55 protein-coding genes and 5 tRNA genes are annotated in these 54,176 nt (G+C 39.7%); 49 read left to right on the forward strand and 11 right to left on the reverse strand.

What is annotated here, in order from left to right:
* Positions 1 to 12: 12 nt before the first annotated feature.
* From RU86_RS09895 to RU86_RS09960, 14 genes are all read left to right on the forward strand, one after another.
* Positions 13 to 93: transfer RNA gene (locus RU86_RS09895), tRNA-Tyr, on the forward strand.
* Between the two features lie 10 nt (positions 94 to 103).
* Positions 104 to 174: transfer RNA gene (locus tag RU86_RS09900), tRNA-Trp, on the forward strand.
* A 14-nt stretch (positions 175 to 188) separates the two neighbouring features.
* Positions 189 to 261 (forward strand) — tRNA-His (locus RU86_RS09905).
* A 14-nt stretch (positions 262 to 275) separates the two neighbouring features.
* Positions 276 to 347, forward strand: a tRNA-Gln gene (locus tag RU86_RS09910).
* A gap of 31 nt (positions 348 to 378) precedes the next feature.
* Positions 379 to 462: transfer RNA gene (locus RU86_RS09915), tRNA-Leu, on the forward strand.
* A gap of 151 nt (positions 463 to 613) precedes the next feature.
* A complete protein-coding gene (locus tag RU86_RS09920) occupies positions 614 to 1,066 on the forward strand; it encodes a DUF536 domain-containing protein (RefSeq protein ID WP_245810517.1) in 453 nt (150 codons plus the stop codon).
* A 218-nt stretch (positions 1,067 to 1,284) separates the two neighbouring features.
* Positions 1,285 to 2,295 (forward strand): type I glyceraldehyde-3-phosphate dehydrogenase, encoded by a 1,011-nt coding sequence (gene gap, locus RU86_RS09925; protein WP_079504733.1) that lies wholly within the window; start codon positions 1,285 to 1,287, stop codon positions 2,293 to 2,295.
* Between the two features lie 98 nt (positions 2,296 to 2,393).
* On the forward strand, positions 2,394 to 2,747 hold the full coding sequence (locus RU86_RS09930; protein ID WP_096815161.1) for a zinc ribbon domain-containing protein YjdM: 354 nt from the start codon (positions 2,394 to 2,396) through the stop codon (positions 2,745 to 2,747).
* Positions 2,748 to 2,873: 126 nt separating this feature from the next.
* On the forward strand, positions 2,874 to 3,200 hold the full coding sequence (locus RU86_RS09935; RefSeq protein WP_096815162.1) for a YlbF family regulator: 327 nt from the start codon (positions 2,874 to 2,876) through the stop codon (positions 3,198 to 3,200).
* Positions 3,201 to 3,332: 132 nt separating this feature from the next.
* Positions 3,333 to 3,734: a hypothetical protein gene (locus tag RU86_RS09940; RefSeq protein ID WP_179296272.1), complete on the forward strand. Its 402-nt coding sequence runs from the start codon at positions 3,333 to 3,335 to the stop codon at positions 3,732 to 3,734.
* Between the two features lie 18 nt (positions 3,735 to 3,752).
* Complete coding sequence (locus RU86_RS09945; protein ID WP_096815164.1) at positions 3,753 to 4,109, forward strand: DUF1648 domain-containing protein; 357 nt, start codon at positions 3,753 to 3,755, stop codon at positions 4,107 to 4,109.
* A 164-nt stretch (positions 4,110 to 4,273) separates the two neighbouring features.
* Positions 4,274 to 6,292: an ATP-dependent DNA helicase RecG gene (gene recG / locus RU86_RS09950; protein ID WP_096815165.1), complete on the forward strand. Its 2,019-nt coding sequence runs from the start codon at positions 4,274 to 4,276 to the stop codon at positions 6,290 to 6,292.
* 8 nt (positions 6,293 to 6,300) lie between these two features.
* Positions 6,301 to 7,140, forward strand: coding sequence for an SDR family NAD(P)-dependent oxidoreductase (locus tag RU86_RS09955; protein ID WP_096815166.1), 840 nt, complete (start codon positions 6,301 to 6,303; stop codon positions 7,138 to 7,140).
* A gap of 316 nt (positions 7,141 to 7,456) precedes the next feature.
* On the forward strand, positions 7,457 to 8,911 hold the full coding sequence (locus tag RU86_RS09960; RefSeq protein WP_096815167.1) for a peptide MFS transporter: 1,455 nt from the start codon (positions 7,457 to 7,459) through the stop codon (positions 8,909 to 8,911).
* A 103-nt stretch (positions 8,912 to 9,014) separates the two neighbouring features.
* Here the strand turns inward: RU86_RS09960 and mnmE are convergent, their stop codons facing one another.
* Together mnmE and RU86_RS09970 are read right to left on the reverse strand one after the other, a co-directional pair.
* The gene (mnmE, locus tag RU86_RS09965) at positions 9,015 to 10,382 is read right to left on the reverse strand and encodes a tRNA uridine-5-carboxymethylaminomethyl(34) synthesis GTPase MnmE (RefSeq protein ID WP_096815168.1); all 1,368 of its coding nucleotides are present in this window, start codon (positions 10,380 to 10,382) and stop codon (positions 9,015 to 9,017) included.
* 123 nt (positions 10,383 to 10,505) lie between these two features.
* Positions 10,506 to 11,294 carry a (S)-acetoin forming diacetyl reductase gene (locus tag RU86_RS09970; RefSeq protein WP_096815169.1) on the reverse strand — a complete coding sequence of 263 codons (789 nt, stop codon included), beginning with the start codon at positions 11,292 to 11,294 and terminating at the stop codon, positions 10,506 to 10,508.
* Positions 11,295 to 11,861: 567 nt separating this feature from the next.
* Here RU86_RS09970 and RU86_RS09975 point away from each other — a divergent pair.
* The 6 genes from RU86_RS09975 to RU86_RS10000 all read left to right on the forward strand — a co-directional run bounded on the left by RU86_RS09975 (position 11,862) and on the right by RU86_RS10000 (position 16,936).
* Positions 11,862 to 12,413 carry an NADPH-dependent FMN reductase gene (locus tag RU86_RS09975; protein WP_096815170.1) on the forward strand — a complete coding sequence of 184 codons (552 nt, stop codon included), beginning with the start codon at positions 11,862 to 11,864 and terminating at the stop codon, positions 12,411 to 12,413.
* 30 nt (positions 12,414 to 12,443) lie between these two features.
* On the forward strand, positions 12,444 to 13,520 hold the full coding sequence (locus RU86_RS09980) for an LLM class flavin-dependent oxidoreductase (protein ID WP_096815171.1): 1,077 nt from the start codon (positions 12,444 to 12,446) through the stop codon (positions 13,518 to 13,520).
* Positions 13,517 to 14,086 carry an NADPH-dependent FMN reductase gene (locus RU86_RS09985; RefSeq protein WP_096815172.1) on the forward strand — a complete coding sequence of 190 codons (570 nt, stop codon included), beginning with the start codon at positions 13,517 to 13,519 and terminating at the stop codon, positions 14,084 to 14,086. Before RU86_RS09980 ends, RU86_RS09985 begins: the two co-directional genes overlap by 4 nt.
* 223 nt (positions 14,087 to 14,309) lie before the next feature.
* Entirely contained in the window at positions 14,310 to 14,954 is a 645-nt protein-coding gene (locus tag RU86_RS09990) for a TetR/AcrR family transcriptional regulator (protein WP_096815173.1), read from the forward strand.
* A complete protein-coding gene (locus RU86_RS09995; RefSeq protein WP_096815174.1) occupies positions 14,951 to 16,225 on the forward strand; it encodes an MFS transporter in 1,275 nt (424 codons plus the stop codon). The genes RU86_RS09990 and RU86_RS09995 overlap by 4 nt, the downstream gene beginning before the upstream one ends.
* Before the next feature lie 132 nt (positions 16,226 to 16,357).
* Positions 16,358 to 16,936 carry an isochorismatase family protein gene (locus tag RU86_RS10000; RefSeq protein ID WP_096815175.1) on the forward strand — a complete coding sequence of 193 codons (579 nt, stop codon included), beginning with the start codon at positions 16,358 to 16,360 and terminating at the stop codon, positions 16,934 to 16,936.
* Positions 16,937 to 17,704: 768 nt separating this feature from the next.
* Here RU86_RS10000 and RU86_RS10010 read toward each other — a convergent pair.
* A complete protein-coding gene (locus RU86_RS10010; protein WP_096815177.1) occupies positions 17,705 to 18,355 on the reverse strand; it encodes a cell division ATP-binding protein FtsE in 651 nt (216 codons plus the stop codon).
* 253 nt (positions 18,356 to 18,608) lie between these two features.
* Here RU86_RS10010 and RU86_RS10015 point away from each other — a divergent pair, with 253 nt between their 5' ends.
* Together RU86_RS10015 and RU86_RS10020 are read left to right on the forward strand one after the other, a co-directional pair.
* Positions 18,609 to 19,427: an Rgg/GadR/MutR family transcriptional regulator gene (locus RU86_RS10015; protein ID WP_179296273.1), complete on the forward strand. Its 819-nt coding sequence runs from the start codon at positions 18,609 to 18,611 to the stop codon at positions 19,425 to 19,427.
* A 132-nt stretch (positions 19,428 to 19,559) separates the two neighbouring features.
* Entirely contained in the window at positions 19,560 to 19,958 is a 399-nt protein-coding gene (locus RU86_RS10020) for a hypothetical protein (protein ID WP_096815179.1), read from the forward strand.
* Positions 19,959 to 20,016: 58 nt separating this feature from the next.
* Here RU86_RS10020 and RU86_RS10025 read toward each other — a convergent pair whose 3' ends face one another.
* Positions 20,017 to 20,874, reverse strand: coding sequence for a DegV family protein (locus tag RU86_RS10025; protein ID WP_096815180.1), 858 nt, complete (start codon positions 20,872 to 20,874; stop codon positions 20,017 to 20,019).
* Positions 20,864 to 21,439, reverse strand: coding sequence for a DUF1836 domain-containing protein (locus RU86_RS10030; RefSeq protein ID WP_047914776.1), 576 nt, complete (start codon positions 21,437 to 21,439; stop codon positions 20,864 to 20,866). Before RU86_RS10030 ends, RU86_RS10025 begins: the two co-directional genes overlap by 11 nt.
* Before the next feature lie 368 nt (positions 21,440 to 21,807).
* Here RU86_RS10030 and RU86_RS10035 point away from each other — a divergent pair, with 368 nt between their 5' ends.
* The 16 genes from RU86_RS10035 (at position 21,808) to gatB (ending at position 37,279) form a co-directional block, all read left to right on the forward strand.
* Positions 21,808 to 23,016 (forward strand): argininosuccinate synthase, encoded by a 1,209-nt coding sequence (locus tag RU86_RS10035; RefSeq protein ID WP_079504783.1) that lies wholly within the window; start codon positions 21,808 to 21,810, stop codon positions 23,014 to 23,016.
* A 277-nt stretch (positions 23,017 to 23,293) separates the two neighbouring features.
* Positions 23,294 to 24,682 carry an argininosuccinate lyase gene (argH, locus tag RU86_RS10040; protein WP_342743759.1) on the forward strand — a complete coding sequence of 463 codons (1,389 nt, stop codon included), beginning with the start codon at positions 23,294 to 23,296 and terminating at the stop codon, positions 24,680 to 24,682.
* A 138-nt stretch (positions 24,683 to 24,820) separates the two neighbouring features.
* Positions 24,821 to 25,165 carry a ribonuclease P protein component gene (gene rnpA / locus RU86_RS10045; protein ID WP_096815181.1) on the forward strand — a complete coding sequence of 115 codons (345 nt, stop codon included), beginning with the start codon at positions 24,821 to 24,823 and terminating at the stop codon, positions 25,163 to 25,165.
* 60 nt (positions 25,166 to 25,225) lie between these two features.
* Positions 25,226 to 26,041 (forward strand): YidC/Oxa1 family membrane protein insertase, encoded by an 816-nt coding sequence (locus RU86_RS10050; RefSeq protein ID WP_096815182.1) that lies wholly within the window; start codon positions 25,226 to 25,228, stop codon positions 26,039 to 26,041.
* 69 nt (positions 26,042 to 26,110) lie between these two features.
* Complete coding sequence (gene jag, locus RU86_RS10055; RefSeq protein ID WP_096815183.1) at positions 26,111 to 27,001, forward strand: RNA-binding cell elongation regulator Jag/EloR; 891 nt, start codon at positions 26,111 to 26,113, stop codon at positions 26,999 to 27,001.
* A gap of 135 nt (positions 27,002 to 27,136) precedes the next feature.
* Positions 27,137 to 27,271 carry a 50S ribosomal protein L34 gene (gene rpmH / locus RU86_RS10060; RefSeq protein WP_047914782.1) on the forward strand — a complete coding sequence of 45 codons (135 nt, stop codon included), beginning with the start codon at positions 27,137 to 27,139 and terminating at the stop codon, positions 27,269 to 27,271.
* A 140-nt stretch (positions 27,272 to 27,411) separates the two neighbouring features.
* Positions 27,412 to 28,332 (forward strand): aldo/keto reductase, encoded by a 921-nt coding sequence (locus RU86_RS10065; RefSeq protein ID WP_096815184.1) that lies wholly within the window; start codon positions 27,412 to 27,414, stop codon positions 28,330 to 28,332.
* Positions 28,333 to 28,469: 137 nt separating this feature from the next.
* The gene (locus tag RU86_RS10070; RefSeq protein WP_047914784.1) at positions 28,470 to 28,736 is read left to right on the forward strand and encodes an IreB family regulatory phosphoprotein; all 267 of its coding nucleotides are present in this window, start codon (positions 28,470 to 28,472) and stop codon (positions 28,734 to 28,736) included.
* Positions 28,736 to 29,158: a Holliday junction resolvase RuvX gene (ruvX, locus tag RU86_RS10075; RefSeq protein WP_179296275.1), complete on the forward strand. Its 423-nt coding sequence runs from the start codon at positions 28,736 to 28,738 to the stop codon at positions 29,156 to 29,158. Before RU86_RS10070 ends, ruvX begins: the two co-directional genes overlap by 1 nt.
* 23 nt (positions 29,159 to 29,181) lie before the next feature.
* Positions 29,182 to 29,505, forward strand: a complete 324-nt coding sequence (locus RU86_RS10080; protein ID WP_096815186.1) for a DUF1292 domain-containing protein — start codon at positions 29,182 to 29,184, stop codon at positions 29,503 to 29,505.
* A gap of 158 nt (positions 29,506 to 29,663) precedes the next feature.
* Positions 29,664 to 31,085, forward strand: coding sequence for an aminotransferase class I/II-fold pyridoxal phosphate-dependent enzyme (locus tag RU86_RS10085; RefSeq protein WP_096815187.1), 1,422 nt, complete (start codon positions 29,664 to 29,666; stop codon positions 31,083 to 31,085).
* Positions 31,086 to 31,189: 104 nt separating this feature from the next.
* A complete protein-coding gene (gene codY, locus RU86_RS10090; protein ID WP_096815188.1) occupies positions 31,190 to 31,978 on the forward strand; it encodes a GTP-sensing pleiotropic transcriptional regulator CodY in 789 nt (262 codons plus the stop codon).
* Between the two features lie 283 nt (positions 31,979 to 32,261).
* Positions 32,262 to 34,025: an aspartate--tRNA ligase gene (gene aspS / locus RU86_RS10095; protein ID WP_096815189.1), complete on the forward strand. Its 1,764-nt coding sequence runs from the start codon at positions 32,262 to 32,264 to the stop codon at positions 34,023 to 34,025.
* Between the two features lie 70 nt (positions 34,026 to 34,095).
* Positions 34,096 to 34,389 (forward strand): Asp-tRNA(Asn)/Glu-tRNA(Gln) amidotransferase subunit GatC, encoded by a 294-nt coding sequence (gene gatC / locus RU86_RS10100; protein WP_047914789.1) that lies wholly within the window; start codon positions 34,096 to 34,098, stop codon positions 34,387 to 34,389.
* Positions 34,390 to 35,832, forward strand: a complete 1,443-nt coding sequence (gene gatA / locus RU86_RS10105; RefSeq protein ID WP_096815190.1) for an Asp-tRNA(Asn)/Glu-tRNA(Gln) amidotransferase subunit GatA — start codon at positions 34,390 to 34,392, stop codon at positions 35,830 to 35,832.
* Positions 35,833 to 35,848: 16 nt separating this feature from the next.
* A complete protein-coding gene (gene gatB, locus RU86_RS10110; RefSeq protein ID WP_096815191.1) occupies positions 35,849 to 37,279 on the forward strand; it encodes an Asp-tRNA(Asn)/Glu-tRNA(Gln) amidotransferase subunit GatB in 1,431 nt (476 codons plus the stop codon).
* An 80-nt stretch (positions 37,280 to 37,359) separates the two neighbouring features.
* Here the strand turns inward: gatB and RU86_RS10115 are convergent, their stop codons facing one another.
* Positions 37,360 to 37,644, reverse strand: coding sequence for a putative quinol monooxygenase (locus tag RU86_RS10115; RefSeq protein WP_096815192.1), 285 nt, complete (start codon positions 37,642 to 37,644; stop codon positions 37,360 to 37,362).
* 234 nt (positions 37,645 to 37,878) lie between these two features.
* Between RU86_RS10115 and RU86_RS10120 the strand changes: the two genes are divergently transcribed.
* Both RU86_RS10120 and polA read left to right on the forward strand, forming a co-directional pair.
* Positions 37,879 to 38,109 carry a DUF6440 family protein gene (locus RU86_RS10120; RefSeq protein WP_096815193.1) on the forward strand — a complete coding sequence of 77 codons (231 nt, stop codon included), beginning with the start codon at positions 37,879 to 37,881 and terminating at the stop codon, positions 38,107 to 38,109.
* 122 nt (positions 38,110 to 38,231) lie between these two features.
* Positions 38,232 to 40,847, forward strand: coding sequence for a DNA polymerase I (gene polA / locus RU86_RS10125; protein ID WP_096815194.1), 2,616 nt, complete (start codon positions 38,232 to 38,234; stop codon positions 40,845 to 40,847).
* Between the two features lie 52 nt (positions 40,848 to 40,899).
* Here polA and RU86_RS10130 read toward each other — a convergent pair whose 3' ends face one another.
* The gene (locus RU86_RS10130) at positions 40,900 to 41,571 is read right to left on the reverse strand and encodes a DUF1129 domain-containing protein (protein WP_096815195.1); all 672 of its coding nucleotides are present in this window, start codon (positions 41,569 to 41,571) and stop codon (positions 40,900 to 40,902) included.
* Between the two features lie 210 nt (positions 41,572 to 41,781).
* Here RU86_RS10130 and rpmB point away from each other — a divergent pair, with 210 nt between their 5' ends.
* The 4 genes from rpmB to RU86_RS10150 all read left to right on the forward strand — a co-directional run bounded on the left by rpmB (position 41,782) and on the right by RU86_RS10150 (position 45,770).
* Positions 41,782 to 41,970: a 50S ribosomal protein L28 gene (gene rpmB, locus RU86_RS10135; protein ID WP_003140443.1), complete on the forward strand. Its 189-nt coding sequence runs from the start codon at positions 41,782 to 41,784 to the stop codon at positions 41,968 to 41,970.
* Positions 41,971 to 42,162: 192 nt separating this feature from the next.
* Positions 42,163 to 42,525 carry an Asp23/Gls24 family envelope stress response protein gene (locus RU86_RS10140; protein ID WP_047914803.1) on the forward strand — a complete coding sequence of 121 codons (363 nt, stop codon included), beginning with the start codon at positions 42,163 to 42,165 and terminating at the stop codon, positions 42,523 to 42,525.
* A 1-nt stretch (position 42,526) separates the two neighbouring features.
* Positions 42,527 to 44,203 carry a DAK2 domain-containing protein gene (locus RU86_RS10145; protein WP_096815196.1) on the forward strand — a complete coding sequence of 559 codons (1,677 nt, stop codon included), beginning with the start codon at positions 42,527 to 42,529 and terminating at the stop codon, positions 44,201 to 44,203.
* Between the two features lie 208 nt (positions 44,204 to 44,411).
* Positions 44,412 to 45,770 (forward strand): FAD-dependent oxidoreductase, encoded by a 1,359-nt coding sequence (locus RU86_RS10150; protein WP_096815197.1) that lies wholly within the window; start codon positions 44,412 to 44,414, stop codon positions 45,768 to 45,770.
* A 99-nt stretch (positions 45,771 to 45,869) separates the two neighbouring features.
* Here RU86_RS10150 and RU86_RS10155 read toward each other — a convergent pair whose 3' ends face one another.
* The 3 genes from RU86_RS10155 to RU86_RS10165 form a co-directional block, all read right to left on the reverse strand.
* Entirely contained in the window at positions 45,870 to 46,253 is a 384-nt protein-coding gene (locus tag RU86_RS10155) for a DUF3021 family protein (protein WP_096815198.1), read from the reverse strand.
* A 26-nt stretch (positions 46,254 to 46,279) separates the two neighbouring features.
* Entirely contained in the window at positions 46,280 to 46,789 is a 510-nt protein-coding gene (locus RU86_RS10160) for a DUF6622 family protein (RefSeq protein WP_096815199.1), read from the reverse strand.
* A gap of 106 nt (positions 46,790 to 46,895) precedes the next feature.
* The gene (locus tag RU86_RS10165) at positions 46,896 to 47,363 is read right to left on the reverse strand and encodes a LytTR family DNA-binding domain-containing protein (protein WP_096815200.1); all 468 of its coding nucleotides are present in this window, start codon (positions 47,361 to 47,363) and stop codon (positions 46,896 to 46,898) included.
* Positions 47,364 to 47,578: 215 nt separating this feature from the next.
* On the opposite strand from RU86_RS10165, the gene RU86_RS10170 reads away from it, so the two are divergent.
* A complete protein-coding gene (locus RU86_RS10170; RefSeq protein WP_096815201.1) occupies positions 47,579 to 48,100 on the forward strand; it encodes an NAD(P)H-dependent oxidoreductase in 522 nt (173 codons plus the stop codon).
* Between the two features lie 184 nt (positions 48,101 to 48,284).
* Positions 48,285 to 49,976 (forward strand): arginine--tRNA ligase, encoded by a 1,692-nt coding sequence (gene argS / locus RU86_RS10175; protein WP_096815206.1) that lies wholly within the window; start codon positions 48,285 to 48,287, stop codon positions 49,974 to 49,976.
* 134 nt (positions 49,977 to 50,110) lie between these two features.
* Here the strand turns inward: argS and RU86_RS10180 are convergent, their stop codons facing one another.
* Positions 50,111 to 50,518 carry a DUF1398 family protein gene (locus RU86_RS10180; RefSeq protein WP_096815202.1) on the reverse strand — a complete coding sequence of 136 codons (408 nt, stop codon included), beginning with the start codon at positions 50,516 to 50,518 and terminating at the stop codon, positions 50,111 to 50,113.
* 233 nt (positions 50,519 to 50,751) lie between these two features.
* Here RU86_RS10180 and argR point away from each other — a divergent pair, with 233 nt between their 5' ends.
* From argR to mutS, 3 genes are read left to right on the forward strand one after another with little or no spacing between them, the layout of a single operon-like run.
* A complete protein-coding gene (gene argR / locus RU86_RS10185) occupies positions 50,752 to 51,228 on the forward strand; it encodes an arginine repressor (protein WP_096815203.1) in 477 nt (158 codons plus the stop codon).
* Positions 51,209 to 51,586, forward strand: a complete 378-nt coding sequence (locus RU86_RS10190) for a YlbF family regulator (protein ID WP_179296274.1) — start codon at positions 51,209 to 51,211, stop codon at positions 51,584 to 51,586. Before argR ends, RU86_RS10190 begins: the two co-directional genes overlap by 20 nt.
* Before the next feature lie 40 nt (positions 51,587 to 51,626).
* Positions 51,627 to 54,125 carry a DNA mismatch repair protein MutS gene (gene mutS, locus RU86_RS10195; protein ID WP_096815207.1) on the forward strand — a complete coding sequence of 833 codons (2,499 nt, stop codon included), beginning with the start codon at positions 51,627 to 51,629 and terminating at the stop codon, positions 54,123 to 54,125.
* The last annotated feature ends 51 nt before the right edge of the window (positions 54,126 to 54,176 follow it).

Here is a 54,176-nt window from a genome sequence, read left to right on the forward strand (position 1 = left end):
ATTGTATAATTTGGAAGGGTAGCGAAGTGGCTAAACGCGGCGGACTGTAAATCCGCTCCTTCGGGTTCGGGGGTTCGAATCCCTCCCCTTCCATATTACCTTTGCGGGCATAGTTTAAAGGTAGAACAAAGGTCTCCAAAACCTTTGGTGTGGGTTCAATTCCTGCTGCCCGTGTTTCACAATTTATGGCGGTCGTGGTGAAGTGGTTAACACATCAGCTTGTGGCGCTGACACTCGCGGGTTCGATTCCCGTCGACCGCCTTTGATTCATTTTTTGGGGTATAGCCAAGCGGTAAGGCAAGGGACTTTGACTCCCTCATGCGTTGGTTCGAATCCAGCTACCCCAGTTTAGTGGTTTTTTCCATATAATATGAATTTGCCGGCGTGGCGGAATTGGCAGACGCGCTGGACTCAAAATCCAGTGTCTTCACGGACGTGCCGGTTCGACCCCGGCCGCCGGTATACATGCAAATTCGATTAATTGAGACGTAAGTCTTTTTTTTTATTCATCATAAGCTTTATGTTAGATTTGCAATGTTTTTCATTAAGGCATTAGGATATGATATAATGGGTATAAATGATTCAATATTAAGTATAAATGATATATGGAGAGATGAATATGACAAGCAATACTGTAACTGAGCTGGCTGAAGCATTTGGTGTAACACGTCAGGCCATTAATAACCGTGTCAAAAAACTTGCTGAGGAATATCTTAGTAAGAATGATCGTGGTGTAACAGTCGTTAATGAAGCAGGCATTGAGATATTGGAACAACACTACGGTAAAAAGATTCTTGCAGTAGAAACTGATCTTGAAGCAGATCATCATACTGATCAAGTAGACTTTGATAAGTTAATTAATCAATTATTAGCTGACAAGAATTTGGAGATAGCAAGACTATCTGAGCAGATTACGATAAAAGATGGTCAAATTGCAGAGAAAGATAAGCAACTAGATCAGCAACAACAATTGACAGCTAAGGCTTTGACTGAGCGGGAACAGTCTTTGATTGAATTGGCTGATGAAAAATCAAAAGGTTTTTTTGCTAGATTATTTAAAAAGTAATCTAGTACAGTTTTTTATTTATCTTTATTAGTCAATTTTTTGTAGGTATTATTTAAACTGTTACAGTACAAAGTGTCGTAAATATAGCGTTTCTCCTTGCAAAAGTGAGATAAAAAAGGTATCATTATATTGTAAGTTAAATAGTTAACTTTCAGTTGTTATAAATGCTTAGGCATTTAAATTAAAAGTTTTTGTTTCCATAGGAGGATTACTACAAAATGGTAGTTAAAGTTGGTATTAACGGTTTTGGCCGTATCGGTCGTCTTGCTTTTCGTCGTATTCAAAACGTTGAAGGTGTTGAAGTAGTTGCAATCAACGATCTTACAGATCCAGCAATGCTTGCTCACTTGTTGAAATATGACACAACTCAAGGTCGCTTTGACGGTAAAGTTGAAGTTAAAGAAGGCGGATTTGAAGTTAACGGTAAATTCGTTAAAGTTACAGCAGAATCTAACCCAGCTAACATCAACTGGGCTGAAGATGACGCACAAATCGTTCTTGAAGCAACTGGTTTCTTCGCAACTAAAGAAAAAGCTGAATTGCATTTACACGCTAAAGGTGCTAAACAAGTTGTTATTACTGCACCTGGTGGAAATGATGTTAAAACAATCGTTTTCAACACTAACCACGAAATCTTGACTGGTGAAGAAACAGTTATCTCTGGTGCTTCATGTACAACTAACTGTCTTGCACCAATGGCTGATGCTTTGAATAAAAACTTTGGTCTTAAAGTTGGTACTATGACAACTATCCACGGTTATACTGGTGACCAAATGACACTTGATGGTCCTCACCGTGGTGGAGATTTCCGTCGCGCACGTGCTGCAGCTGAAAACATCACACCTAATACAACTGGTGCTGCTAAAGCTATCGGTCTTGTATTACCAGAATTAAACGGTAAACTTCAAGGTCATGCACAACGTGTACCAGTTCCAACTGGTTCATTAACAGAACTTGTTACTGTTCTTGACAAAAAAGTTACAGTTGAAGAAGTTAACGCTGCTATGAAAGCTGTCGCTAACGAATCTTACGGTTACAACGAAGATGAAATCGTTTCATCTGATATCGTAGGTATCTCTAACTCTTCACTTTTTGATGCTACTCAAACTGAAGTTACTGAAGCTAACGGCGTTCAATTAGTTAAAACAGTTGCATGGTATGACAACGAAATGTCTTACACATCTAACCTTGTTCGTACACTTGAATACTTCGCTAAACTCGCTAAATAATTCTGTTATTTAACGTCGAAAACAGAGAAGCTTAGCTCCTCTGTTTTTTTCTTGCTATTTTTTATGGTAAGATGTAAGAAAATGAATTGGAGATTATGATGGAAACACCAAAATGCGTTACCTGTGGAAGCGAGTTTACTTATGAGTTATCAGATACAACCTTTGGTTGCTCTGAGTGTGGTAATGAGTTTACAGCTTCAGATATTACAGCTGCTACTGCTACTGAAAAATTCTCTGTAGTGGATTCTGTTGGTATTGCCTTAGCAGATGGAGATGATGTGATTATCATTCAAGATCTTGCTGTCAAAGGGATGCCTAAACCAATCAAAAAAGGAACTAAGGCTAAAAATATTAGACTCAATGAAAACGGTAAAAATGGTCATTTTATTGATGCTAAGATAGATGGCTTTGGTGCAATGGGTCTTAAAGGATCGGTTGTCAAAAAAGCATAACTGGCTAATGCCTATCTATTTTCTGGCTTAATCGGCTATAGTTTGTTAAAATAAAAGTGTTGGCCACATGAGGCACAAATTGTATGATAAGCATAATCAAGGATAATTGATTACAAAGGAGAAAAAATGAATATCTATGACACGATGAACCAACTCGAACGTGAATTACGCGCTTTACCAGAATATCAAGCAGTTGTTGCTGCACTTTCAGATGTAAAAGCAGATGAAGTTGCGAGTGACCTATATACTAAATTTATGGCTGTCCAAATGAAGATGCAAGCTGGTCAACTTCAGGAAGAATCAGAGCAAAAAGAAGCTCAAGAATTATTCATGAGCTTGCAAGATAATGCTGTTATGGCTGAGCTTTTGACGAAAGAGCAAGCACTACAAACGATCACAGGTGATCTACAAGATATTATCTTTAAACCACTGCAAGAATTATACGGCCAATAAGCTTCATACCTACCATAGAGAAAAGGGACCGTGATGGTCTCTTTTTTTATTTGGTATATTTTTGCTTTAAGGAAATAGAATAGTATAATAAAGTGAATAAGTATCTAGATTTTTAGGAGCAGAATAATAGACATGAATGATAGACTAAGCTTTCATCACATTGGCAAGCCAGTTGCCTTATCAGAGATAAAAGATAATCCAGCTACCCGCTATAGTACTTTATATGATATGTATACCCTGGATATCTTAAATGAGTTATCCTTACCGATTCAGTTACATGCTTTTGGTGAGAGCTCACCTCTTGACGAACGAATTCAGCAAGAAGCTCATGTTGCTTTTAAGGTAGCTAATATAAAGGAAGCACTGGCTAATAAAGAGGTGATCATGCCACTATATACGCCTTTTTCTGGTTATCAGTGTGCCATGGTCCTCATTAACAGCCAACCGATTGAGTTAATCGAGACCAGTTTATCTGAGCGAGAGATATGGGGAACTGGCATTTTTCAGGATAGTCTGCTTTATTCGGATGACTAGAAAGCAGATGAGGTGAAAATGATGAAAGTTGCATTGTTTGTCGATCATATCTATTCAAAAATGTGTTATCTATTTCTGGTTTTAGGAATCGGGTTTCTATGTACTACGATTTATTTATATATTAAACTGCCGAACGTCATTCCCGTACATTGGGGATCATCATTTAAGGTGGATAGCTGGGGGAGAAAAGAAATACTTTTCATACTGCCAGTATCGCTCTTTATTTGTTTGATGTTATCTGCCAAAAAATTTATCCATGCACATGAGACAAATCCGTTCAGAATCATGGCTGCTGAGCTGGTTTTGTTAGGTGTTTTGACCTTACTAGTCATTGCAATGAGTTACGTTTATGCCATTTATTTTTCGATGCTATAAGCTATTAACGTAAGGACAACTAATAGAGAGAAGACGTGTTTCACTGTCTTTTTTGTTTGCTCACTTGAAGCAATACGATGGCAGTGCTAGCTTACCTTATCTTGTAAAGATGATACATAGTTATCAGCAAAGAGTTGTTGCTTAGAAAATGGTATAATTAAGCTATGAATCTCACAGACTCGATCCAATTTTTGAAAGGTGTAGGACCAAAATCCGCCGAGCGATATCAGCAGCTGGGTATTTTTACTGTGTCTGACTTATTGACTTATTTTCCGTTTCGCTATGATGACTTTGCAGCAAAGCCAATATTTGAGTTACTAGATGGTGAAAAGACGACTATTGTCGGAACGGTAGTCACACCTGCAAATGTTAGTTACTATGGTGCACGACGAAATCGCTTAGTCTTTAAAATCAAGCAAGGTGAAGCGGTTATTTCAGTTAGCTTTTTTAATCAGCCTTATCTCCAAAGTAAGGTTGAGTTAGATGCTGAGATTGCAATCTATGGTAAATGGGATGCTAAAAAGATGAGCATCACTGGTATGAAAATTTTAGCACAAGTAGAAAATAGTTTTCAGCCCGTCTATCATGTCATGCAAGGGATCAAACAATCAGCCTTAGTCACACTTTTACAAACTGTTTTTGATGCAGGTGTGGGTGAGTTGATCACTGAAAATCTACCAGAGTCATTACTGCAAAAATATAGATTAATTGATCGAAAGACTGCTGTACATGATATGCATTTTCCAATAGATGAAGCAGCCCATCATCAGGCATTGCGTCGGATGAAGTTTGAAGAGTTGTTTTATTTTCAGCTGAAACTACAAGCCCTTCGTTTAAAAGATAAGGCGCTTGCCTTTGGCTTGACGATCAAAATCAATGAGCAGCTACTTACGGCTAAAATGAGTGGTCTTCCTTTCGCATTAACAGGCGCTCAAAGTCAGTCGTTAAGAGAAATTCTAGATGACATGGCAAGTCCCTATCATATGAATCGCTTGCTACAAGGTGATGTCGGAAGTGGTAAGACGGTCGTTGCGAGTTTGGCCATGTATGCGGCTGTTCAGGCGGGCTTTCAAGCGGCCTTAATGGTACCGACTGAAATATTAGCTAATCAACACTATGAAAGCTTGCAGGAGCTCTTTCCTGAGCTCTCAGTAGGTCTCTTAACAGGGGGCATGAAAACAGCGGAACGTCGCCTGTTATTAGCTGGTCTTGAGGACGGGTCAATTCAGATGGTCACAGGGACACATGCCCTGATCCAGGACGCAGTCAATTATCAGTCACTTGGGCTTGTCATCACGGATGAACAGCATCGCTTTGGTGTCAAACAGCGGCGTGTTTTTCGTGAGAAAGGACAGAACCCGGATGTCTTGATGATGACGGCAACGCCAATTCCAAGAACGCTTGCCATCACAGCATTTGGGGATATGGATGTTTCGATTATCAACGAATTACCTGCAGGTAGAAAACCGATCACGACACGTTGGGTCAAGCATGAACAGCTGACACCTAGTATTTTACCTTGGGTTGCTGATGAAGTGCGCAAGGGTGCTCAAGTTTACTTTATCTCACCGCTTATCGAAGAAAGTGAGATGATGGACTTAAAGAATGCAACGGATCTATTTGAGGAGTTAACAGCATTTTTCGGTGATAAAGCACGTGTTGCCTTACTGCATGGTAGATTAAAAAACACTGAAAAAGATCAGATTATGTTAGATTTCAAGGCGAAAAAATATGATGTTTTAGTCTCAACAACAGTTATCGAGGTCGGTGTTAATGTGCCCAACGCAACGATTATGGTCATCATGGATGCTGATCGCTTTGGCCTATCACAGCTGCATCAATTACGTGGTCGTGTCGGCCGTGGTGAAAAAAAATCTTATACCATCTTGGTAGCGAATCCCAAATCTGATGGTGGTAAGCGTCGCATGCAAATCATGACAGAAACGCAAAATGGCTTTGTTTTAGCTGAAGAAGACTTGAAGATGCGGGGCAGTGGAGAGATTTTTGGGACACGACAATCTGGTCTCCCAGAGTTCTCTGTGGCAGATATCGTTAACGACTATCCGATTTTGGAGGTTGCGCGTGAGGAAGCAGTCGCGATTTTTCAAGATCCTCAGTGGTCTGAAAAACCTGAAAATCAACTGCTTGTTGCAAGTTTAACAGAAGATGATGTCTTTGACTGAAAGGAATGATGATGAAAAAAGTAGTCGCGATTACTGGTGCAAGTAATGGGATGGGATTTGAAGCAGCTAAGCTGTTTGCAGCCAATGACTGGCTAGTTTATGGTGGTGCTAGACGTGTGGAGAAAATCCCGATAACACCTAATGTCCATGCCTTATCACTAGATGTAACGGATCATAGCTCAAATAAGGCATTCATCCAGACGATTTTAGCCGAAGCCGGCCGTATTGATGTGCTAATTAATAATGCTGGCTACGGAGAATATGGTCCCGTTGAAGATATACCGCTTGACAATGCTAGAAACCAGTTTGAAACTAACTTTTTTGGCGCCGCTGATCTCGCCCAATTAGTGTTACCGATTATGAGACAGCAAGGATCGGGTAGGATTATCAATGTCTCCTCTATTGGGGGAGATGTCTACATGCCCTTGGGTGCCTACTATCATGCAACGAAAGCAGCACTGCAGCATTGGAGTGACTCTCTTGATATGGAAGTCAGACAATTTGGTGTGCGGTCGATTACAGTCCAACCAGGCTTGACACGATCAGGATGGGGTGATATCGCGATGGCTAATGCTAAGAAAAACTTAAAATCAGCTTCAGTCTATACACCCTTACTGGACCGAGTTGGTGGATTATTAAGCACAAACGCCCATGCCATCGGTGCAAGCTCAGAAAGCCTAGCAGCACTCTTTTATACGGCTACAACGGATAAACGGGTAAAACGGCGTTACTTTCATAGCCTGAGTGATCGCACATTAGTTTGGCTAGCAAGATCACATCCCAATTTGTTTAAGAAGGGGTTTGAGGCTGTTTTCAAATATCTAGAAAAACGGTCGGATAAAGCATAAGAGAACGCCATCCAGGTGTTTTTTTATCTACTTTTTTACTAGAATAGTGGGCTCTTCTATGCTATTGTGTTTATCGTTAAGTGAGAGTTGCCAAGTGTCTTTAGTTATGATAGAATAAATGTTGATTTGAAAAAAATTATAAAAAGATTTATATGTTATTTTCATTAGAGCGAAATTTGAAATGAAAAATGATTATAGATAGTCCTTGTAAGTGGGCGTTTTTTGAGTTTATTTTTTTAAAAAAAATCAAGTTGTGCTAAGGGACAAGTTACTTGTTGCGTATTGGTACACTTAAAAAATTTAAGGGAGATTTTCCATGATAGCAGCAGAAGATGAGGAACAGCAAAAAGGCCTATTTGGCCTCGCCAAAGGATTTCCAACTATTTTAGGGACGGAATTTGCCGAGCGTTTCTCATATTATGGCATGAAAGCCATTCTACTTTACTATATTATTAATACAGCAGCACAAGGTGGACTAGGGCTACCACGGGCTGATGGTGTCGCAATTTCTTCTTTATATGGGGCACTTATTTATATGTCAACCATTTTAGGTGGGTGGCTATCAGACAGAATCTTTGGGGCTTCAAAGATTGTGATTATTGGTGGTGTCTTTATTTTAGCGGGTCATATTGTCCTTTCGCTACCTTTTGGTGAAATCAGTTTACTGATCTCACTTGCCCTATTGATTATTGGCACAGGGATGCTAAAACCTAATGTGTCTACTTTAGTCGGTAGTGTGGTCAAGGATGAAAAAGATGCTGATGTCGCCTTTTCAATCTTTTATGTCGCCATCAATATAGGTAGTTTTCTATCACCAGCTTTGGTTTCCGCCTTACAAATTCGCTACGGTTTCCACGTTGCTTTTTCAGCTGCCGCGATTGTAATGGGTCTCGGTCTCGCTATCTATACTTGGGGATATGCTAGATACTTGAGACATCAAATCGATGTTTCTGCTCCGAATCCGATTTCAAAAGCAGAGCGGGGCAAAGTATGTTGGACAATTATTGGCCTGTGTCTACTAATTGGCGGCGCATTTTTCGCAAGTGTCATGACGCATACGTTTTCTGTTCAGTCCCTTTCAAAGGTGGTCACAGTTGCAGCAGTCTTGCTAACGATTTACTATTTTACACATATTTTAAGCAGTAAGCTTGTTACGTCTCCTGAAAAACGTAAGGTTGTCGCTTATATCCCTATCTTTCTATCAGGGGTTGCACTTTGGGCTGTAGAAGAAGGGGGCGGCACGATTGTGGCAGAGTTTGTGACGCGGTCTGACCATCATTTTATCGGCCTTAAAATTGCAGATGCCATGATCCAATCCGTCAATCCGTTTGTCGTCGTATTTGGTACAGCAGCTATGGCAGTCGTTTATAAGATGTTTGCAGACAAGTTACCCAACTTGTTTCAACGGTATGCGATTGGGATTGCCTTAGTTGGGGTGAGTTATTTACTCTTGCTACAACCTGCTATGACTGGACGTGGGTTCTCAGCAAACTGGATTGTCCTATCTCTAACCGTTGTCGCCTTTGGTGAAGTATTAATTTCACCAATTTCACTGGCAGTAACCAATCGATTAGCACCAAAAGCATTTGAGTCACAGATGATGGCTATCTGGTTTTTATCTAATTCAGTTGGTCAAGGGATCAATGCCAGTTTATCAGGCTTTTATCTGAAGCATACGACACTTTATTTCGGTATCTATGCGGCAGTACCCATTTTATTTGCAGTTGGCTTGCTTTTTGGTGCCAAGAAGTTGACTGCCATGATTGCTTAAGTATGTACTTCTTGCACGCTGAGGTTATCTTAACGTGTATTACCAAACAGATGCAAAAAAGCAAAGTAGACTGATAGAGCGTCTACTTTGCTTTTTTTTAGACTTATTTTCCAAGACAGAATTGGCTAAATAATTGGGTGATTAATTCATCCGGTGCAGCATCTCCAGTGATTTCACCAAGAATTTCCCAAGTACGGGTCATATCAACTTGAACAAGATCGACAGGCATCCCGTTATCAAGACCAGTATTTACAGCATCTAGCGCCTCCAGTGCTTGCTCAATCAAGGCGATATGGCGAGAATTTGAGAGGTAGGTGGCATCTTGCTCAACAAGGCCAGCATTTTCAAAGAAGAGGTCATTTATCTTATCCTCTATCTTATCGATGTTGGTATCCTCTAGTACCGAAATCTTGATGACACCTTCTGGTAAGCTGTCCAGCTCAATCTTTTCAGGTAAGTCTGTTTTATTGAGTAAGATGATTCGGTTGCTATCTGCGCTGAGGGTTAACAACTGTTCATCCTGAGGTGTCAGCGCTTCATTTGCATTCAAGACAAGTAAGACTAAATCAGCCTCTTTTAGCGCTTTATGAGAGCGTTCTACACCAATCTTCTCGACGATATCATCCGTTTCACGAATACCAGCAGTATCGACAAGCTTCAAGGGAACACCGTTAATATTTACATACTCTTCGATGACATCGCGCGTGGTCCCCGCAACATCAGTAACGATGGCCTTATCTTCACGTAGCAAGTGATTAAGTAGGCTTGATTTTCCGACGTTTGGTCGACCGATGATGGCCGTGGATAAGCCTTCTCGAAGAATTTTACCTCGTTTAGCAGTTTTTAATAAGTTATCCAGCAGTGTTCTGAAATCGGCCGTTTTTTCACGCAAGAGTTTTGTTGTGAGTTCCTCAACATCATCATACTCAGGATAGTCGATATTGACCTCGACTTGGGCCAGTGTTTCCAGAATATTTTGTCGTGTATTGTTGATCAAAGTAGATAGACTACCATCTAGCTGTTGGACAGCAATCGTCATCGCCTGATCGGTTTTGGCACGGATGAGATCCATGACAGCCTCAGCCTGTGATAGGTCCATCCGACCATTTAAGAAGGCACGCTTTGTAAACTCGCCTGGTTCAGCCATTCTTGCACCATTCCGGAGTAAGAGTTGGAGGATTTCGTTCATGACAGCAATCCCACCATGCGTGTTAATCTCAACGACATCTTCGCGCGTGAAGGTTTTTGGTGCCTTCATAACACCCACCATGACTTCATCAAGCGTGCGTGTTTCTTCTTTGATATGGCCATAGTTCAAGGTGTGACTATCGCATAAGCTCAGATTTTTTCCAGTAAATACCTTGTCTGCGATCGTAATCGCATCTTGTCCAGAAAGTCGGACGATACCGATAGCGCCCTCACCAAGTGGTGTCGAGATTGCAGCAATCGTATCAAATTCTTTAGTTATCATACCTCCTATTTTAGCGCAAAAAGAGGCAAACAGCAATGACGCCGTATCAGGATTAAAAATACCGTAGAGATGGTTGTCCCTACGGTATTTTGTGTATAACAAGTGAATAGCCAAATGCGAGTATTAATTAAATACCATACCACCATCGATGATAAGTGCTTGACCTGTCATGTAATCAGAATCGCTACCTGCCAAATATGATACACAAGCTGCGACATCTGAAGGTTCTGACAATCTACCCAAAGTGATGTTTTGAGAGAATTGTTTAAGTCCCCATTCAGTATCTTTTCCTGCTTCTTTACCAGTTTGTTCAGCAATGCCCATCATCATAGGTGTCTTCACGATACCAGGACAAAAGGCATTAACTGTGATGCCTAGAGGTGCTAAGTCTTTAGCAGCAGTTTGTGTGATCCCTCTAATTGCAAACTTAGTCCCACCATAGACAGCTAATCCAGGATTCCCAACTTGGCCTGCTTGTGAAGACGCATTAATGATTTTTCCGCCATGTCCTAATTGTTTAAATGATTTGACTGCAGCTTGTATACCCCAATAAGTCCCACCTACATTTACATCATATACTTTGCGATACTCATCATAAGTAAATGTTTCAATTGGTGTTTGTGGTCCTAAGCCTGCATTATTGACGATCACATGCAAATCACCAAAATGCGCGACAGCTTCGTCGACTGCCTGCATGACACCTTCTCTGTCTGAGACATCGACTTTAATTGGGATAGCTGTGTTATCACCAAATTTGCTGTTTAGCGCCTTTGCTACTTCAGTAGCTGTTTCAAGATTGAAATCGGCAACTGCTACATGAAACCCGTCAGTAGCCAATCGATAGCTGATTGCTTCTCCAATGCCTTGTCCTGCGCCAGTAATAAATGCTACTTTTTTTGTTGCGTTTCCCATCAGTATGTTTCTCCTCATATATTATTTAACAAGGTTATTGTACAACAATATACAAAAAAAATGTTAATCAAACTGTAATTATTTACTAATAATTGTTTTATTTTACAAAATAGGACAAACTATAGGACTAAAAAGTTGGCCATATGCAAAGTTAAAGGGACTTCTGATCTCTTGATAATTAGGCGATTAAACATAAAATCATACGTGGATATACTAATTTTCAAATATGTCCTATTTTTTCCTCAGAACAAGTTATCTCTATTCTGAGTATTTAGACAGACTATGTTTTCCTATTTAGTTGCTTAAATTGGGTATATGGATAAGATGAAACGCTATTGATAAACACATGATCTGGCTGTTAATATTTGAATTTCGTTGTCATTGGATCAACTTTGCAATACAACCACTGTATAATATGCGTAATTAAGCTATTCATAGATTTACCTCACCCCCCTTTTCACTTAACGTTTACACTTGTAAACAAATTATTTTACTTTGAGAATGGCCAATGTTATACTGTTGAGTATAAACAGTAGTAAAAAAAAATTAGAAATAGGTGGTAATAACATGTTGAAAATCGGGATTATTCTGAGTAGTGTACGTAAAGAACGAAATGGGTTAGCTGTGGCTAATTGGGCAGTTGAAAAGTCACAAGCATTTAGTGACAAAGAGAAAGTTACGTTTGAGCTGGTAGACTTAGCTAGCTATGACCTGCCATTCCTAGGTGCCGAAACCTCTTCTGAACAAGCTAAAGAAATTCAAAGATGGTCAGAAAAAATTGACTCATTTGATGGCTATATATTCATCACTGCTGAATATAACCATGGTGTAACGGGAGCATTTAAAAATGCATTAGATTTCTTAAAGCCTGAATTTAAAAACAAGGCAGTTGCTTTTGTTGGATACGGTGGGGTAGGTGCTGCCCGTTCAATAGAAAATTTAAGAGTCATCGTGGCCGAGTTAGGTCTCGCATCTACACAACGTAATGTCAATTTGTCTCTAATGACAGATTTTGAAAAAATGTCAATTTTTAAACCGGCATCGTTTCATGATTCTGAAATAAAAGAACTTCTTGAACAGCTTATTTCTTGGAGTACTGCACTAAAAACGATACGATAAAACTATAATGGTAAAAAAGGATGTATGACTATGCCAATACAAAATAACTTTGTTAAAAAGATTGATACAAAAAAGGGGATTGAATTTGGTATCTACTCTCTTGGGGATTTAATGGCTAATCCGCATAATAATGACTCTTTATCAGAAAAACAAAGACTCAATGAGTTTATTGAAATTGCAAAAATGGCGGAACAAGCAGGGATTGATGTTTTTGATCTTGGAGAAAGCCATCAAGAGTATTTTGTCTCACAGGCACAAAGTGTGATTTTAGCGTCAATTGTTCAAGCGACAAAGAAAATTAAACTCGTATCGGCTGCCTCATTAATTAGTATCCATGACCCGGTTAGAATCTGGGAAGATTTTGCGACGCTTGATCTCTTAAGTGATGGTCGGGTTGAGCTAGTCGGAGGGAGAGCTTCTCGTGTAGGTGCATTCGACCTTTTTGGGATAGATTTGCAAAATTACGAGGATATATTTAACGAAAAATTTGAATTACTACAGTTACTTAATCGTGAGGAGTATGTCACCTGGAATGGCAAGTACAGATCTCCCTTGAATAACGTTCGTGTGTTGCCTCGACCAGAAAGTGATCATCTGCAAATTTGGCGTGCTGTTGGCGGCCCCGCATCCAGTGCAATAGCTGCTGGATCCACTGGCACACCGATGGTCTTAGCACATTTAAGCGGCCCTACCTCTTATTATAAACGCACGATTGACCTTTATAGAAATGCTGCGCAACAAAATGGATATGATCCAAAAACGTTGCCTATCACAACAGCAGGATTCTTTTATACGGCACAAACGACACAACAAGCGCTACAAGAATATTACCCGCACATTTCTTCTGGTTTTAAGCTATCAAATGGACAAGATTTCCCTAAACAAAATTTTGCACAAGCAACAGATCCAGACAGTATCATTAATGTTGGTGATCCAGAGTTGATTATCGAAAAACTGGTGCACCAACATGAACAGTTTGGTATGCAACGTTATATGGCGCAAATAGATTTTGGCGGTGTCCCTATTGATAACATCAAGCGGAATATAGACATAATTGGGACTAAAATATTACCCGAAGTAAAGCGGAGGACAAGCCTTAAATCATGAAATATCTTTTATTAAATGGGTCTATAGTGGGCAAAAAAACTCGGACCATGCTTGATACGTTTAGCGTGTATTTAGAAAATCAAGTTCTTGATAATGACCGAATTGAGCTGATCGACTTGCGTAATCAACAAATAAATTTTAGTGATGGGCGTAACTGGCAAGATAATCAAGGTGATACGCTTGAGGTGCTTCAAAAAATAATGGCTGCTGATGTTATTATCTTAGGAGTCCCTACCTATCAAGCGGCTATTCCAGCACCTTTGAAGAATCTTTTTGATTTATTACCAGAGGGTGCTTTTTATCAAAAAACCGTCGGGTTTCTTGTATCAGCTGGGACAGCAAAACATTTCTTAGTAATGGAGTTTCAGTTAAAACCAATTTTAAGTTTTATGAAAGCAAATACGCTGTCTAATTATGTTTTTGCACAAGACTCAGATTTCAACGGCTCTAAAATCGATAGTGATGCGATACGCATGAGGTTGGCAAGTTATGCAGAGGATGTAAAAGTCATCTCAGAAACATATAGCAATCAAATTAAAAAACAAGAAAATAGTTATGGATTTTAAAAGTAGTTGTGCTGTAAAAAATGTAGTTATTTGAGGCACATCTCAGTCAAAAACCACCATTTTATAGAGAAACTCTCTATAAAATGGTGGTTTTTTTTAGTTATACAAACTGTTTAAATAAAGTGTGGGATAACAACTGGCTACGATAATAATTGACAAGCTGACTTTAAACATGTTATGATAAAATAAAAATAAACCGACCGTCGGTACAAAAAGGAGTAGCATGAAATCAAAAAAAGGTGAAATAAGGCTGCATGAGATTTTAGATGCAGGTGAGCAGTTGTTTAGCCAAAAAGGATATGATGAGACAACGATTAATGACGTCTTATCACGAGTTGATATCGGAAAGGGGACATTTTACCACTATTTTGATTCCAAGCTATCACTTATGACACGTATAATTGAACGCATGATGGCACAACTTGCTCAGATGGTGACTGACATTGCTAACGATTCCAGTTTAGCAGCTCATGACAAAATGACACAGGTATTATTGCAGCTGAATCAATCCGGCAGCCAAGCCCATGGTATGATTGAGGGGCAATCGGCACCTCAAAATGCAATCCTGCATCAGGCTGGTATTGTGGCATCCGTGCACAGCATGACACCAATTCTAGCTAAAATCATCGAGCAAGGTATCGATGAGGGCGTCTATCATACTCCTTATCCGTTTGAGACAATCGAATTTATTCTTGCTAGCAATCAATTCTATTTTGATGTCAGCGCATTTGGCTGGCAGAAAGAGGAGATGTACCAAAAAGGAAAATCATTTATTCGTATCATGACCCTATCTCTTGGAGCCAAAGCAGGTAGTTTTGATTTTTTATTGCCCTTTTTCGAAGCTCAGGTTAACAAGGAGATGTCATGAGTGCTTATCTAATTGAAAATAGTTCGCTCAAACAAATTCGAAAATCGATTGTTTCAAGTTTGGTTGGGCAACTTGGTTCTCAGTCTTTTAATTTTGCCTTAGGCTTGATGTTGTTAACCAAGACGGGGTCATCATTAAGTTTTGCCGCATCACAAGTCATCGGCCCAATCATCAGCCTGTTATTTGTGCCTATTGTTGGTCCCACTGTTGATAGACTAAGCAAAAAGCAGGTAATTGCGGTGTCACAGATCGCTACGATTGGCGGTTTGATCGGGTATGCATTAAGCCTTCGATACTTTGCGGTTAACATCTTGCCACCGACCCTGATTTTGATCACGATTTTAGCAGTCTCAGATCAGTTTACCTTAACAGCCTACAATGCGGGCGCAAAAGGATTAGTGCTAGATGACCATCAGACCAAACTCAGAGGCTTACAGCAATCTGCGGCGGCTATTGGCCAGTTTATTGCACCGATACTGGGTGCAGCTCTCTACAGTGTCGTCCCCTTCACCTTATTTGTCATCATTGAAATAAGCTGTGAACTGGTAACACTAGGTATCGCTCTATCATTAAACTTCCAGCTCAATGTAGGCGTGGGAGAAAAGCAAATAGGTCAAGATGATTTATCATTTTCAGCTGGTCTAACCTTTTTTAAAAAACAAAAGACCTTAATTTCGTTACTCGTTTTGGCCTTATTCATGAATTTTTGTGTGGGTGCCTTTACGATTGGGATCGCAAGTGTCTTGATTACGAGCTTAAAATTTTCAGCGACGACTTATGGTTTTGTACAGTCTGCCTTTGTGTTCGGTAGTATGCTTTCGGGGCTTGTTATTTCTCAGGTGAAGGCTAGCAAGTATCCCTTGCAAAAGGTATGGGGTGCGATGATTGGTATTGCCTTGTGCTTGCTTGTATTTGGCGTTGTCCCCTTCATTTTTGAGAAATCAGTTTTGACGGCAGGCTTGATTATGCTGACTAGCTTCATACTTGCAGGTATTTCAAATTTAGTAAATGTCCCATTTTTTAGCTGGTTAGGTGAGCATATCCCAGAACAGATGCAAGGTCGTATATTTGGACTGGTCACAACATTTGCGACTGCGCTCACACCGATTAGTTTTGCTATTTTCGGTTGCTTATATGATGTGAGAACACTGCCAACCCTCACGATGAATCTGTGGATTTTTTCCTGCTGTAGTCTAGGTGTTTTAAGTTTGTACGTCATTGGTAGAGTGATTTTGAAAATTGATTTGAAACATGTTACGATAGTTGACTAAGTTGTCTATTTAGGTGAGTAAGTCGTGCGCTAGCCTGCCTTCGTTTTAGTATTGATTTAGCACTATTTATAGGAAGTAGATAGAGGTGAAACTGAACTTTTAAAATACAAAAAATAAAGGTAAAATAGAGCTATGACATCTTTAAACTTAAGCAAAACAGCTTATCTTGCAATTGACTTGCAAGATGGGATTCTCAATAATGGCGTTTTAGCGCCTTATGCGCCTGATGCTGTTTTACTTGCGGCAAACCAATTAGCTGAAGCCTTTAAAAATACAGAAGCGTTAATCACATTGGTAAATGTTGATGCGACTAGTTTTCATTATTTACACCCTGCTCGCTATACACGTGAACAAACAATTAAAGTACCAGACAGCTATATGCAGCTGTCAATGGCGATTGCAACTGATGACACAGCAAGCAATGTGGTGAAAATAACCAAACACAATCCAGGTGCCTTTTTTGGTACAGATTTAGATTTACAGTTACGTCGTCGTGGCATCGATACAATTATCTTATCTGGTCTGACAACTAGTAATGGGGTTTATGCAACAGCGTTAGATGCTTTTCAACATGGCTATCACTTATATATCGTTGAAGACGCGACTTCTGACCGTGATCCAGGCCTGCATCACCTCTTCTTCGACAAACTCTATCCAAAACTTGGCACAGTAGTCACACTTGCTCAAATCTTCTCTATGATAGGTAGATGAGCCGGTGTCGCAAAACAATTTGGGCTAGAGACATCATCAGCTATCAAAGAGATAGGCCAATACGATAAAAAATCGACCAGTTTATTGCCCTAGTCGATTTTTGGTTGAGTTGATTTATTGAGCAGCCTACATTGCAACTGAAACGTAACTGGCTATAACCCCATTTTTTTATTAATTTTTATTGCGGCGATGTGCCGGATAAAAAAACTTTGTAAGATGAATAAAATCGAAAGTAGTACCATATAAAGTAAAACGTTTAGATAAATAGAGACCATTGACTCATTGCTTAATTGATAGGGAAATAGGGTAGTTAAAGATGATGCCAGTTGGTTAAAAACAAGAATACCCATGCAACTGCCGATTAGTATAGCTTCAATATATGTGATACAAACTTCTACTAATAAATCAGAATAAATAGCGTTTGATTTAAAACCAAGCAGTACCTTGAGTTCACTCTCATCATGACGCAAACTTTTTAAGAGGCTATATTTAGAGTTAAAACTAAATAAGATATAAATGAACAAGCTGAAGCATAGGATGCCAACTGAATAGGCTAGTATAGTCAAAAAAATAGTAGCGGGTGAAGTCCGACTAAGTTGTAGTTGCATATCGTCAGCCATGTCGTGATCTGAAATCAAAAATTTGAGTTTATTTAAAAATTGCATCGACGAGAAACACAGGATATTAATAGCCTGTATGATACTTAAAATAACTATACTTTTAAAATCATTTCCCCTTTTAAAATTTCTCTTTATCATATATAAATAATTAGCCATTTACTATCTTTCCATCCGCCAAAAGAATCGTTCTATATTGATACCTACGTTTTATATCTGTGTTATGAGTCGTCATGATAATGGTTGTGCCCTTCTGGTTTAATTCAGTCAAGATAGCCATGACATTCACTGCATTTTGGGGATCTAAATTGGCAGTGGGTTCATCTGCTAGAATGATAGATGGCTTGTCTACGATAGCTCTTGCAATCGCAACTCTCTGCTGTTCTCCACCAGATAGGTTTGCGGGGTATTCAGCTAAATATTGCGCTATCTTTAATCTCTTTGCCCAATACTGTACAATTTTCTTCACATTTTGTTTATTTTCCAACCCCCCTAACCTGTATGAAATATTTTCAAAAACGGTTTTATCTGCTATCAATTTGTAGTCTTGAAATATAATACCGATTTTCTGTCTGGTATGTTGTAGGCTATCAAAATCTAATACCTGTATATCTTGCCCATTAATTATGACAGTCCCTTCATAGCTTAAGAAATTGCCATAGATCAATTGATGAATAGATGATTTTCCTGATCCGCTTTTTCCTACCAGGTATGCGAATTCTCCATCTTGAATTTCCATACTGATATCTCTCAAGACTAAGGCGTCTTTTAGTTTTAAAGTGACATTTTCAAATTGAATCATGCTAGATCCTCCTAATGCGACATCAAATAGGAAACTTAAGTTTCCTATTCAATTTGTTAAGGCTTATATTTTTAGGGGTGTAATAATGAAGAGATAAAATAAAACACTGTATAATTAAATTGTAACACATTAGTACCTATTGGGTTGCATGCGCACGATTTTTGATAGGGCCTATTATCATCCTACCGCGCATTTTGATATAATGAATAAAAGATTAACAGTAGATGTTTACCACGTAAAAGGAGTAGTTAATTTGATAACTTATGGTAAAGGGTTTAAGATACTTCGTGAACAGAAACAGCTTGCCTTGTCCTACTTTGAGAAAGTAGGGATTAATAAAGGCGATTTATCTCGTTTTGAAAATGGGAAAGTCATGATGGGGTTTGAAAGAATCGACCTCATGCTCCAAGCCATGAATGTGAGTCTGTCGGAGTATGAATTTTTGCTGAATCATCACGTGATGGCTTATCAAGACGAATTTTTTAGTCAATTGGAAGCGGCGGATTTTTCTCAAGACCAAGTTAAATTAAGCAAACTCTATGCAGAGGCCTTAAGCTCAGGTGACCCTCACTTATCTGTAGCTGTAAAAGCCTGTCAACAAGCGCTTGATCCTAAATCCCGTGCTATGATTGCCGATTTATTGAATAAAGTCAGTAAATGGGGCTACTTTGAACTATCTTTAGCCTATTTTACGCTCAGAAGTTTACCTACTTCTGAACTGCTCCTTTTTTGTCAAGAGTTTGAAAATAAATGTGGTAACTATATCACGATTCCAAAATATTATAGAAGAATCTACCAAATCGCCTATCGTGCGATAATCGTCTTGTCACTTCGCAAAGAAGTAGGACTTGCTCGGCACATTTTACAGTTAACCGATTATCCTCATCTTGGTCATACTGACTTTTACATAGCCACCCTAAAAGAATTGGCAGAGGGGGTCGTCACTATGACCTTTGATGACCAGATGCTAGGTGAGCAGAAAATCAATGCTGCTTTTGACCTGATGGCACGTTTAGGCAGCCGTCACTTGGTTACTTATTATAAAAAAGAAATAGGCACTGATACTCTATAAAATCCGTTGGGAAAAACCAACGGATTTTATTAGTCCTTTCATCAAAAACAGATTACAATAGGCTTGTTACAACAATCAAAAAAGGCACTTAACTTTTGTGCTTTACTGACAAACTTGAAAGGACAATCTCACATGCACACCTTAACTTATCGAAAAATCGTCAGACTCTCAGGACTCTACGATTTTGTGTTCACCTTACCCTTTGTTACGCCCTGGACTTTCCAGATGCTCAATCAGGTTTTAAATGAGGTGTCACCTACACCTGCTTTTGAACCGATTCATGTCGTCTTTGTTAATCTATTTGGGTCTATCGTCATTGTTTGGTCCATCCTTCGTATCCGTTCTCCCAAGGCCATCTATGGTGCTTATGATGCTGCTAGCCGCTTACTTTTTTTCACCTGGTTTATGACTTATCTCTTAACCTCTGATTTTCATCCTGCCATATTGATCTTCGGTCTCTTAGAAATAATCTGGTTTATCGTGCAAGGTTACGGGTTTTGGAAATTACCAAAATCAGAACGTTATCTCTAAATGATTATGGTACTAAAAAAATCATATCAAAGTAAATTTGGTATGATTTTTTTCGTTCTTAATCTAATAACTGTGCGCCAAGACCAATCAATCCTGGTCCAGTATGGACAACGAGCGCGGGTGATATTTGACCAAACAAGACTTCGCTTGCTTGCGGAATAGCTGCTTTTAGGACCTCAACGAGAATCAAGGCTTCTTTTTCAGCATTCCCATGGGCGACAACGAGTCTTACTTTTTTGTGATCACCAACATAGGCTTTGACGAGGCTAACCGTTTTCTCAAGGCTTTTTTTGCGCCCCCGTGATTTAGCGACGGTATGATAGATACCCTCGTCATTACATGAAATAATCGGGTTAAGCTTGAGCGCATTACCAAGGATAGAGCTGACAAGGCCGATACGACCCCCTTTTTGGAGATATTCAAGTGTTGCGACGCTAAAAAAGATTTTACTTTTAGTGACATCATCGGATAGGGTCTTTGTAATCTGCTCAAAAGTTTGACCTTCTGAAATGAGTTCAGCAGCGCGGACGGCTTGAACGCCAGCACCAATACCGATGTTTTTGGTATCAAACATGAAGGTCTCAAGATCTGGGAAATCTTTGGCAATCAGTCTGACCGAGTTAAATGTACCAGATAAACCACTTGAAATCGTGATCGCAATCAATTGTTTATAGCCATCAGCAATGATTTGCTCGAAGATATTTTGAATGACGGCCCCTTCAGGCAGCGATGTTTTTGGGATTTCGACTGGTAAGCGGTCATAAATCTCTTCCGCAGTAATATCCACTTTATCCGTAAATTCAGCATCTTTATAGATGATTTTCAAAGGAATCACATAAAGATTGTCTGCTTGTGTTAGAGTTTGTGGGACATCACATCCTGAGTCTACAAGGATGGCAATTTTTTTATTTGTCATTTGAGGGTTCCTCTTTATTTTCCATGAGTCTGCTATCAAAAGCAAGTTCAATGCTTTTTTGAGCTAATAGTTTTGCAGCAAGTGATGAGGTAGCAGCTGTGACGATAAAAAAGTCTGGTGAAACTTGCTTTGAGAACAAGCCAGCCGTCTCAACACCTTGTACTTGTTTGCCGACCACGTTGAGCGATTCCTCTAAGACATTACAAAAAATATTGTAAGCTTCATGGATACCACTGACGCGACCTTGATAGACGATACCAGTTTTGATTTCAGGTATGGTCAGCACTTGTTTTAATAGGGTAATTGCGATTAAAAAGGCAAGATGGACACGAGAATATTTTTTCTTGACAGGTGCAGGAATCAGCGCCAACTTAACATAGTTGTTGACCATCGACTTGGTCAGCATCGGTTGTTCTTTCTGCGGTAAAATGGGTGAGAGGTATTTACTAACCAAGCTGATGACCTGGTCCATATAAAGTTCGATATCGGGTAACTCGTCCCAGCGTGGTAAGGTAGCTGTTTCGATTTCATTCCCCCATTCAGAACCAGTGAATAATTTTGACATAAGTAGTGTACTTTCTAGGTGCATGGTATGATATGTAGTTATAGATACTAGATATAGTTTACTATAAAATGAAAATAAAGCAACTTATAACAATTGTGGGTTTTTTAACAAGTCTTGATAGGGGGCTTAAGGCAGGTTAAATGAAACACTTATTATAGTAGCAAATAGGAGAGAATGGATTAGCTGCTTGTATGAGCTAGTAGAGCTGGTGATAAGCTAGTTCATTTCAGGTTAATCTCATTACATTTTAATATATAATCAATAATCAGGTTTTTTTGAAAAAATATACAGAAAAACACTTGACTTATGTATTTTTATGCACTATAATGAATATATAATCAAAAACAACTTATTTAGGAGTGATCATTATGACAAAAGAAAAAATAGTACTCGCTTATTCAGGCGGCTTAGATACATCAGTAGCAATCAAATGGTTGGTAGACGAAGGATACGATGTTGTCGCAGCTTGTTTGGACGTAGGTGAAGGTAAAGATCTTGATTTTATCAAAGAAAAAGCCTTGACTGTCGGTGCAACAGAGTCTTACGTGATCAACGCCAAAGAAGATTTCACGCATAACTATGTCGGCTATGCCATCAAAGGTAACCTCATGTATGAGCAAAAATATCCGCTTGTGTCTGCCTTATCTCGTCCTTTGATTTCAAAAGCCTTGGTTGAAGTAGCGCGTGAAACAGGTGCTACTGCGATTGCCCATGGGTGTACAGGTAAAGGTAACGACCAAGTTCGTTTTGAAGTAGCCATTCATTCACTTGCACCAGACTTAAAAGTCTTAGCACCAGTGCGTGAATGGAAGTGGTCACGTGAAGCTGAAATCGAATATGCAAAAGCAAATGGCATTCCAGTTCCAGCTGACCTTGATAATCCTTACTCGATCGACATGAACTTATGGGGACGCGCGATCGAAGCGGGTATTCTTGAAAATCCTTGGAATGAATGTCCTGAAGAAGCATTTTTCATGACAACTTCTATCGAAAATGCACCAGACCAAGCAGAATTTATCGAGTTAACATTTGAAAAAGGGATTCCAGTTGCGCTAAATGGCAAAGCACTGCCTTTGTACCAATTGATAAATGATGTCAATGTGATCGCAGGTAAACACGGCATCGGCCGGATTGACCATGTGGAGAACCGTCTTGTTGGGATTAAATCACGTGAAATTTATGAGTGTCCAGGGGCGACAGTGATTCTGAAAGCCCATAAAGACATTGAGGATATCACATTTGTTCGTGAAGTCTCTCATTTTAAACCAGTGATTGAAAATGAATTATCAAATACGATTTATAATGGCCTTTGGTTTAACCCAGCGACAGATGCCTTGAAAGCTTATATCGATAGCACACAAGAAGTGGTTAATGGGACTGTTAAAGTTAAACTTTATAAAGGGAATGCGATTTGTATTGGCCGGAAATCACCTAACTCACTTTATGATGAAAACTTGGCAACTTACACAGCTGCTGATGAGTTCGATCAAGACGCAGCAGTTGGCTTTATCAAATTATGGGGCCTACCATCACAAGTGAATGCGCAAGTCTGGGATAAACTCAATAACGAAAAATAAGCGACTTATAGCAAGGACTTCAAATAAACCAAGTCAGGGAACTGGATTTGAGCGAGTAGGACTAATAAACGCTACAGTGATTGCGATTAGTCAAAATAGGATCATGAAATTAAGTGTAGTCAGAGAATTACAATTTCATATTAAGGCGCTATGATAGGCGCTTTTTTGCTAAATCAAGCGATGCATAACGCCCAGATGATTCAGATGATATAAATAGATTAAAAACCCTAATTTTAGGTATACTAGAAGTAAGATGATAGAAATGGTGGAGAATAACATGGCAAAATTATGGGGCGGTCGCTTTGAAGCTGGTTTGGATAAGAAAACAGAAGCTTTTGGGGCATCGATTACGTTTGATAAAAAGATGGCACGTCAAGACTTAAAAGGCAGTTTAGCGCATGTGACGATGTTAGCGTCAACTGGTATTCTAACTGAGCAAGAGGCCGACATCATCAAGACTGGTATTCAAAAAGTCGAAGCAAAATATGAAGCCAACGAGATCGACTTCAAAATTGAGCATGAAGACATCCATATGAACATGGAAACCTATCTCCATGCTGAAATTGGTCCAGTTGCAGGGAAACTGCATACAGCACGCTCACGTAACGATCAGGTCGCGACAGATATGCACCTTTGGGTCAAAGATACCTTGGATGAGACTTTAGATAAACTACAAAATTTAAGAGAAGTTTTAGTTAATCTGGCTTCTGAGCACGTTGAAACCATCATGCCTGGCTATACGCATCTGCAACATGCACAACCAATCTCTTTTGGGCATCATATCATGGCTTATTACAGTATGCTGACGCGTGATGCAGAACGTTTTGCATTTAATATCAAGCATGCTGATATTTCACCCTTGGGTGCAGCAGCATTAGCAGGGACCACTTTCCCAATAGACCGGAAAGAGACTGCTGAACTCATGGGCTTCAGTGACGTCTATGTTAACTCTATAGATGCTGTCAGTGACCGTGATTTTATCTTAGAATTTTTAAGTAATGCTAGCCTACTCATGATGCATCTGTCACGTCTTTGTGAAGAAATTATTCTGTGGTGTAGTCATGAATACAAATTTGTGACACTATCGGATGCTTTTTCTACAGGCTCATCTATTATGCCACAGAAGAAAAATCCGGATATGGCAGAATTAATTCGTGGCAAATCTGGTCGTGTTTATGGGAATCTCTTTGGCTTGTTAACGGTCATGAAGTCATTACCACTTGCCTATAATAAAGATTTACAAGAAGATAAGGAAGGCATGTTTGATACAGCTGAGACGATCTTGACAAGTCTTGATGTCATGAGTGGGATGTTATCCACGATGACAGTCAACGAAGGGATCATGTCAGCTTCTACTGAAAAAGACTTCTCAAATGCGACTGAGCTAGCTGACTATCTGGCAGCTAAGGGCTTGCCTTTCCGCCAAGCGCATGAAATCGTTGGTGCAATGGTGCTAGAATGTACTAAGACCGGCAATTACTTGCAGGACGTGCCCTTATCACGCTATCAAGAAGTATCAGAATTGATCGAAGCTGATATTTATGACACCCTAAATTCAAGAACAGCTGTCGCACGTCGTAATTCTTTTGGTGGCACAGGATTTGAACAAGTCAAGCTGCAAATTGAATTAGCAAAAGCAACGTTGCAACAGGAGGTTAAGGCATAATCTGTCTTAAAAATGGCCATTATGACGAAAACGTAGGTAGGGCTAGATCATAAGTGAACAAATGTGTCTATAGCAAGATGCATTTTTTTCGCTTTTGTGGTAAAATTACTTAGATAACTTACTGTAGGAGAAACTAGTTTGGCACTCAAGAAAGCGTTACGTATTAAGAAAAAAAGAGACTTTGATACTATTTTTTCTGCCCGAAAATCGACTGCCAATAAAAAATTTATTGTCTACGAAATCCCATCGCAAACAACACATTTTAGAGCTGCAGTATCTGTCAGCAAAAAAATCGGGAATGCGGTGGTTCGTAATCGGATAAAACGGCTTGTCAGACATGCTTTGGTTCCCCTCTCATCAGAGTTGTCACAAACAGATTTTGTGATTATTTGTCGACAGGGTGTCGAGACGCTCAGTTTTGAAGAGGTTCAAAAAAACCTAGTACATGTCTTAAAAGTATCAAAAATATATAAAAAAGTCTAAGTTATTTGACCTGATGCGCGTGTCACAGATCGGTTAGCTACAGAAGAAAAAGGAAGAAACGTGAAAAGAAAAATTAAATTATCAGTGCTATTAGCTCTAGGGGTCCTCGTTTTAGCAGGATGTGGTCGTTCAGATATCACTGCACAAACAAGTGGTGTTTGGGAGAAGTTTGTTTATGGCTTTGCTCAAATCATCGACTTCCTATCATTTGGTGGTCTTGTTGGGGTTGGGATCATCTTGTTCACGCTGATCATTAGAACGGTTTTATTGCCACTAATGCATATTCAGATGAAGTCGACGCGTAAGATGCAAGACGTACAACCTGAGTTGAAAAAAATTCAAGCGCAATATCCAGGAAAAGATACAGAAAGTAAACGTATCGTTGCTGAAAAAACGCAAGAAATTTATTCAGAAAATGGGGTTAACCCTTACATGGGCTGTCTGCCGTTACTGGTTCAAATGCCGATTCTATGGGCTTTGTTCCAGGCCATCACCCGCGTTGGTTTCCTAAGAGATGGTCATTTCCTTTGGTTTGATATCTCGGGTCACGATCCATATTTCATACTTCCAGTTCTTGCGGCACTGTTTACATTTGCTAGCTCATGGTTAACCATGAAGGCAGCACCTGAGAAAAACACGATGACAACCAGCATGACTTATCTGATGCCGATTATGATTTTTGTAATGGGAATCAGTGTCGCTGCAGGGGTTGCCTTGTATTGGACAGTTTCAAATGCCTATCAAGTTTTCCAAACCTTACTTTTGAACAATCCTTTTAAGATTCAAGAGGAACGTGAGGCGAAACTCAAAGCTGAAAAAAATAAAGGGAAAGTCAAACAAAAAGCATTAGCAAACGCGAAAAAGAAAAAGAGATAATTAAAGTGTCATGTCTCGGCAGAATGAATGAGTTAAGCTGAGAGACCTATAAAAAGGAGTAGTTAATTTATGGCTATTTTTACTGGGAATACAGTCGATGAAGCAATTGAACGTGGCTTGAAAAAGCTTGGTGTTAAACGAGAAACTGTCCATATTCAAATCCATCAAAAAGATAAAAAAGGGTTTTTAGGCATTGGGAAAAAACGTGCCCGTATCCAAATTGACCCGATTCATGAAGAAACGGTTCGTCAGGCAGATCGATTAGCGACGCGTGGGCTTGATGCAGACTTCATAGCCGAATCACCAAGGGTGCAGTCGGCAATGGAAGCAACGGTTGAGTTATCACAGGTCATCAAGGCTGTAAAAGCTGCTGAAAAAGCAAGTACAGGCGACCTATCTCAGGAAGCTAAAGATGCGATTATCGAAGAAGCAAAACTTGAGATTGCTGAAAAGAAGTTAGTTGACCAAACAAATACGCCAGATATAGAGATAGATGATAGCCAATCAAGTCAGAACAAGGTCATCAAAGAAGTGGCCAAGTACTTGACGATTATTACCCAGGATATAGGTGTGCCTGCATCGGTTTCTGTTAGGCAAGATGGTAATCTCACGATTTTTACACTCAAGTCATCGCAAGATGGTTTGCTAATTGGTAAACATGGTAAAATCTTACAGGCTTTACAGGTTCTGGCTAAGGCCTATGCCAATAGCTTGACTGATGAGCGTGTCACGCTAGCGATTAATGTTGGGGATTACCACGAAAAACGAAAAGTTTACATCACAAGTCTAGCCCACCATGCCGCTAAACGGGCTGCTAAAGGCGAGGTCGTCTATATTAATGACTTACAAGGAAACGAGCGAAAGATCGTACATGCCATTATCGCGCGTGAGGCAGGCGTATCTAGTCATTCAACTGGACGGGAAAATGGCAGATATATTATCGTTACAAAAGAAAAATAAGATCATATTGACATCGCCCGTAAAAAGCGATATAATATTAAGGTATGTTTAGTAACTGATCAAAAGCCTAGGCTAGACATAATGATTGTAGGTAATGCCTACAAACAAAAATTCTGTACAGGAGGAAAAAAACTTATGAAACGCACTTTTCAACCAAGTAAACGTAAACGCCAAAAAACACATGGTTTCCGTAAACGTATGGCAACTAAAAATGGCCGTCGCGTAGTCGCTAGCCGTCGTCGTAAAGGACGTGCAGTTTTAACTGCCTAACACATAAAAAAGAACATGGAAACTCGAGTCCATGTTCTTTTTTTACACAATGAATTAATGACTACCATAGTTTTTTAGTGATAAACCAATCATTTTTTGATATAATTGAAACCGATTACACTATTTTATAGGAGGCAATTATGAAACAACTAAACATTGCAAATACAGAGATGAAGGCTAGCCAAATCGTCCTTGGCTGTATGCGGATGAATGAGCCGGGTAGAGACGCGGCTAAAATTATTCAAACGGCCTATGACCATGAAATCAATTTTTTTGACCATGCTGATATTTATGGGGGTGGTGAATGTGAGACAATTTTTGCTAAAGGGTTAAAAGAGACCTCGATTTCTCGTTCAGATATTTATCTACAGTCTAAGGTTGGCATCAGACCAGGTATTGCCTTTGATTTTTCAAAGCAACATATCATCGAAGCGGTGGAGGGGTCTTTAAAACGACTAGACACTGACTATCTAGATGCTCTGCTCTTACATCGCCCGGATACATTGGTTGAGCCAGAAGAGGTAGCAGAAGCTTTCTCTATGCTCGAAAAAGCAGGGAAAGTTAGGGCATTTGGTGTGTCAAATCAAAACCCTGGTCAAATCGAGCTATTGAAGACTGCTGTCAAACAGCCACTTCATATCAATCAACTACAGTTTGGTTTAAAACATACTGGAATGATTGATACAGGGATTAATGTTAATATGGACAATCAGGCTGGAATTGTCCGAGATAGTGGTATTCTCGAGTATTCTAGAATACAAAATATGACCATCCAAGCCTGGTCGCCTTTCCAATATGGCTTTTTTGAGGGTCCTTTTGTAGGCAATACTAAAAAATTCCCTGAGCTGAATACAAAATTAGCAGAGCTAGCTGACCAGTACGAGAGTACGCCATCAGGTATCGCGATTGCTTTTATCAATCGTCACCCAGCTAATATGCAAACCATCATTGGGACGATGACGACGTCACGCATCATTGAAGTGACTGATGCGGCTGATATTGTCTTAACACGTGACGAATGGTATGCCCTCTATCAAGCAGCGGGTAATCTATTACCATAATAAAAAAATGCTAAAGTCTATCTGTTTAGGAGATACGCTTTAGCATTTTTTCAGTTTTTAAGTTCCTAATTTGAAATTTTGAGCAAAATAACATATAATAAAACTAACTAGAAAATATCAGAAGGTGGGTGGCAACTATGAGTTTTACAGATGAAACTGTACGTTTTGAGTTTGACGACTCGAGCAAAAAAGAGATTGGTGAAACTCTCGCCAGTGTTTATGTATCTCTTGGTGAAAAAGGGTATAATCCCATTAATCAGATGGTAGGGTATGTTTTGTCTGGTGATCCAGCATATATTCCACGTCATAATGATGCTAGAAATAAAATCAGACGCTTTGATCGCGATGATATCGTGGAAGAGCTAATCAAGAATTATCTCAGAGACCAAGGTATTGACCTGTGATGCAACGCATAATGGGGTTAGATGTTGGTAGCGTCACGGTCGGTGTTGCAGTCAGCGATCTTTTAGGCTATACCGCTCAGCCTGTCGAAACGATTCGGATTAATGAAGCAAAAAAAGACTACGGGTTTGACCGTATCGCGGAATTGGTAAAAGAATTCCAACCTGCTAAATTTGTCTTGGGTCTACCTAAGCACATGAATAATGATGAAGGCATTAGGGCGCAAGCAAGCCGTCATTATGGTGACTTACTAGTTGCTGAGTTTGGGATTCCTGTTGCATATCAAGATGAACGGCTCACGACAGCACAGGCAGAGAAGATTTTGATTCAAGGGCATACACGCCGTGAAAATCGAAAGAAATACATTGATAAATTGGCTGCAGTATTGATTTTACAAAATTATCTTGAGAGCCATAACTTTTAAAGAATAACATTAGGAGTCCAAAAATGACTGAACATACACACGACCACGACCATAACCACGAACATGAACAAGAGTTTATCACATTAGTTGATGATCAAGGGAATGAAACATTGTTTGAAATTCTATTGACGATCGATGGTCAAGAAGAATTTGGTAAAAATTATGTTCTTGTCGTACCTGCCGGTGCAGAAGAAGACGATAACGGAGAAGTTGAGATTCAAGCTTATGCCTACACACAAAGTGAAGATGGTACTGAGGGCGATTTGATGCCGATACCAGAAGATGCTAACGAAGAATGGGATATGATTGAAGAAGTATTCAATACATTTGTAGAAGAGCAAGATTAAAGCTAAAAAACCCGCCCTATCTGGTGTTAAATCAGATAGGGCGGGTTTTTTGTTTTGCTATGGGATATTTTTAGTGAGGCGACTATACCCATTCTTGACAATCAGGCGCTTAAATGATAAACTAACGTTAGCTAATTAAAACTAACGAGGAGTGTGGCATGGAAAATAAGTTGATTGAACTCAGAGAAAAATCAGGATTTAGCCAAGCAGAAGTCGCCAGGAAGATTGGCGTTTCTAAGCCATCTTATTGGGCTTGGGAAAAAGGAAATGCGAAGCCAAAAGAAGAAAGTCTGCAAAAGTTAGCTGTTTTATATGACGTTGCCATAGAAGAACTAACGACAGAAACTAACGAAACGGAGAAAGTGATGTCAACATTTGAAAAATCGAGTAAATTAGAACATGTAGCCTATGATATTCGTGGTCCTGTTTTAGATGAAGCTAACCGCATGCGTGCAAATGGCGAAAAGATTCTACGGTTAAATACAGGCAATCCAGCTGAGTTTGGTTTTACTGCACCCGATGAAGTGCTTAGAGATCTAATCATGAATGCACGCGACAGTGAAGGCTACTCTGACAGTAAAGGTATCTTTAGTGCTCGTAAAGCAATCATGCAATATTGCCAGCTTCATGGCTTTCCAAATGTAGATGTTAATGATATCTATACGGGTAATGGTGTGAGTGAGTTAATCGCCATGGCCATGAATGGGCTTTTGAATACAGGAGATGAAGTCCTGATACCCATGCCTGACTATCCGCTTTGGACAGCATCTGTTAGTTTAGCAGGTGGGCATGCGGTTCATTATCTGTGTGATGAAGGGGCTGAGTGGTATCCGGATATTGCAGATATTAAATCAAAAATTACATCTAATACCAAAGCAATCGTCATCATTAATCCTAATAATCCAACGGGTGCGGTCTATCCACGTGATATTCTGCTAGACATTGTTGAAATTGCCCGTCAAAATGACTTGATTATCTTTTCAGATGAGATCTATGACCGAATTATTATGGATGGCATCAAACATATTCCCATTGCCAGTTTAGCACCAGATTTATTTGTCGTGACGATGAATGGCTTATCAAAATCGCACCGTGTAGCCGGATTTCGTGTTGGGTGGATGGTGCTTTCAGGAGATAAAAGTCGCGCTAGAGGCTATATAGAAGGTCTAGATATGCTGGCTAATATGCGCTTGTGCTCAAATGTCTTAGCACAGCAAGTCATCCAAACCTCTCTGGGTGGGACACAATCCGTGGATGAACTCTTGTTACCGGGAGGTCGCATCTATGAGCAACGTGAATTTATCTATAAGGCCATGAATGAAATTCCAGGAATTTCAGCAGTCAAACCTAAGGCAGCATTCTATATTTTCCCTAAAATCGATACGGCGAGATATAATATCCATAACGATGAACAATTTGTTTTAGATTTCCTCAAGCAAGAGAAGATTATGTTGGTTCATGGCCGCGGCTTTAATTGGAAAGATCCTGACCATTTCCGTATTGTTTATATGCCACGAGTAGATGAACTTGCTGTTATTCAGGAGAAGATGACACGCTTCTTACATAAGTATCGTCAGTAAATTGTGTTGAAATAAAAAACAATAAATAATTTTCTGAATATTGTTGTATTTCTGAGTTATTTTGTTATAATGAAGCTATCCAAACTTTATAAAACGGGAGAATCATGGCTACTTTATTAGAAAAAACAAGAAAAATCACAGCGATTTTACAAGAAGGGTTAAATAATTCAAGTGAAGAATTACCCTATAAAGGTTTATCAGAACGTCTATCAGCAGTGATCGACTGTAACTCTGTCGTTATTGACGGACACGGTGATGTACTTGGCTATGCAATGCCATATAAGACAAACAACGACCGTGTTGAGGCGATGTTTGATAAACGCAAACTGTCGACTGAATATGTGCAAGTTGCCTCACGTACTTATGATACTGAAGCAAACCTATCATCAGATGCGCTGTTATCTTTGTATCCACAAGAAGTCGTAAAAGACTACCCAAATGGTAAAACAACAGTGGCACCGATTTACGGTAGTGGCTTACGACTAGGAACATTTATCATCTGGCGCAACGAAGGCGAGTTTGATGAAGAAGATCTTGTCTTGGTAGAGATGGCAACAACGGTTATCGGTATCCAATTATCAAATCTACAGATTGAAAAAATGGAAGAAAGTATCCGTAAATCAGCAGCTGTTAACATGGCAGTCAGCACTTTATCTTATTCTGAAATGAAAGCTGTTAAAGCGATTCTTGAAGAACTTGGTGGAGAAGAAGGCCGTTTGACAGCCTCAGTGATTGCGGATAAAATCGGTATCACACGTTCAGTTATCGTCAATGCATTACGTAAACTTGAATCAGCCGGTATTATTGAATCTCGTTCTCTTGGTATGAAAGGCACTTATCTAAAAGTTGTCAATACTGGTATCTACGAGAAACTTGAAGGCCGTAACTTCTAAAAATTGTAAACGAAAAATAGCAGTAGTCTTATACAAAATCAGTCTAGAGAACACCTGTCGCTGGAAATGGTGTCTGATCCATAAGATGAAAAACACTGTTTTTAGCTTAAAGTGAATAAAAAATGAGGTTACTTGTCGATTGATCAGTAACGAATTAAGGTGGCACCACGATTCTCGTCCTTTTCAGACGATGTTTGTGGTGTTATTTTTATATCAAAAAATTAGCAAAAACCGCAACTTGAAAAATTAACAAACTAGTATGTATATATAAATAGGAGAAAATATGAGAACAAAAACAAGTGAGACGATTACCAAACAGGGTGAAACAGTTACAGTAAAAGGATGGGTGAATTCCCGTCGTGACCATGGTGGTGTCATTTTTATCGACTTACGCGACTATGCAGGCTTATTACAAGTCGTGATTCAGCCTGAACATGTCACGAATTTTTCAGCAGCAGAGCACTTGCGTGATGAGTATGCGATTTCGGTTACTGGAACTATTCGCGCGCGTGGTGAAGGCTTAGCAAATCCAAATTTAGCAACTGGTGAAATTGAATTAGTTGCAGCATCTTTTGAAATCTTGAATGCGTCTAAACCACTCCCAATTTCGCTAAATGAAGCCAATAAATCTAGTGAAGACTTACGCTTGAAATACCGTTATTTGGATTTACGTCGCTCGAAAATGCAAGAGACCTTAAAGCAACGTGCCAAATATTTATCATTTATCCGTCGTTTTATGGAAGACCAAGAATTTTTAGAAGTCCAAACACCTATTTTGGCCAATTCTTCTCCAGAAGGCGCGCGTGATTTCTTGATTCCAAGTCGTATTCATGCTGGTAAGTTTTATGCCTTGCCACAAGCACCACAACAGTTTAAGCAGTTACTCATGGTTGGTGGGATTGACAAGTACTACCAAATTGCGCCATGTTTCCGTGATGAAGATCCTCGTGCGGACAGACTTTACGGTGATTTTTATCAACTTGACTTAGAGCGTGCCTTTGTTGAAGACGGTGAAGAAATCCGTACTGAGATGGAAGTCCTCATCCAAAATTTAGTGACAGAGTTTGCTGGAAAAGCCTTAGTGACGTCTGAAATTCCGCGTATTGCCTATGAAGATGCCATGAACATCTACGGAACAGATAAGCCTGACTTGCGCTTTGGTATGACCTTGGTTGACTTAGATGAGACGCTTGCGACAACAGAGTTTGCTGTCTTTAAAAATGCTAAAAAAGTGAAAGCAATTTGTGTCAAAGGGGCAGCTAGTTTGTCACGTTCACAAATTGATAATTTTACTGAGATTGCTAAAAAAGAAGGTGCTGGTGGGCTTGCCTACTTAACCTTTGTTGATGGTGGCATCAAGTCACCCATCGCAAAATTCTTAACAGAAGCAGAGCTAGCTGAAATTACTGAAAAAACAGGTGCTGAAGATGGTGATATCGTCTTCTTTGGAGCTGGTAAACCTGCTATGGTTAATAAAGTACTTGGTAGAATGCGTAATGAATTTGCTGATTTCTATGATCTTAAAGATAAGAACCAAGTTGCCTTGTGTTGGGTTGTTGATTTTCCATTTTACGAGTATGATGAGAAAAATCGCAAAGTTGATTTTGGACACAATCCGTTTTCACTTCCTAAAGGAGGCCTGTCTGCTTTAGAAGCTGCCAAGACTGATGCTGATAAATTAGCAATCAAAGCAGACCAATTTGACATGGTCATGAATGGCTATGAGATCTGTTCAGGTGCTGTTCGTAACTACAATCCTGAGGTCATGTATAAGGCATTCAATATCTTAGGCTATGATAAATTCTTTGTAGAAGAAAAATTTGGTGCCATGCTTGAAGCCTTCAAGTTTGGTGCGCCACCCCATGCTGGGTGTGCCTTTGGCTTGGAACGTATCTTCATGGTATTGACTGGTGAAGATAATATTCGTGAAGTTGTTGCCTTTCCAAAAAGTGCAGCAGGTGTTGATTTGATGATGGACTCACCAAGTGATGTTGATCCAAAACAATTATCAGAATTGAAGTTGGTTTTGGATATTGATTTTGACTAACCTCCCTATAAACTGATATAATAAAACTTGCAATCAGTCAGTAAGCTGACGAATAAAAAAGGAGCAATCCATGGAAATTACAAAAGAAGATGTCAAGCACGTGGCACATTTGTCTAAATTGGCATTTGACGAAACAGAAACAGCTGAATTTGCTGGCTCATTAACTAAGATAGTCGATATGTTTTTAAAACTAGAAGAAGTGGATACAACGGGTGTCCCATTTACGTCAAATGTGGCTGATAATATCAACACATGGCGTGAAGATGTTGCGGTTTCAGGCTGGAACAGAGATGAGTTATTTAAAAATGTCCCTGAAACTGAAGATGGCTTTATTAAAGTCCCAACGATTATGGAGGACAACTAAATGACAACGATTAAATCACTCCATGACCAATTGGTCAACAAGGAAATTTCAGCAGTTGAGTTAACAAAAGCAACCCTGAAAAATATGAGGGATCGTGAAGGCAAAGTAGATAGCTTTATCACGATTACAGAAGATCAAGCACTTGCACAAGCAGCGGCTATCGATGCACGTGGGATTGATGCAGCTAATCCAGTATCTGGTATTCCATTAGCGGTCAAAGATAATATCTCAACTAAGGGGATCTTAACGACAGCAGCTTCTAAAATGCTCTATAACTACGAGCCTATTTTCGATGCAACAGCTGTGGAAAAACTGTATAGCAATGACATGATCGTGGTTGGTAAAACCAACATGGACGAGTTTGCAATGGGTGGCTCAACTGAGAATTCAGCCTTTAAACCAACTAAAAATGCGTGGGATCAATCTAAAGTACCTGGTGGCTCATCTGGTGGGTCTGCGACAGCTGTTGCAGCCAATCAAGTGTTGTTATCGCTTGGGTCTGATACTGGTGGGTCAATTCGTCAACCTGCATCATTTAATGGTGTTGTTGGCTTGAAACCAACCTATGGTCGTGTTTCGCGTTTTGGCTTGATTGCATTTGGGTCATCACTTGACCAAATTGGTCCGTTTTCACAAAATGTGACAGACAATGCGCTGTTACTTAATGCGATTTCAGGTCATGATCCTAAGGATTCTACCTCTTCAAAAGTGGCTGTGCCTGATTTTTCATCAAAAATTGGTCAAGACATTAAAGGTCTTAAGATTGCCTTGCCTAAAGAATACTTAGGTGAAGGAATTGATCCAAAAGTTAAAGAACAAGTCTTAGCTGCAGCTAAGCACTTTGAAAAGCTTGGGGCAACAGTTGAAGAAGTCAGTCTCCCACATAGTAAATATGGCGTAGCTGTCTACTATATCATTGCGTCTTCTGAAGCAAGTTCTAACTTGCAACGCTTTGATGGGATTCGTTATGGTTTCCGTGCTGAGGATGCGGTCGACTTAGAAGACATTTACGTTAAGACACGTTCACAAGGTTTTGGTGAAGAAGTGAAACGTCGGATCATGCTAGGGACATTTAGTTTGTCATCTGGTTACTATGATGCTTACTTCAAAAAAGCAGGTCAAGTTAGAACCTTAATCATGCAAGATTTCCAAAAAGTATTTGAGAACTATGACTTAATCATCGGCCCAACAGCACCAAGTGTTGCCTATGATTTGGATACACAAGGTCATGATCCAGTTGCCATGTACTTAGCCGATTTGTTAACGATTCCTGTCAACTTAGCTGGACTACCAGGTATTTCAATTCCTGCAGGTCAGGTTGAAGGATTGCCAGTTGGTTTGCAAATCATTGGTAAAGCCTTCGATGAAGCAACGATCTATCAAGCAGCAGCAGCTTTTGAAGCGACTACTGACTTCCATAAAGCCAAACCACTTATCTTTTAAGAAAGGACTTTGATCTATGAATTTTGAAACAGTCATCGGACTTGAAGTCCATGTTGAATTAAATACGAACTCAAAAATCTTCTCACCTGCTCCAGCTCATTTTGGTGCGGGACCAAATGCCAATACCAATATTGTCGATTGGAGTTTTCCTGGTGTTTTACCAGTTATGAATAAAGGGGTTATCGAGTCGGGAATTAAAGCCTCACTTGCCCTAAACATGGCTATCCATCAAGATATGCACTTTGACCGTAAAAACTATTTTTATCCAGATAATCCCAAAGCTTACCAAATCTCACAATTTGATGAACCAATTGGCTATAATGGCACGATTGAGATTGAACTTGAAGATGGGACTAAAAAGACTTTACGTATTGAACGTGCGCATCTAGAAGAAGATGCGGGTAAAAACACACATGGGACAGACGGCTATTCTTATGTCGATTTGAACCGTCAAGGTGTGCCACTCATCGAGATTGTATCAGAAGCTGATATGCGCTCACCTGAGGAAGCCTATGCTTACTTGACGGCGATTAAAGAAATTATCCAGTATACTGGCATTTCTGACGTCAAGATGGAAGAAGGCTCAATGCGTTGTGATGCCAATATCTCACTTCGTCCTTATGGACAAGAAGAATTTGGTACGAAAACAGAATTGAAAAACTTGAATTCCTTTAACTTTGTTCGCAAAGGGTTAGAATATGAAGTTGCCCGCCAAGCAAAAGTATTACGCTCAGGTGGTGTCATTCAACAAGAAACACGTCGTTATGATGAAAAAACGGGCGAAACGACTTTGATGCGCGTTAAAGAAGGCTCATCAGATTACCGTTACTTCCCAGAACCTGATTTACCACGCTTTGAGATCTCTGATGAATGGATTGATGAAGTTCGTCAAACTTTACCAGAATTTCCAAAGGCGCGTCGTGCCAGATATATCGCTGAGTTAGACTTATCTGACTATGATGCAGCACAACTGACAGCGTCTAAAGAAACAGCTGATTTCTTTGAAGCAGCGATTGCTGCCGGTGCAGATGCCAAACTTGCATCGAACTGGTTGCAAGGTGAAGTGGCGCAATATCTCAATGCTGAGGGTAAAAAACTATCAGAAATCGGCTTAACACCTGAAAACTTGACTGAAATGATCCAGTTAATTTCAGATGGTACGATCTCATCTAAAATCGCTAAAAAAGTATTTGTTGAGTTGGCTAAAAACGGTGGCTCTGCGGATGCCTTCGTTAAAAAAGCTGGCTTGATCCAAATTTCAGACCCAGCTGTTCTAATCCCAATCATCTCAGATGTATTGGCTAAGAATGAAAAAGCGGTCACTGACTATAAAGGTGGCAACAAAAATTCTGCCAAAGCTTTAATCGGTCAACTGATGAAAGCAACAAAAGGACAAGCTAATCCACAAGTTGTTCAAGAACTTTTGTATGCTGAATTAGATAAATAAGTAGCAAAATGGCTAGTAAAAAAGCTCAGGAATCGTGTGTTCACGATCTCTGAGCTTTTTATTTTGTGATGAAAACTTTTTTATTTTCCTGAACTGACCACAACACGGAGGTCTTCAACGAGAAATTGTTTAATCTCACCAGCAAATGTTTTGAAGTGGGCACTTTCGTTATGAGCAGCAATAGCTGTCTCATTTTCCCAGTTTTCGATGATGACAAATTTAGTGTCATCTTTTGGATCAGCGAACAAGTTGTAAAACTGAGCTCCTGCTTCTTTTTGAGAGTGAGAGACTAAGACGTCCATCGCTGCTAAATAAGCATCTCTTTGTTCTTTTTTGATATGGAAAAATACATTAATGACGATCATTTTCGACCCCTTTTCTTAGATGAAAGTTCATTATACAATGTTTCTTAGCAGAAGTAAACTATTTGAAATCTGTTAAAATCAGACGATTTATGATCCTTTTACAGTCTGGTCGTGGTGACAGTGGCTAGGAGGGGTTGCATTTCAAAAGAATAGGAGGTAGACTTATAGATAAGCAGTGCTATGCGCTAGTGCTGATCGCTTAACCGGTTATTCAGAACTGGTAGAAGGAGAATTATGTTGACAAAACAGGAGATAAAAGGCCGTTTTGAGCGGACAACTGGCGGTGCATTTCAAGGCATCGATATCATCACAGATAAAGCAACAGGTGTCCAGTATTTATTGGCTAGTAAAGACACAGGTTGTGGCCTAACGCCCTTGATAGATGCTGAAGGGAAACCTGTGATAGCAGCTAGATCAGAACTGAACACAAAGGCCGTAAGTGATCAAACAATCTCCCCTTTTTGATCAAGGCGTCTTTTGCTGGTCTGCTGCTCACGATAAATCAGCGCGTTTATATCTTTTTCACTAACTCAGTATACTAACACCCATCTTGAATGAGATGGGTCTTTTTATGTTAAAATAGAGACATGACAAATACAGAAAAAAACTTACTCTTAATCGATGGTTCCTCGATCGCCTTTCGTGCTTTTTTTGCACTTTATACACAGATTGATCGCTTTGTTGCACCATCAGGGTTGCATACTAATGCCATTTTTGCCTTTCATACGATGTTACGAAATGTCTTAGATAAGGTGCAACCGACCCATGTCTTGGTTGCTTTTGATGCTGGGAAAACGACCTTTAGAACTGAGATGTTTGCAGATTACAAAGCTGGCCGTGCTAAGACGCCAGATGAATTTAGGGAGCAGATGCCTTTTATTAAGGAAATGCTTGAAGCACAAGGGATTACCCATTATGATCTTGCTAATTTTGAGGCAGATGATATTATCGGCACCTTGGCAACCCAAGCTGAAAAAGCTGGCTTTGACAAAGTCACAGTCGTATCTGGTGACCGAGATTTAACCCAATTAACGACAGAGAAAACAACGGTTGAAATCACGATCAAGGGGGTTGCGGAACTTGAGACCTACACACCAGCTTATCTGAATGAGAAACTTGGCTTAACGACTGAACAATTTATTGATTTGAAAGCCTTGATGGGAGATAAATCAGATAATATTCCGGGTGTGACCAAAATCGGTGAAAAGACGGGTATAAAACTCTTGCTTGAGTATGGGTCTTTAGCAGGTATCTATGATCATGTTGATCAGATGAAGACCTCTAAAATGAAAGAGAATTTGATTAATGATCGTGAGCAAGCCTTCCTATCAAGGGAGCTTGCAACGATTGATTTGGATTCACCTATCAAAATCGGCCTTGATGACACCCTCTATCAGGGGGCTGACTACGATAAACTCAAAGCATTCTATAAGGAAATGGGCTTCCATAAATTCCTAGAAGACTTGGAAGGTGTGACAGAAAAAGTTGTTGAAGTCATTGAGTTTACTGTGATAACCGATAAACCAAGCCCTGATATGTTCCATGAGGATCAATTCTTCTATCTAGAAATTTTAGGAGATGACTATCATCGGGATGAGATTATTGGTTTTGCCTGGGGAGATGACAAACGGATCTATGTGGCCAAAGATACAAGCCTACTAGCAGATATTTCTTTCCCTAAAAATACATTTGACTTCAAGAAAAATAAAGTCTTACTAGCACGTCAAGGGATTGATTATCCACTGGTTAGTTTTGATACCATGTTGGCCAAATATCTTTACTCGACGATTGAGAATAACAAAATCTCAACCATCGCCGATTTGTTTGGCTATGATTTAGCTGATGATGAGTTGGTCTATGGTAAGGGGGCCAAGCGAGCTGTGCCAGAAGATGCTGTCTTATTTGATCATCTGGCTAGGAAAATAGCTGCCCTTGTTAAGACGAGAACACCATTAGTGGATAAATTACGAGAAAATGACCAAGAAAAACTCTTGTCTGATATCGAATTGCCCCTAGCAAATGTCCTGGCTAAGATGGAAATCACAGGAATCAAAGTGTCTGGTGGTGTCTTAAGCGAGATTGGGTTAGAAAATGAGCAAGTCATCAAGGCCTTAACGGCAGAAATTTATGAGCTTGCGGGTGAACCATTTAATATCAATTCTCCTAAGCAGTTAGGCGTCATCTTATTTGAAAAAATGGGCTTACCTGTCATCAAAAAAACAAAGACGGGTTATTCGACAGCTGTTGACGTACTTGAACAACTCGCAGCTCAAGCGCCGATTGTAGATAAAATTTTAAAATTCCGTCAGATTTCTAAAATTCAGTCTACCTATGTGACCGGACTCCTAGGTGAAATCATGGCAGATGGCAAGATTCATACACGCTATGTCCAGGATTTGACGCAAACAGGTCGTTTATCTAGTGTCCAACCGAATCTACAAAATATTCCAGTTCGTTTGCCCGAGGGACGTAAAATTCGTAAAGCCTTTCTACCGGAAAATGCAGACTCAGTTTTGTTATCAAGTGACTATTCACAAATCGAGTTGCGCGTGTTGGCCCACATCTCAGGAGATGAACATCTGATTTCAGCCTTCCAAAAAGGGGCTGATATTCATACGTCAACAGCCATGCGTGTATTTGGGATCGACAAACCAGAAGATGTGACAGCAAATGATCGTCGCAATGCAAAAGCGGTCAACTTTGGTGTAGTTTATGGCATCTCAGACTTTGGTCTATCCAATAATCTTGGTATTTCTAGGAAAGCAGCCAAGACCTATATCGAGACCTATTTTGAACGGTATCCAGATATCAAAAGCTACATGGAAAATAGTGTTCGAAGTGCTAGAGATACAGGTTTTGTCGAAACGCTCTATCACAGACGCAGAAATTTACCAGATATCAATGCTAGAAATTTCTCTGTTCGCTCATTTGCTGAACGGACGGCGATTAATAGCCCGATTCAAGGCTCAGCAGCAGATATTCTTAAAGTAGCGATGATTAACCTGGACAAAGCCTTAAAAGCCGGTAACTATCAGGCTAAGATGTTACTTCAGGTACACGATGAAATTGTCTTAGATGTACCTAATGAAGAACTTTCAGAGATACAAGCACTCGTGAAAACAACGATGGAAAATGCGATTTCTCTCGCTGTTCCTTTACTAGTTGATGAAAATAGTGGCAAAACGTGGTATGAAGCTAAATAGGTATAAAAAAAATCAGACTGCCAAGTCTGATTTTTGCTATGTTGTTAGGCGCTTACTTCCTAACAGGTTGGGTTGCCATAGCAGATTTGATATGGTATTTGCGTTTAAGTAGATACCTACCACCAAGAGAAATCAAGCCTATTGCTAGTACGATATAACTATTTAGCGCAATATTGATTGTTTTAGGTAATAATGACGTTAGCGTGAAAAGGGCAATCCAAACGAGAAAAGTTAGGGTTAAAAGGCCGATCGCTTTAAATCCAGGTCTTTTTCTACCTTCGCTCTGTGGTTTATAGACAAGGCGGTACATAAGATAGATGACAAAACCAGCAGCTAGGCTCATGGTAACCAGTGTGATGATACCATATACGATGGCACTTTTGCTAAAGAGGGACATCACACCGTTTAAAATGGCGATAAATCCGAGCATTAAGAGGGAACTATCAAGCCACATCAAGACAGGTGTTTCATTGCTGTTGTTATCCACTTTACCGCTGTTTTTATTGGCGATTTTTGGCGCATATTTTGCAGTGAACTCCGAAGGCGTACCTAGAATATCCTTAGCAAGAATCCGTTGCTCCTGCGCTTCGACAATCTGTGGGAGAATTTCAGATAAAATGACCTTAATTTCCTCGTCTGATTTGCCCACTTTAACAAGTTCACGTGTGATCACATGAACATATTCACTATTTTTTGCTGTTAACTGTTCGATATAATTTTCCATATCCCTATTCTAACAGAAAAAGTAGCATTTTTCATTACTATATTGAAAAAATGATATCGGTTTCATGTAAGCTATCCCGCTTCTTTTACATACGAGACTGAACGTATAAAAATAAATCTTTAAAACGACTTGATTTTAAGCCAAAACATGGTATAATGTTCTAGTATGTTATGAAATGACTAACAAAAAAAACTCGAGGAGAAATATATCATGGCTAAAGTATGTTACTTTACAGGTCGTAAGACTTCATCAGCTAACAACCGTTCGCATGCAATGAACAAAACGAAAAAACAAGTGAAACCAAACTTGCAAAAAATTAAAATCGTTGAAAACGGCAAAGTTAAATCAGTATGGGCATCTGCTCGTGCACTTAAAAACCTTTCAGTTGAACGTGTTTAATTAGTATAAAACTGCCGTGAAATGACTTCACGGTTTTTTTATTGGCTAGAGTATGATAAAATGAGGAAGAGAGCATTCATTAGTGATCACTTTGTTTAAGTGAGTTAGTCCGATGGATGACTAAAAATATGCGCGCCGCTTTTAAGTTAAGTAGGCTTGTTGATAATTTAGAGTGTAAAGCGAGGGAAAATTATGTCTGTGACAATTAATACAAAAAATGGAACAGTTGAAATTGAGAATGATGTTATTTCAACAATTGTTGGGGCATCAACGACTGAGATTTTTGGTGTGGTCGGTATGACAAGTAAACATGCAGTGAAAGATAATTTCAAAACACTGTTACGCCAAGAAAATTATGCTAAGGGTGTTGTGATTTCAGCAACAGATAATGGCGTTGATGTTGACATTTATGTGATTGTATCATTTGGTGTTAAAATTTCTGAAGTGGCAAAAAATGTACAAGAGCGCGTTAAATTTAATTTGGAGAACCAACTGAGCGTGACAGCAAACTCAGTTAATGTCTTTGTACAAAATGTGAAAGTGGTGGCTGATTAATATGGGAAATACAATTAATGCTGGCCAGTTTAAGGAAATGATACAGGCGGCTAGTACACGCTTAAATAGTCGTGCTGAATATGTCAATTCTTTAAATGTTTTTCCAGTACCTGATGGTGATACTGGCACAAATATGGGCATGACGATCACAAATGGTGCCAAAGCTGTTTCTGATAAGCATGCCGAAACTGTAGGTGATGTGGCAGCAGTTTTATCTAAAGGGCTTCTGATGGGGGCGCGCGGTAACTCAGGTGTTATTTTGTCTCAAATTTTCCGTGGTTTTGGTCAAGTCATCAAAGATGAAACTGAATTCACTGCAGAAAACTTAGCAAGTGCTTTTCAAAATGGGATGGAAGTTGCTTACAAAGCAGTCATGAAACCAGTTGAAGGCACGATTTTAACGGTTGCTCGTGGTGCTGCAGCGTTTGCTGGTAAAAAAACGACTGAATCTGATGATGCGATTGACGTACTTAAAGCAGCACTTGAGGGTGCTAAGGTTGCACTAGCTAAAACGCCAGATATGTTACCTGTCTTAAAAGAAGTTGGCGTTGTTGACTCAGGTGGTCAAGGCTTAGTCTATATCTTAGAAGGCTTTGTTGCAGCTGCAACAGGTGAATACCTAGATTCAGAAGAGTTCCAAGCGACACCTGCTGTTATGGATGAGATGGTAAATGCAGAACATCATAAATCAGTAGCAGGGCATGTGGCCACTGAAGATATTAAGTTTGGCTACTGTACGGAAATTATGGTTGGCTTAGGTCAAGGACCTACTGTAACTAAATCTTTTGACTATGATGAATTCCGTAATTACTTAAATGAAATCGGTGATTCATTACTTGTCGTCAATGACGATGAGATTGTTAAAGTCCATGTCCATACAGAAGACCCTGGTATTGTCATGCAAGAAGGCCTGAAATACGGGGCTTTGGTCAAGGTCAAAGTTGACAACATGCGTGAGCAACATGATGCGCAAGTTATCAAGGAAGCAAACGCGCCTACAAAAGCAGCTGAAATCAAGGAATTTGGTGTGATCGCCATTGCTGCCGGAGAAGGATTAGCCAAAATTTTCAAAGATATGGGTGTTGATTACGTGATTTCTGGTGGTCAAACGATGAACCCATCAACTGAGGACATCGTGAAAGCAATCGAACTTGTCAATGCGCGTAATGTCATCATTCTTCCAAATAATAAGAATATCTTCATGGCAGCGCAATCAGCTGCAGATGTTGTTGACATTCCTGCCAAGGTCGTTGAATCTAAGACTGTATCACAAGGATTGACAGCTTTATTAGCTTTTGAAGGAAATAAAACCTTAGCCGAAAACGTAGCAGATATGACTGAAAACTTATCAGAAGTGATAAGTGGCCAGGTAACGAATGCGGTTAGAGATACAGCTATCGATGGGCTTACAATTCATGAAAATGATTGGCTTGGTATGATCGATAACAAGATTGTGATATCAGATAAAGATATGTTAGGTGTCTTAACCGAAACTTTCTCTAAAATGATGACTGACAATGAAGACGCAGAAATCATTAGCATCTACATTGGTGCTGATGGGACGCGTAAGTTAGTTGACAAACTAAGCAAAACGCTTGAAGCTAGCTATCCAGATGTTGACATTGAAATTTTTGAAGGTGGACAGCCTGTTTACCCTTATCTATTTTCAGTTGAATAAGGTAGATAAACAGATTAAGAATCAGGATATCCTGGTTCTTTTTGTCTTGTCAGCCATAAAGTGAGGTCTAAATCAAGACTAAGGCATGACAAAACAATAAACAAAATAGTTGAAATCGATTTGTGCTTCTTGTATTCTTAAGTAAGAAAGCGTTTTATTTACTGAATCGTCAGTATAAGATGGCTACTAAATAAATAAAGGAAAAAACATGAAAGTTATTATAATCGGCGCAAGCCACGGTGGTCACCAATCAGCATTGGAGTTACTAGACAAGCATCAAGGTGCTGATGTGACGATTTATGAAAAGGGAGACTTTGTCTCATTCCTATCATGTGGCATGCAATTGTTCTTGGAAGACAAAGTATCAGGTGTTGATGATGTGCGTAACTTCCGTCCGGAAGATATCGAATCGCGTGGTGGTAAAGTGAAGTCGCAGCATGAAGTATTAAGTTTTGATGCGGCTAAAAAAGAAGTGACTGTCAAAAATCTAGCTACGGATGAAATAGTTACAGATACTTATGATAAACTGATTTTGTCTTCAGGTGTGACACCTGCAGCACTGTCAGTTCCAGGTGCAGACAAAGAGAATGTTTTCTTCATGAGAGGCCGTGCTTGGGCGCTCAAAATTAAAGAAAAAATGCAAGACGCAGCAGTTAAAGATGTCGTTGTGATCGGGTCAGGTTATATTGGTGTTGAGGCAGCAGAAGTCTTTGCTAAAGTAGGTAAACATGTCACAATTATCGATATGATTGATGATGTGCTTGGTAATTACCTAGATAAAGAATTAACAGATATTCTAGCACCAGTCTTCAAGAAAAATAATATTGATCTCGCATTAGGTGAAACAATCTCTGCCTTCACGGGTGATACAGCAGTTACTGGTGTTGAAACAGCTAACGGTGTTATCGATGCAGATCTTGTTATCGTTGCGGCAGGTGTGACACCAAATACAACTTGGCTTGAAGGACTTGTAGACTTAGAACCTCGTGGTCAAATTAAAGTAGATGCTTACTTGCGGACATCTGCTCCAGACGTTTATGCTGTGGGAGATGCGATTCTGCCATTAAGTATTGCAAGTGGCAAACATGCACCAGTTGCCTTAGCATCATCAGCACGTCGTGAAGCCCGTTATGTCATCCGTAACATCGACAAAGCAACACCGACTGAAACATTCCGTGGTGTCTTAGGCACAAGTGCTTTGAGTGTTTTTGACTATAAATTTGCTATGACTGGCTTGAACAACTTTACTGCTGAACGTTCAGGTGCGCGTGTAACAGGTAGCTTCTTCACAGATACATTACGGCCAAGCTTTGTGACGAATGATGGGAATACAGACGTCTATGTCAAATTGAACTTTGACGCTGACACACACAAAATATTGGGTGGTCAAGTGATGTCAACTTATGATGTGACCGCACATATTAACACCCTTGCCTTGGCCATTACGACAGGTTTAACTTTAGAAGATCTTGCAGAAGCAGATTTCTTCTTCCAACCTGGCTTTGACCGTCAATGGTCTCTCTTGAACCTAGCAGCACAAGCTGCATTAGGCGAAACTAAATTCTAATCAGTTAAAATAATAGCAAAAACACCTCTGGTGGTCATGATGTGACCGCAGGGGTGTTTTATTGCGTCAGGTTTTAGATATCTGACAGGACTAACAAACTTAGTACTTGTTGTTCAGTTTTTCTAGTTGCTGATTCAGTTCTTTTACTGTGACTTTTGTATTCACCGTCGCAACGATGTAGGCTAGTAAATAAATGAGGAAAATACTGACCAGTAAGTGACTGTAACTACCAGAAAATCCCATCATTTTGTTGGCTACGATCACAAAAATATTAACTGTTAGATAATGAATGAGCAAGCAAACCATGAAATTCAACGCATCGACATTAAAAATATAACTTGATATGCCAACGAAAATAGAGAGCAGAAACACGTAAACAATAGCAGTGATGTCTACGACAGCACCATTGTTGAATAAGAGGACTAATAAGTAAATAAAAGAACCGATGCCTAGGGCTTTGAAACTGCGTTGGATTATATCCATTTGATTGTTCCTTGCTATAAAATGTATTATGCGAGTAGGCGTGACTGAGCACGAATTGCGCGAATAGTATTGCCGAAAAATAGGCCAACAGTAAAGCCTGCGATGATGCCATAGCTGATATTAAATGAGACCTGACTATATAATGCAGGCTGGGCAGATAAGAGGACATTTAAGGCATACTTGATACAAAAATTGATGATCATGATACATAATGGTATCTGACTACCTGTTTGCATTAGCACAGTATGCTCGACATAAAAGGTCTTGTTGCGGTAGATATAGAGGCTAGCAAAAGCGCCAAAAGTTAAAAAGATCAGGTAGCATGGGATTAAATAAAGTGGATAGCTAAACTTTGTAGCAATCGTGTCCACGCTCCATAAAATGAAGATGGCTGGCATGAGACAGGATTTGCCGACAGACACCTCAGTGTCTTTTAAGAGGGTTATCCCCTTCTTGATGATGATCAGTAAGACGATCCAAACCCAGATGGGCGTGTGTGTGATGATTGACAGGACTAGTGTGTATAACTCAGACATGAATAACCTCTTTTCTTTTATGTCCCAATTATAGGCAATCGGTGCATAAAAAGATATAGGGTTTCACACATGTTGCGTTAATTGCGACACTTCAGGTAAAAAAGATTTAAGAAGCTTTGCCTAGATAGTCCTTAAATGCCTTGATATATCTTCGGCTAACCACTAATTTCTCGTTAGTAGACAGTTTGATCAGTAAATTGCCGCCGATATTCGTCTCAACTGACTGTACTTCATAAATATTAACGGCATTGTTTTTAGAAATTTGTATAAAGTTACTCGGTAATATATCCAACATTTTGATAAACGATTTCTTGAGCCAGTAAGTCCCGTCTGTCGTATATAAGCAAATGTTTCTATCTACGTAATCAATATACAGCACATCGGCATACTTGATTTTGTGCTGTGTATTTTCGTGCAAATCTGTTACCAGAATGGTTGCACTGGATTGCGTTAGCATGCTGATGACTTTATCAATCGTTGCATTAAGAGAAAATAAGTTGAAAATCACAGATTCTTGATCTGATTGATTGGTTAATTGGTTAATTTTGATTTTGATATGTTCAGCTACGGTCATTTTTGTCACCTTTTCAATAGGAGTGCCCTATAAATCCTGTATGTGTATTGGCTTATTAGTTAAGTATACTTTATTTTTTAAAAAAAGTTAACCGATGATCTATCAAGTAAAAGTATTAAAATAAAATAGACAGTTAGGTTAATACTTATTAGTATACTTTTTCTTTTTTGAAGTGTAAACTATAAGATAGACGACATAAAAAGAAAGCAGTAACTATGAAGATATTAGTTCTTATCGCCCATCCCAGCCTATCGACATCGCGATTCAATCAAACTTGGAAAATCGCATTAGCTCATCATGAAGTGACTGTGCATGATCTCTATGCCAGCTATCCAGATGGGAAGATAGATCCTCAAAAAGAGCAAGACTTGTTGATCCAGCATGACCGTATCGTTTTTCAATTCCCCCTGTATTGGTACAGTACACCTGCTTTACTTAAGCAGTGGCAAGATGAGGTGTTAACCTATGGCTTTGCTTACGGCTCAAAAGGAACATACTTACAAGGTAAGGAGCTGATGCTAGCTATTTCCGCAGGGTCATCTGAGGCAGACTATCAAACAGATGGCCGTAAAGGGTATACCATGACTGAGGTATTGCGTCCGCTTGAGATGATGAGCCAACTATGTAGCTTGGTCTATACTCGACCATTTATCGCTTATGGCGCTAATGAGGCAACTGATGAGGAAGTGAAGCAAAGTAGTAAAGAAATGATTGCACATATTTTAAAAGTAAATTAGGTGATATGTCCCTCAAAATATAACTGTTTGAAATTAAGTATGGCCTGCTTGATTTTTTTGTAGCCATTTCTTAATCAGGTCATCTCCTGTATCTTCACAACTAGAAAGACTGTATTTGCTACCCTACAAGCACTAAAATATGGTAAAATAAAGTAAATACTCTTTTGAAGGACATGTGATAATGATAAATGATAAACAACTAGCAGCGCAAGCATTGGCGGCTGTTTTGGATAACGCACTAAGTGAAGCAGAAATTACGAGCTTACTTGAAACACCCAAAAAATCAGAGATGGGTGATTTGGCCTTTCCTGTTTTTTCATTGGCAAAAACATTACGCAAAGCACCAAATATGATTGCCCTTGATCTTGTGGAAAAAATAGCGACAACTGGTTTTGAAAAAGTGGTTGCAACAGGACCTTATGTGAACTTTTTCTTGGATAAATCGGCTACAGCGACAGCGGTCTTGTCAGGTATTCTTACCCAGGGCACGGCTTATGCAACCCTAGCTAAAAATGGGGAGAATGTCGCAATTGACATGTCTTCACCAAACATTGCCAAACCTTTCTCTATCGGTCATTTGCGCTCTACGGTCATCGGAGATGCGCTTGCTGAAATCTATAGCAAAATCGGCTATAAACCGGTTAGGATCAATCACCTGGGAGACTGGGGCAAGCAGTTTGGCATGTTGATTGTTGCCTATAAAAAATATGGCAACGAAGCAGCGATTCGTCAAAATCCGATTTCTGAATTGTTGAAACTCTATGTCCAGATCAATGCTGAAGCAGCTGAAGATCCTACGGTCGATGAAGCGGCGCGTGAGTGGTTCCTAAAACTGGAAAACGGAGATGCGGAAGCACTGGCATTATGGCAATGGTTCCGTGATGAATCACTTGTCGAATTTGATCGCATTTATAAAGAATTAGATGTGACATTTGATAGTATGAATGGCGAAGCGTTTTATAATGATAAGATGGATGAAGTCATCGATATCCTGTCTGAAAAACAGCTTTTGACGACATCAAATGGGGCAACGGTTGTTGAACTAGAGGGATTTGAAAATCCTGCTTTGATCAAAAAATCTGACGGTGCAACGCTTTACATTACCCGTGATTTAGCGGCTGCCCTTTATCGTAAGCGGACTTACAACTTTTCGAAATCACTTTATGTGGTCGGTCAAGAACAGTCTGGACACTTTAAACAACTCAAAGCAGTGCTTAATAAAATGGCCTACGACTGGTCTGATGATATTCATCATGTGCCATTTGGCTTGGTCACAAAAGATGGTAAAAAATTATCAACGCGTAAAGGGAACGTCATCTTATTAGAGCCAACAATTCAGGAAGCGGTCAAACGTGCTGCTGCACAGATAGAAGCTAAAAATCCCGATTTAGCTAACAAAGCAGCAGTTGCACATGCTGTCGGAGTTGGTGCCATTAAATTCTATGATTTGAAAAATGAACGCCTAAATGGCTATGATTTCAATCTAGAGGAGATGGTCTCATTTGAGGGAGAAACTGGTCCTTACGTCCAATACGCACATGCACGGATTCAATCTATTCTCAATAAAGCTGCCTTCAAACCTGAGGCAGTACTTGGCCAAACCTTATCACTTTCGGACGATGAGAGCTGGGAAATCATCAAACTCTTGCAAGCTTTTTCTGATGTGATTGCCAGAGCCGCGAGAACGTTTGAGCCATCAGTTGTTGCTAAATATGCAATTAACTTAGCGCAAGCCTTTAACAAATATTATGCACATACGCGTATTTTAGAAGAGAGTGACGAAAGAGATGCACGTTTGTCACTTGCCTATGCAACCGGTGTTGTCTTAAAAGAAAGTCTCAGACTTTTAGGTGTTGAAGCACCAACAGAAATGTAAGATGATAAGCTAGTTACCTGTAGTGTTAAGCTGTAGATGACCGTTTATAAAGTCTGATCATCACCATAATAAAGAAACTCCCCCAAGCTATATGAGAATAGTTTGGGGGAGTTTCTTTGCTTTAGTGATGGCAGTCATGTGATTGGGAGGTACCCCTCTTGATAGTGTGTGTTGTCAGCAGCATAATAAGTAACAGAGCGATGGGTGAAATCGACAGTATACACCACTACACCAGCTGACCAGATATTTTTGAGAAAAGCAGGGAATGTCGTTTGACCTGCTTGATCTAGTTTTAAAGCCTTGATTAGCGCAGCTTTATTAAACGGTGGGCATGAGCTAGGTGCTTTGATTAAAGATGTGCCAGGGATGACTAGTGCGTCATCACTGGTAAAATAAAAGCTATCACCTGAAGGCAGATACCAGGTGTTTTTTAGAAAGCCCGCTTGTCGTAAACAGTCAGCTAGATAAGGGAATCCCCCGACTGCTGGCCGTATTTTTTGAGACTTCTCCATGGCTTGTTGTAATTGCTGTTCAATTTTCATTTTTGGCTCCTTTCAGGATTAAAGATAAGCTAATGATATAGCTATTAAACCATATTTTGAAGGGAAATACACGGGATATGCTATGGTTGGCAAGCATCACTCAGGACTTAACTTTTTTTAACAGGTGAAGGTATTGCTCATGCACTATTGTAACTTTTGTGATTACCATTTTTAAATATAGCGTTTTCAGTTGTCTATTGCGGTCTCAAGCGGTTAAATGGTATAATGGGCTTATGAAGAAACAAGACCGTCAAGAGATTATTCGCGAATTAATTCGTAATAATAAGATAGATACACAAGAAGAATTATCACAGCGCCTGATTAAAGTCGGTGTGACGACAACACAAGCTACCTTATCCAGAGATATTAGAGAACTCGGCATCATTAAGAATCGCTTTGATGAAGGGAATTTTTATACGCTCTTTGAACAGGCTGATAGTGCGGAAAATAGCGGGTTTATCAGAGCCAGCATGAGTTTGTCAGATACCTTATCTGCTTATGTATCAAGTGTCAGCAGGGCTGTTTTTATTATCATCGTGCATACAGGCCTAGGGGAAGCTGATTTATTGGCAACTGCTATAGATGGCTCAGGCCGTCCAGAGATATTAGGGACGATTGCAGGTGCAGATACCTTACTTATCACTTGTCAAGATGAAGCAAGTGCAGCAAACTTTGAAAGAGAAATACAAAATGCCATCCAATCAAACTGATCGTGCCTTAAGTGACTACGATCTCACAGTTAACAGCCTCTTGAGTAAGTTAGCACAACATCCCACAGTGATACAATTCCAGGCTGCTGAAAGCAAATTAAAAGCAACAAGTGCGCTCTATGCCCTTGAGGTAGAAATGAAAGCATTAGCCAAAGATGCTGTGCTATATAAGAAAATCGGCAAAGTCAAAGCCTATCAGGAAACGATGGCACGCTCAAAAGTGGTTGAAGCACAGCTAAATAATGAGCCAATACTCATCGATTACCGACGGAAAATGACGGCTGCTAACGAGCTATTACAGCATCTCTTACAAAATTTAGAAACACAGATTAACGAGGAACTTCATCGTGAAAATTGACAACACACAGGCAAAACCGGTCGAGAAAATCTCACCGGGTATGAAGCAGTATCTGGATATTAAGCAAGACTATTCAGATGCTTTTTTACTATTTCGGATGGGTGATTTTTATGAACTCTTTTATGAGGATGCTGTTAAGGCAGCACAAATTCTTGAGCTGACTTTAACGTCACGAAATAAGAACTCTGAAAATCCGATTCCGATGGCAGGCGTCCCGCACCATAGTGTCCAACAATACATCGATACCCTGATTGATTTGGGGTATAAGGTTGCGATTGCCGAACAGATGGAAGACCCTAAGCAAGCTGTTGGCGTTGTCAAACGTGACGTTGTCCAAGTGATTACACCTGGGACTGCTGTAGATGCCTTAAACACAGACAAAGCCAATAATTTTTTAGTGGCGATTGATCAAAATCAAACAGGCTATGCGTTGAGCTATCTGGATTTGGCCACGGGAGAATTTTTTGTCACATCTCTGCCAGATTTTGAGACAGTTGTAGATGAGATAGCCTCTCTTAAAGCTAGGGAAGTTGTCGTCGGCTATGACCTAGCAGACAGTCAGCGTCAGGTACTTGAAATCCAGCTAAATGTCTTGGTGTCATCTGAGCAAACAGGGTTTGATAATGCTGAGCTTGTTAGCGACACACTAGCCGTATTAGAAATTGCAGTAGCGTCTAAGCTATTAAACTATGTGATGACGACACAAAAACGTCAGTTAAGCCATTTACAAGCGGTGCAGCATTATGAGATAAAAGATTTTCTCTTGATGGATGCGGCCAGTAAGAGAAGCTTAGACTTACTCTATAATGCACGAACGGGTAAGAAATTTGGTAGTCTTTATTGGTTGTTAGATGAAACCAAAACGGCCATGGGCACACGGATGCTAAGGATGTGGATTGATCGACCTTTAGTAAGTGCAACTGCTATTCATAAACGTCAAGCGATCAGTCGGGTCTTCTTAGATCACTTCTTTGAGCGATCAGATTTGACAGAGACACTTAAGGGCGTTTATGACATAGAGCGATTGGCCTCACGTGTTTCATTTGGGAAAGCTAATCCTAAGGATTTGCTACAGTTAGCACAGACCCTATCAAATGTACCCGCGATTAAGACTGTCCTGACTCAGATGGCATCTGCCGAGCTTGAGACCTTAATCTCCCAATTAGATCATATGCCAGATTTACTTGAGCTGATTACTAGCGCGATTGACGAGCATGCTTCTGCAAGCATTACAGATGGCAATATCATCAAAAATGGCTTTAATCAAACCTTGGATGACTACCGGGTTATCATGCGTGATGGGACGAGTTGGATCGCTGAACTTGAGGGTAAAGAACGCTTGAATTCAGGGATTAATAATCTTAAAATCGATTATAACAAGAAAGATGGCTATTTTTTCCATGTCACCAATGCCAATCTGACACAAGTGCCAAGTCATTTCTATAGAAAAGCAACCTTGAAAAACTCGGAGCGTTACGGGACTGAGGAACTAGCACGTTTAGAAAGCCAGATGTTGGATGCGCGTGAGAATTCTGCCAGTCTGGAATATGATCTCTTTCTTAAAGTACGTGATCAAACTGCTGCCTTCATCTTACGCATTCAAAAATTAGCTAAAGTCATCGCTGAAATTGATGTGCTCCAATCCTTAGCAGTTGTTGCTGAAAATAACCACTATATACAGCCTATTATCGCCAAAAATGGCCAAACGATCAATATTTTAAATGGGCGTCATGCAGTGGTCGAAAAAGTGATGGGTGCACAAGAATACGTACCGAATTCTATCGTGTTTGATCAGGATACGATGATCCAGTTGATCACAGGCCCTAACATGTCTGGTAAGTCGACTTATATGCGTGAGTTAGCCCTGACTGTGGTCATGGCGCAGATGGGCAGTTATATCCCAGCTGATCAAGTAGATCTACCGATTTTTGATGCCATTTTCACAAGAATTGGTGCTGCTGATGATCTAATCAGTGGGCAGTCAACCTTTATGGTGGAAATGATGGAGGCCAACCACGCCATTCGTCGAGCAACTCAAAACTCATTGATTTTATTTGATGAATTAGGTCGTGGCACAGCAACCTATGATGGCATTGCCCTAGCCCAATCGATCGTTGAATATATTCATGAACGTGTGGGGGCAAAAACACTATTTGCAACACACTATCATGAATTGACAGCACTTGAAACGTCCTTAGCAAACTTAAGAAATGTCCATGTGGCGACCTTAGAAAAAGATGGAGAAGTGACCTTTCTCCATAAAATCGAATCAGGTCCCGCGGATAAGTCATATGGTATCCATGTCGCCAAAATTGCTGGTTTACCAGCAGATTTACTTGATCGCGCTAAAACCATCTTATCCGAATTAGAGACGGATATGCCAAATCAGCCGCTAGTTCAACAAGCGATTGAACCAGAGCAATTAGCACTTTTCCAAGAAACAGATGAACTTGCAGCAGTAATCAAGCAAATTGATGTGATGAATCTCACACCGATGGAAGCCATGAATCAGCTCTATGAGCTTAAAAAAATGGTGTGAGGTTTCTACATAAACAAAAAAATGGCTCTATAATAAATCGTGTGGGAAATA

Source organism: Pseudolactococcus piscium (genome assembly GCF_002441695.1).
GTDB classification, from domain to species: Bacteria; Bacillota; Bacilli; order Lactobacillales; family Streptococcaceae; genus Pseudolactococcus; species Pseudolactococcus piscium.

What these genes read in the sequence shown, in the direction of transcription:
- RU86_RS10120 (WP_096815193.1), top strand. Translation starts at nt 37,879, where the DNA reads ATGTTGACAAAACAGGAGATAAAAGGCCGTTTTGAGCGGACAACTGGC.
- RU86_RS10155 (WP_096815198.1), bottom strand. Translation starts at nt 46,253, where the DNA reads ATGGATATAATCCAACGCAGTTTCAAAGCCCTAGGCATCGGTTCTTTT.
- RU86_RS10000 (WP_096815175.1), top strand. Translation starts at nt 16,358, where the DNA reads ATGACATCTTTAAACTTAAGCAAAACAGCTTATCTTGCAATTGACTTG.
- RU86_RS09940 (WP_179296272.1), top strand. Translation starts at nt 3,333, where the DNA reads ATGAATGATAGACTAAGCTTTCATCACATTGGCAAGCCAGTTGCCTTA.
- RU86_RS10070 (WP_047914784.1), top strand. Translation starts at nt 28,470, where the DNA reads ATGAGTTTTACAGATGAAACTGTACGTTTTGAGTTTGACGACTCGAGC.
- RU86_RS10030 (WP_047914776.1), bottom strand. Translation starts at nt 21,439, where the DNA reads ATGTCAAAATTATTCACTGGTTCTGAATGGGGGAATGAAATCGAAACA.
- recG (WP_096815165.1), top strand. Translation starts at nt 4,274, where the DNA reads ATGAATCTCACAGACTCGATCCAATTTTTGAAAGGTGTAGGACCAAAA.
- RU86_RS09970 (WP_096815169.1), bottom strand. Translation starts at nt 11,294, where the DNA reads ATGGGAAACGCAACAAAAAAAGTAGCATTTATTACTGGCGCAGGACAA.
- RU86_RS09955 (WP_096815166.1), top strand. Translation starts at nt 6,301, where the DNA reads ATGATGAAAAAAGTAGTCGCGATTACTGGTGCAAGTAATGGGATGGGA.
- RU86_RS09980 (WP_096815171.1), top strand. Translation starts at nt 12,444, where the DNA reads ATGCCAATACAAAATAACTTTGTTAAAAAGATTGATACAAAAAAGGGG.
- RU86_RS10010 (WP_096815177.1), bottom strand. Translation starts at nt 18,355, where the DNA reads ATGATTCAATTTGAAAATGTCACTTTAAAACTAAAAGACGCCTTAGTC.
- mutS (WP_096815207.1), top strand. Translation starts at nt 51,627, where the DNA reads ATGAAGCAGTATCTGGATATTAAGCAAGACTATTCAGATGCTTTTTTA.
- gatC (WP_047914789.1), top strand. Translation starts at nt 34,096, where the DNA reads ATGGAAATTACAAAAGAAGATGTCAAGCACGTGGCACATTTGTCTAAA.
- rpmH (WP_047914782.1), top strand. Translation starts at nt 27,137, where the DNA reads ATGAAACGCACTTTTCAACCAAGTAAACGTAAACGCCAAAAAACACAT.
- RU86_RS09945 (WP_096815164.1), top strand. Translation starts at nt 3,753, where the DNA reads ATGATGAAAGTTGCATTGTTTGTCGATCATATCTATTCAAAAATGTGT.
- RU86_RS10085 (WP_096815187.1), top strand. Translation starts at nt 29,664, where the DNA reads ATGGAAAATAAGTTGATTGAACTCAGAGAAAAATCAGGATTTAGCCAA.
- RU86_RS10020 (WP_096815179.1), top strand. Translation starts at nt 19,560, where the DNA reads ATGCACACCTTAACTTATCGAAAAATCGTCAGACTCTCAGGACTCTAC.
- polA (WP_096815194.1), top strand. Translation starts at nt 38,232, where the DNA reads ATGACAAATACAGAAAAAAACTTACTCTTAATCGATGGTTCCTCGATC.
- gatB (WP_096815191.1), top strand. Translation starts at nt 35,849, where the DNA reads ATGAATTTTGAAACAGTCATCGGACTTGAAGTCCATGTTGAATTAAAT.
- gap (WP_079504733.1), top strand. Translation starts at nt 1,285, where the DNA reads ATGGTAGTTAAAGTTGGTATTAACGGTTTTGGCCGTATCGGTCGTCTT.
- RU86_RS10140 (WP_047914803.1), top strand. Translation starts at nt 42,163, where the DNA reads ATGTCTGTGACAATTAATACAAAAAATGGAACAGTTGAAATTGAGAAT.
- RU86_RS09930 (WP_096815161.1), top strand. Translation starts at nt 2,394, where the DNA reads ATGGAAACACCAAAATGCGTTACCTGTGGAAGCGAGTTTACTTATGAG.
- gatA (WP_096815190.1), top strand. Translation starts at nt 34,390, where the DNA reads ATGACAACGATTAAATCACTCCATGACCAATTGGTCAACAAGGAAATT.
- RU86_RS10065 (WP_096815184.1), top strand. Translation starts at nt 27,412, where the DNA reads ATGAAACAACTAAACATTGCAAATACAGAGATGAAGGCTAGCCAAATC.
- RU86_RS10150 (WP_096815197.1), top strand. Translation starts at nt 44,412, where the DNA reads ATGAAAGTTATTATAATCGGCGCAAGCCACGGTGGTCACCAATCAGCA.
- mnmE (WP_096815168.1), bottom strand. Translation starts at nt 10,382, where the DNA reads ATGATAACTAAAGAATTTGATACGATTGCTGCAATCTCGACACCACTT.
- RU86_RS10190 (WP_179296274.1), top strand. Translation starts at nt 51,209, where the DNA reads ATGCCATCCAATCAAACTGATCGTGCCTTAAGTGACTACGATCTCACA.
- aspS (WP_096815189.1), top strand. Translation starts at nt 32,262, where the DNA reads ATGAGAACAAAAACAAGTGAGACGATTACCAAACAGGGTGAAACAGTT.
- RU86_RS10115 (WP_096815192.1), bottom strand. Translation starts at nt 37,644, where the DNA reads ATGATCGTCATTAATGTATTTTTCCATATCAAAAAAGAACAAAGAGAT.
- codY (WP_096815188.1), top strand. Translation starts at nt 31,190, where the DNA reads ATGGCTACTTTATTAGAAAAAACAAGAAAAATCACAGCGATTTTACAA.
- ruvX (WP_179296275.1), top strand. Translation starts at nt 28,736, where the DNA reads ATGCAACGCATAATGGGGTTAGATGTTGGTAGCGTCACGGTCGGTGTT.
- RU86_RS10170 (WP_096815201.1), top strand. Translation starts at nt 47,579, where the DNA reads ATGAAGATATTAGTTCTTATCGCCCATCCCAGCCTATCGACATCGCGA.
- RU86_RS10165 (WP_096815200.1), bottom strand. Translation starts at nt 47,363, where the DNA reads ATGACCGTAGCTGAACATATCAAAATCAAAATTAACCAATTAACCAAT.
- RU86_RS10180 (WP_096815202.1), bottom strand. Translation starts at nt 50,518, where the DNA reads ATGAAAATTGAACAGCAATTACAACAAGCCATGGAGAAGTCTCAAAAA.
- RU86_RS09935 (WP_096815162.1), top strand. Translation starts at nt 2,874, where the DNA reads ATGAATATCTATGACACGATGAACCAACTCGAACGTGAATTACGCGCT.
- RU86_RS09960 (WP_096815167.1), top strand. Translation starts at nt 7,457, where the DNA reads ATGATAGCAGCAGAAGATGAGGAACAGCAAAAAGGCCTATTTGGCCTC.
- RU86_RS09990 (WP_096815173.1), top strand. Translation starts at nt 14,310, where the DNA reads ATGAAATCAAAAAAAGGTGAAATAAGGCTGCATGAGATTTTAGATGCA.
- RU86_RS09995 (WP_096815174.1), top strand. Translation starts at nt 14,951, where the DNA reads ATGAGTGCTTATCTAATTGAAAATAGTTCGCTCAAACAAATTCGAAAA.
- RU86_RS09985 (WP_096815172.1), top strand. Translation starts at nt 13,517, where the DNA reads ATGAAATATCTTTTATTAAATGGGTCTATAGTGGGCAAAAAAACTCGG.
- argR (WP_096815203.1), top strand. Translation starts at nt 50,752, where the DNA reads ATGAAGAAACAAGACCGTCAAGAGATTATTCGCGAATTAATTCGTAAT.
- RU86_RS10035 (WP_079504783.1), top strand. Translation starts at nt 21,808, where the DNA reads ATGACAAAAGAAAAAATAGTACTCGCTTATTCAGGCGGCTTAGATACA.
- RU86_RS10145 (WP_096815196.1), top strand. Translation starts at nt 42,527, where the DNA reads ATGGGAAATACAATTAATGCTGGCCAGTTTAAGGAAATGATACAGGCG.
- RU86_RS09920 (WP_245810517.1), top strand. Translation starts at nt 614, where the DNA reads ATGAATATGACAAGCAATACTGTAACTGAGCTGGCTGAAGCATTTGGT.
- RU86_RS10160 (WP_096815199.1), bottom strand. Translation starts at nt 46,789, where the DNA reads ATGTCTGAGTTATACACACTAGTCCTGTCAATCATCACACACACGCCC.
- rpmB (WP_003140443.1), top strand. Translation starts at nt 41,782, where the DNA reads ATGGCTAAAGTATGTTACTTTACAGGTCGTAAGACTTCATCAGCTAAC.
- RU86_RS10130 (WP_096815195.1), bottom strand. Translation starts at nt 41,571, where the DNA reads ATGGAAAATTATATCGAACAGTTAACAGCAAAAAATAGTGAATATGTT.
- jag (WP_096815183.1), top strand. Translation starts at nt 26,111, where the DNA reads ATGGCTATTTTTACTGGGAATACAGTCGATGAAGCAATTGAACGTGGC.
- RU86_RS10025 (WP_096815180.1), bottom strand. Translation starts at nt 20,874, where the DNA reads ATGACAAATAAAAAAATTGCCATCCTTGTAGACTCAGGATGTGATGTC.
- argH (WP_342743759.1), top strand. Translation starts at nt 23,294, where the DNA reads ATGGCAAAATTATGGGGCGGTCGCTTTGAAGCTGGTTTGGATAAGAAA.
- RU86_RS10080 (WP_096815186.1), top strand. Translation starts at nt 29,182, where the DNA reads ATGACTGAACATACACACGACCACGACCATAACCACGAACATGAACAA.
- RU86_RS09975 (WP_096815170.1), top strand. Translation starts at nt 11,862, where the DNA reads ATGTTGAAAATCGGGATTATTCTGAGTAGTGTACGTAAAGAACGAAAT.